At 66.8% G+C, this 57,671-nt stretch carries 45 protein-coding genes, 2 tRNA genes, 2 pseudogenes and 1 riboswitch (2 of these 50 only partly in view); of the genes and pseudogenes, 26 read left to right on the forward strand and 23 right to left on the reverse strand.

All coding sequences use genetic code 11. The features are described 5' to 3' along the window. The 4 genes from AC0N04_RS15410 to maiA form a co-directional block, all read right to left on the reverse strand. Positions 1–700: the 5' portion of an acetyl-CoA C-acetyltransferase gene (locus AC0N04_RS15410; protein ID WP_474283144.1), read on the reverse strand. It extends 479 nt beyond the left edge of the window; 700 of the gene's 1,179 nt are visible here — the first part of the coding sequence; it begins with the start codon at positions 698–700; its stop codon lies off the left edge, out of view. A 39-nt stretch (positions 701–739) separates the two neighbouring features. Next, complete coding sequence (gene phaC, locus AC0N04_RS15415; RefSeq protein ID WP_474283306.1) at positions 740–2,467, reverse strand: class I poly(R)-hydroxyalkanoic acid synthase; 1,728 nt, start codon at positions 2,465–2,467, stop codon at positions 740–742. Positions 2,468–2,801: 334 nt separating this feature from the next. Continuing rightward, positions 2,802–3,518: a peptidoglycan editing factor PgeF gene (pgeF, locus tag AC0N04_RS15420; RefSeq protein ID WP_474283307.1), complete on the reverse strand. Its 717-nt coding sequence runs from the start codon at positions 3,516–3,518 to the stop codon at positions 2,802–2,804. Between the two features lie 55 nt (positions 3,519–3,573). Continuing rightward, complete coding sequence (gene maiA / locus AC0N04_RS15425; RefSeq protein ID WP_474283145.1) at positions 3,574–4,206, reverse strand: maleylacetoacetate isomerase; 633 nt, start codon at positions 4,204–4,206, stop codon at positions 3,574–3,576. A gap of 104 nt (positions 4,207–4,310) precedes the next feature. Between maiA and AC0N04_RS15430 the strand changes: the two genes are divergently transcribed. The 3 genes from AC0N04_RS15430 to AC0N04_RS15440 all read left to right on the forward strand — a co-directional run bounded on the left by AC0N04_RS15430 (position 4,311) and on the right by AC0N04_RS15440 (position 8,626). Next, complete coding sequence (locus AC0N04_RS15430) at positions 4,311–4,856, forward strand: NUDIX hydrolase (protein WP_474283146.1); 546 nt, start codon at positions 4,311–4,313, stop codon at positions 4,854–4,856. Between the two features lie 45 nt (positions 4,857–4,901). Continuing rightward, on the forward strand, positions 4,902–7,130 hold the full coding sequence (locus AC0N04_RS15435; RefSeq protein WP_474283147.1) for a type I secretion system permease/ATPase: 2,229 nt from the start codon (positions 4,902–4,904) through the stop codon (positions 7,128–7,130). A gap of 194 nt (positions 7,131–7,324) precedes the next feature. Continuing rightward, positions 7,325–8,626 (forward strand): HlyD family type I secretion periplasmic adaptor subunit, encoded by a 1,302-nt coding sequence (locus AC0N04_RS15440; protein WP_474283308.1) that lies wholly within the window; start codon positions 7,325–7,327, stop codon positions 8,624–8,626. A gap of 78 nt (positions 8,627–8,704) precedes the next feature. Here AC0N04_RS15440 and AC0N04_RS15445 read toward each other — a convergent pair whose 3' ends face one another. Next, complete coding sequence (locus tag AC0N04_RS15445; protein WP_474283148.1) at positions 8,705–10,606, reverse strand: bifunctional diguanylate cyclase/phosphodiesterase; 1,902 nt, start codon at positions 10,604–10,606, stop codon at positions 8,705–8,707. A gap of 49 nt (positions 10,607–10,655) precedes the next feature. Beyond that, entirely contained in the window at positions 10,656–11,336 is a 681-nt protein-coding gene (locus AC0N04_RS15450) for a transglutaminase-like cysteine peptidase (protein ID WP_474283149.1), read from the reverse strand. A gap of 218 nt (positions 11,337–11,554) precedes the next feature. Between AC0N04_RS15450 and AC0N04_RS15455 the strand changes: the two genes are divergently transcribed. The 3 genes from AC0N04_RS15455 to AC0N04_RS15465 all read left to right on the forward strand — a co-directional run bounded on the left by AC0N04_RS15455 (position 11,555) and on the right by AC0N04_RS15465 (position 16,030). Beyond that, positions 11,555–13,402 (forward strand): TolC family outer membrane protein, encoded by a 1,848-nt coding sequence (locus AC0N04_RS15455; RefSeq protein WP_474283150.1) that lies wholly within the window; start codon positions 11,555–11,557, stop codon positions 13,400–13,402. A 186-nt stretch (positions 13,403–13,588) separates the two neighbouring features. After that, a complete protein-coding gene (locus AC0N04_RS15460; RefSeq protein WP_474283151.1) occupies positions 13,589–14,674 on the forward strand; it encodes a YybH family protein in 1,086 nt (361 codons plus the stop codon). Between the two features lie 78 nt (positions 14,675–14,752). Further along, positions 14,753–16,030, forward strand: a complete 1,278-nt coding sequence (locus tag AC0N04_RS15465) for a L,D-transpeptidase family protein (protein WP_474283152.1) — start codon at positions 14,753–14,755, stop codon at positions 16,028–16,030. Between the two features lie 76 nt (positions 16,031–16,106). Here AC0N04_RS15465 and lpdA read toward each other — a convergent pair whose 3' ends face one another. From lpdA to aceE, 3 genes are read right to left on the reverse strand one after another with little or no spacing between them, the layout of a single operon-like run. Next, entirely contained in the window at positions 16,107–17,930 is a 1,824-nt protein-coding gene (gene lpdA, locus AC0N04_RS15470; RefSeq protein WP_474283153.1) for a dihydrolipoyl dehydrogenase, read from the reverse strand. 10 nt (positions 17,931–17,940) lie between these two features. Further along, complete coding sequence (aceF, locus tag AC0N04_RS15475) at positions 17,941–19,614, reverse strand: dihydrolipoyllysine-residue acetyltransferase (protein WP_474283154.1); 1,674 nt, start codon at positions 19,612–19,614, stop codon at positions 17,941–17,943. Between the two features lie 21 nt (positions 19,615–19,635). Continuing rightward, the gene (gene aceE / locus AC0N04_RS15480; protein WP_474283155.1) at positions 19,636–22,341 is read right to left on the reverse strand and encodes a pyruvate dehydrogenase (acetyl-transferring), homodimeric type; all 2,706 of its coding nucleotides are present in this window, start codon (positions 22,339–22,341) and stop codon (positions 19,636–19,638) included. Positions 22,342–22,515: 174 nt separating this feature from the next. On the opposite strand from aceE, the gene AC0N04_RS15485 reads away from it, so the two are divergent. The 5 genes from AC0N04_RS15485 (at position 22,516) to AC0N04_RS15505 (ending at position 29,414) form a co-directional block, all read left to right on the forward strand. After that, positions 22,516–25,086, forward strand: coding sequence for a PAS domain S-box protein (locus AC0N04_RS15485; RefSeq protein WP_474283156.1), 2,571 nt, complete (start codon positions 22,516–22,518; stop codon positions 25,084–25,086). Next, the gene (locus AC0N04_RS15490) at positions 25,083–25,706 is read left to right on the forward strand and encodes a response regulator transcription factor (RefSeq protein WP_474283157.1); all 624 of its coding nucleotides are present in this window, start codon (positions 25,083–25,085) and stop codon (positions 25,704–25,706) included. Before AC0N04_RS15485 ends, AC0N04_RS15490 begins: the two co-directional genes overlap by 4 nt. 97 nt (positions 25,707–25,803) lie before the next feature. After that, positions 25,804–26,658, forward strand: a complete 855-nt coding sequence (folD, locus tag AC0N04_RS15495; RefSeq protein ID WP_474283158.1) for a bifunctional methylenetetrahydrofolate dehydrogenase/methenyltetrahydrofolate cyclohydrolase FolD — start codon at positions 25,804–25,806, stop codon at positions 26,656–26,658. 43 nt (positions 26,659–26,701) lie between these two features. Beyond that, the gene (locus tag AC0N04_RS15500) at positions 26,702–28,726 is read left to right on the forward strand and encodes a M3 family metallopeptidase (RefSeq protein ID WP_474283159.1); all 2,025 of its coding nucleotides are present in this window, start codon (positions 26,702–26,704) and stop codon (positions 28,724–28,726) included. A gap of 55 nt (positions 28,727–28,781) precedes the next feature. Next, positions 28,782–29,414, forward strand: a complete 633-nt coding sequence (locus AC0N04_RS15505) for a glutaredoxin domain-containing protein (RefSeq protein ID WP_474283160.1) — start codon at positions 28,782–28,784, stop codon at positions 29,412–29,414. A gap of 48 nt (positions 29,415–29,462) precedes the next feature. On the opposite strand, the gene AC0N04_RS15510 is transcribed toward AC0N04_RS15505, so the two are convergent. From AC0N04_RS15510 to AC0N04_RS15525, 4 genes are read right to left on the reverse strand one after another with little or no spacing between them, the layout of a single operon-like run. Next, positions 29,463–31,004 carry a DNA recombination protein RmuC gene (locus AC0N04_RS15510; protein WP_474283161.1) on the reverse strand — a complete coding sequence of 514 codons (1,542 nt, stop codon included), beginning with the start codon at positions 31,002–31,004 and terminating at the stop codon, positions 29,463–29,465. 46 nt (positions 31,005–31,050) lie between these two features. Next, positions 31,051–32,046: a 2-hydroxyacid dehydrogenase gene (locus AC0N04_RS15515; protein WP_474283162.1), complete on the reverse strand. Its 996-nt coding sequence runs from the start codon at positions 32,044–32,046 to the stop codon at positions 31,051–31,053. 50 nt (positions 32,047–32,096) lie between these two features. Continuing rightward, positions 32,097–32,789 carry a nitroreductase gene (locus AC0N04_RS15520; RefSeq protein ID WP_474283163.1) on the reverse strand — a complete coding sequence of 231 codons (693 nt, stop codon included), beginning with the start codon at positions 32,787–32,789 and terminating at the stop codon, positions 32,097–32,099. A 4-nt stretch (positions 32,790–32,793) separates the two neighbouring features. Beyond that, positions 32,794–33,231: an acyl-CoA thioesterase gene (locus AC0N04_RS15525; protein ID WP_474283164.1), complete on the reverse strand. Its 438-nt coding sequence runs from the start codon at positions 33,229–33,231 to the stop codon at positions 32,794–32,796. 234 nt (positions 33,232–33,465) lie between these two features. Between AC0N04_RS15525 and phaP the strand changes: the two genes are divergently transcribed. Next, complete coding sequence (phaP, locus tag AC0N04_RS15530; protein ID WP_474283165.1) at positions 33,466–34,017, forward strand: TIGR01841 family phasin; 552 nt, start codon at positions 33,466–33,468, stop codon at positions 34,015–34,017. Positions 34,018–34,215: 198 nt separating this feature from the next. Here the strand turns inward: phaP and AC0N04_RS15535 are convergent, their stop codons facing one another. After that, complete coding sequence (locus AC0N04_RS15535; RefSeq protein WP_474283166.1) at positions 34,216–35,145, reverse strand: patatin-like phospholipase family protein; 930 nt, start codon at positions 35,143–35,145, stop codon at positions 34,216–34,218. Between the two features lie 142 nt (positions 35,146–35,287). Between AC0N04_RS15535 and AC0N04_RS15540 the strand changes: the two genes are divergently transcribed. The 8 genes and pseudogenes from AC0N04_RS15540 to AC0N04_RS15575 form a co-directional block, all read left to right on the forward strand. After that, positions 35,288–37,036 (forward strand): nitrite/sulfite reductase, encoded by a 1,749-nt coding sequence (locus AC0N04_RS15540; RefSeq protein WP_474283167.1) that lies wholly within the window; start codon positions 35,288–35,290, stop codon positions 37,034–37,036. Between the two features lie 8 nt (positions 37,037–37,044). Further along, positions 37,045–37,521 (forward strand): DUF934 domain-containing protein, encoded by a 477-nt coding sequence (locus AC0N04_RS15545; RefSeq protein ID WP_474283168.1) that lies wholly within the window; start codon positions 37,045–37,047, stop codon positions 37,519–37,521. A gap of 14 nt (positions 37,522–37,535) precedes the next feature. Next, the gene (locus AC0N04_RS15550; RefSeq protein ID WP_474283169.1) at positions 37,536–38,333 is read left to right on the forward strand and encodes a phosphoadenylyl-sulfate reductase; all 798 of its coding nucleotides are present in this window, start codon (positions 37,536–37,538) and stop codon (positions 38,331–38,333) included. A 192-nt stretch (positions 38,334–38,525) separates the two neighbouring features. After that, the gene (gene fdxA, locus AC0N04_RS15555; RefSeq protein WP_474283170.1) at positions 38,526–38,849 is read left to right on the forward strand and encodes a ferredoxin FdxA; all 324 of its coding nucleotides are present in this window, start codon (positions 38,526–38,528) and stop codon (positions 38,847–38,849) included. A gap of 150 nt (positions 38,850–38,999) precedes the next feature. Further along, positions 39,000–39,105, forward strand: a riboswitch (TPP riboswitch). A gap of 73 nt (positions 39,106–39,178) precedes the next feature. After that, positions 39,179–41,317 (forward strand): TonB-dependent siderophore receptor, encoded by a 2,139-nt coding sequence (locus AC0N04_RS15560; protein WP_474283171.1) that lies wholly within the window; start codon positions 39,179–39,181, stop codon positions 41,315–41,317. Between the two features lie 37 nt (positions 41,318–41,354). Beyond that, positions 41,355–41,430 (forward strand) — tRNA-Asn (locus tag AC0N04_RS15565). 1,352 nt (positions 41,431–42,782) lie between these two features. Then, positions 42,783–44,432 (forward strand): hypothetical protein, encoded by a 1,650-nt coding sequence (locus AC0N04_RS15570; RefSeq protein WP_474283172.1) that lies wholly within the window; start codon positions 42,783–42,785, stop codon positions 44,430–44,432. A 181-nt stretch (positions 44,433–44,613) separates the two neighbouring features. Then, a pseudogene (locus AC0N04_RS15575) lies at positions 44,614–44,832 on the forward strand (hypothetical protein); the annotation flags it as partial. Between the two features lie 28 nt (positions 44,833–44,860). Here AC0N04_RS15575 and modA read toward each other — a convergent pair. The 5 genes from modA to AC0N04_RS15600 all read right to left on the reverse strand — a co-directional run bounded on the left by modA (position 44,861) and on the right by AC0N04_RS15600 (position 49,012). Continuing rightward, positions 44,861–45,619: a molybdate ABC transporter substrate-binding protein gene (gene modA, locus AC0N04_RS15580; protein WP_474283173.1), complete on the reverse strand. Its 759-nt coding sequence runs from the start codon at positions 45,617–45,619 to the stop codon at positions 44,861–44,863. 160 nt (positions 45,620–45,779) lie between these two features. Beyond that, the gene (locus AC0N04_RS15585) at positions 45,780–46,415 is read right to left on the reverse strand and encodes a class I SAM-dependent methyltransferase (protein WP_474283174.1); all 636 of its coding nucleotides are present in this window, start codon (positions 46,413–46,415) and stop codon (positions 45,780–45,782) included. Positions 46,416–46,476: 61 nt separating this feature from the next. Then, a complete protein-coding gene (locus AC0N04_RS15590; RefSeq protein WP_474283175.1) occupies positions 46,477–46,734 on the reverse strand; it encodes a phasin family protein in 258 nt (85 codons plus the stop codon). 147 nt (positions 46,735–46,881) lie between these two features. Continuing rightward, positions 46,882–47,397, reverse strand: coding sequence for a hypothetical protein (locus tag AC0N04_RS15595; protein ID WP_474283176.1), 516 nt, complete (start codon positions 47,395–47,397; stop codon positions 46,882–46,884). 37 nt (positions 47,398–47,434) lie between these two features. Next, entirely contained in the window at positions 47,435–49,012 is a 1,578-nt protein-coding gene (locus tag AC0N04_RS15600; RefSeq protein ID WP_474283177.1) for a methyl-accepting chemotaxis protein, read from the reverse strand. A gap of 435 nt (positions 49,013–49,447) precedes the next feature. Here AC0N04_RS15600 and AC0N04_RS15605 point away from each other — a divergent pair, with 435 nt between their 5' ends. Together AC0N04_RS15605 and AC0N04_RS15610 are read left to right on the forward strand one after the other, a co-directional pair. Then, positions 49,448–50,881: a Kelch repeat-containing protein gene (locus AC0N04_RS15605; RefSeq protein ID WP_474283178.1), complete on the forward strand. Its 1,434-nt coding sequence runs from the start codon at positions 49,448–49,450 to the stop codon at positions 50,879–50,881. Between the two features lie 303 nt (positions 50,882–51,184). Next, the gene (locus tag AC0N04_RS15610) at positions 51,185–52,720 is read left to right on the forward strand and encodes a methyl-accepting chemotaxis protein (RefSeq protein ID WP_474283179.1); all 1,536 of its coding nucleotides are present in this window, start codon (positions 51,185–51,187) and stop codon (positions 52,718–52,720) included. Between the two features lie 30 nt (positions 52,721–52,750). Here the strand turns inward: AC0N04_RS15610 and AC0N04_RS15615 are convergent. Beyond that, a pseudogene (locus AC0N04_RS15615) lies at positions 52,751–52,960 on the reverse strand (catalase-peroxidase); the annotation flags it as partial. 7 nt (positions 52,961–52,967) lie between these two features. Here AC0N04_RS15615 and AC0N04_RS15620 point away from each other — a divergent pair. Together AC0N04_RS15620 and AC0N04_RS15625 are read left to right on the forward strand one after the other, a co-directional pair. Continuing rightward, a complete protein-coding gene (locus AC0N04_RS15620; protein WP_474283309.1) occupies positions 52,968–53,459 on the forward strand; it encodes a LysR substrate-binding domain-containing protein in 492 nt (163 codons plus the stop codon). A gap of 472 nt (positions 53,460–53,931) precedes the next feature. After that, positions 53,932–54,336, forward strand: coding sequence for a ribonucleotide reductase subunit alpha (locus tag AC0N04_RS15625; RefSeq protein ID WP_474283310.1), 405 nt, complete (start codon positions 53,932–53,934; stop codon positions 54,334–54,336). Between the two features lie 693 nt (positions 54,337–55,029). On the opposite strand, the gene AC0N04_RS15630 is transcribed toward AC0N04_RS15625, so the two are convergent. Then, on the reverse strand, positions 55,030–55,404 hold the full coding sequence (locus tag AC0N04_RS15630) for a hypothetical protein (RefSeq protein WP_474283180.1): 375 nt from the start codon (positions 55,402–55,404) through the stop codon (positions 55,030–55,032). A 189-nt stretch (positions 55,405–55,593) separates the two neighbouring features. Here AC0N04_RS15630 and AC0N04_RS15635 point away from each other — a divergent pair, with 189 nt between their 5' ends. Continuing rightward, positions 55,594–55,932: a hypothetical protein gene (locus AC0N04_RS15635; protein WP_474283181.1), complete on the forward strand. Its 339-nt coding sequence runs from the start codon at positions 55,594–55,596 to the stop codon at positions 55,930–55,932. Between the two features lie 96 nt (positions 55,933–56,028). Continuing rightward, entirely contained in the window at positions 56,029–56,610 is a 582-nt protein-coding gene (locus AC0N04_RS15640; RefSeq protein ID WP_474283182.1) for a 3'-5' exonuclease, read from the forward strand. Positions 56,611–56,742: 132 nt separating this feature from the next. Here the strand turns inward: AC0N04_RS15640 and AC0N04_RS15645 are convergent. Then, positions 56,743–56,833, reverse strand: a tRNA-Ser gene (locus AC0N04_RS15645). Positions 56,834–56,858: 25 nt separating this feature from the next. Continuing rightward, on the reverse strand, positions 56,859–57,671 hold the 3' portion of the coding sequence (locus tag AC0N04_RS15650) for an aspartate kinase (RefSeq protein WP_474283183.1). 477 nt of this gene lie beyond the right edge of the window; 813 of the gene's 1,290 nt are visible here — the last part of the coding sequence; the start codon falls outside the window, past its right edge — the gene reads right to left on this strand; the stop codon is at positions 56,859–56,861.

Below are 57,671 nucleotides of genomic sequence, written 5' to 3' on the forward strand. Positions count from 1 at the left end.
GGCGCAGGCCGCCCAGCGCATCGGCGTTGGTCTTGCGGTTCAGGAACTCGTCCGCGTCGAACACCAGCGGATCGCCCTTCTTCTGCGGAATCGACACGCCGACGATCTCGTCCTTGAACCTGCCGGCGTCTTGCGCCGCGGCGGCCTTTTGTTGCGAGGCCAGCGCCAGCGCGTCCTGCATCTCGCGGGTGATGCCGTACTTCTTGGCCACGTTCTCGGCCGTGATGCCCATGTGGTACTGGTTGTAGACGTCCCACAGGCCGTCGTTGATCATCGTGTCGACCAGCTTCCAGTCGCCCATGCGCTGGCCGTCGCGCGAATTCGGCAGCACGTGCGGGGCCATGCTCATGTTTTCCTGGCCCCCGGCGATGACGATCTCGCTGTCGCCGTCGCGCACGGCCTGGGCGGCCAGCATCACCGCCTTCAGGCCCGAGCCGCAGACCTTGTTGATCGTCATCGCCGGCACGGCCTGGGGCAGACCGGACTTGATCACCGACTGGCGCGCCGGATTCTGGCCCGAACCCGCGGTCAGCACCTGGCCGAGGATGACCTCGCCGATCTGCTCGCCCGACAGGCCACTGCGCTGCAGCAAGGCCTTGATGACGGTGGCGCCCAATTCGGGCGCCGCGACCTTGGCGAGCGAGCCGCCGAATTTGCCCACGGCGGTACGGGCGGCGGCGACGATGACGATATCGGACATGGTAGATCTCCTGAAAATGCGGTTGAGGGCTGCGGCCGGTCAGGCCTTCTGCTTCACATAGCGACCGGGCGCAGGCTCGATCGGCTTGTACTTGGGGCTGCCGGGCTTCCTGGGGGCAGCAATCAGCTTGCCTGCATGGGGCGCCAGCCAGTCCGCCCAGTCCGTCCACCAGCTGCCCGGATGCTCCTGGGCGCTCACCAGCCAGTCGTCGGCCCGGGGCGGCAGCTTGTCGCCGATCCAGTGGCTGCGTTTGCCGCTGGCAGGCGGGTTGATGACACCGGCAATGTGGCCCGATGCGCCCAGCACGAAGCGCTTCTTGCCCTTGAAGATGCGGGTCGATGCGTAGGCGCCCTTCCACGGCACGATGTGGTCCTCGCGCGATCCGTACAGATAGACCGGCGCCTTGATTGCACCCAGGTCGACTTTCTCACCGCAGACGGTCAGGCAGCCCGGCACCTTGAGCTTGTCTTCCAGGTAGGTGTTGCGCAGGTACCAGCAGTACATCGGCCCGGGCAGGTTGGTGGAATCGCCGTTCCAGTACAGCAGGTCGAACGGCGGCGGCGTCTCACCCTTCAGGTAATTGCCGACCACGTAGTTCCAGACCAGATCGTTCGGGCGCAGGAAGCTGAAGGTGGTGGCCAATTCCTGCCCCTTCAGCAGCCCGGGGCCCTGCGGCGCCTGGTCGCCCAGCGTCATCTCGCGCATCTGCACCATCGCTTCGTCGACGAAGAGGTCGAGCACGCCGGTGTCCGAGAAATCGACAAAGGTGGTCAGCAGGGTCAGCGAGGCGGCCGGCTGCTCGCCGCGGGCCGCCAGCACCGCCAGCGCGGTCGACAGAATCGTGCCGCCGACACAGAAGCCCAGGGTATCGAGCGTACGGGCCCCGGTGATGCCTTGCACCGCCCGGATGGCCGCGATGGCGCCGTGCTCGATGTAGTCGTCCCAGGTCTTGGACGCCATCGACTCGTCCGGATTGCGCCAGCTGACGACGAAGGTGCGGTGCCCCTGTTCGACGGTGTAGCGGATCAGCGAATTGGCGGGCTGCAGGTCGAGGATGTAGTACTTGTTGATGCAGGGCGGCACGAACAGCATCGGACGCTCGTGCACCTGGGCGGTCAGCGGCTTGTATTCGATGAGCTGGAAGAACTCGTTCTCGAACACCACCGCGCCCTCGGTCGTCGCGACATTGCGACCGACCTCGAACACGCTTTCATCGGTCTGCGAGACATGGCCTTGCTGCAGGTCGTTCCACAGCTGTTGCGCACCCTTGACGATGCTCTCGCCACGGGTTTCCAACGCCTTGCGCTGGGCCTCGGGATTGAGCGCCAGGTAGTTGCTGGGGCTGACCGCGTCGATCCACTGCTGCACGGCGAACTGGATGCGGGCCCGCGTCTTCGCGTCCCCCTCGACCGACTCGGCCAGACGCATCAGCGTGCGCGAGTTGAGCAGGTACATCTGGGTCGCAAAGGCCGAGCCGGGGTTCTCGAGCCAGTCCTTGGCGGCGAAGCGCCGGTCCTTCAGCGCCGGGGCGGGTTCGCTCGCCGGGGTCGACGGCGAGGTCAGCGACGCGTTCCACAGCCGCGTCGCTTCCTTCAGATAATCGGCCTGCAGGCCGCTGAGCAGATCGGGCGCCAGGTTCAGGCCCGACATCGATTTCAAGAGCCCGCCGACGGCCGCGCCGAAGGCATCGGCGCTGTTCGGGAGCGGTGAGCCGCTTTCGCTCTTGGACGCAAAGCCCTGCTGATTCACTGCGTTGTCTCCTCGCATGGGACCGGGGCGCATCGACGTGCAACCTCAGGGACGGTCATTCGCTGTTGTACGGCAGCAAGCTTACCTCATGATGACTTCAATTTCCACAACTTGATATCACTTTTCACTATACAAAATGCATATCGTCGCCATCGCCTGGATCTTTGTCGTGGTGCTGATGGCTCTTGCGGAAGGCACCGCAACCAACGGCAGCTGGCTGGGCGCGCTGGTGACCCTTCTGATGGATGGCGTCTTGCCACTGAGCCTGGTGCTCTACCTGATGGGAACGCCAGCGCGTCGCCGGGCGCAACGACGGCGTTCACCGGAGCCGCACGTCCCGCTCGAGCCCAAGTCAGCGGAGCCACACGGCGGCGGCCTGGCGGCCGGTGACCCGGTCGCGCCGGTACGAGAAGAACCGTAGCGGCTCGCCGTAGGTGCACCAGGTCCCGCCCTGCGCGGCCTCCACGCCGGCGGCCCGCAGACGCCAGCGCGCCAAGGCCGGCAGGTCGGCCCACCATTTGCCGGCCACGCCGGTCGGCTGGAAATGCCGGTGGCCGGCTTCACCAAACGCATCGCGCACGTCATCGCCCACCTCGAAGTGCCGCGGACCGATGCAGGCACCGAGCCAGGCAACCAGTTCGCGGGGCTCGCACCCGGCGGCGTCGCACAAGGCGGCCACGGTGTTGTCGAGCACCCCCCCCGCCAGGCCGCGCCAGCCGGCATGCGCCGCCCCCACGCCGCGCCCGTCCGGCGCGGCCAGCAGGACCGGCAGGCAGTCCGCGACCAGCACGGTGCAGGCCACGCCCCGCTCGGTGGTGATGCTGGCGTCGGCCTGCTGCAGCAGTGCGCCATCGGCCGGTCGGGCATCCCGGGCCCGCAGTCGAACCACACGTGCGCCATGAACCTGATCGAGCCAGACCGGCACCGCGCCGTCCAGCAGGGCGGTGAATCGCCGCTGGTTCTCCGCCACCGCGGCCGGCCGGTCGGCGCCGCCGCCGCCGAGGACCGACGGGCGCAGGTTCAGGCCGTCGAACGGCGCCTCGCTGACCCCCCCGACCCGCGTGCTCATCAGACCGGCCGCCTCGGCAGGCAGGCCGTTCGCCACCAAGACCTCAGCGGCACCCTCAGGTCGCATCGGGACAGTTTTCCGGACGGGTCGACTCGAAGGCCTCCAACGCCATGCACGCGTCGAACACCCGCATCACCTGCGGCACATGGTCCAGTCGACATTCGAAACGGCGGGCGTTGAAGATCTGCGGCACGAGCAGACAATCGGCCAGCGTCGGGGTGTTGCCGTGGCAGAAGCGGGACGGTTGCGCCGCCAGCTGGCGCTCGACCGTTTCCAGGCCGGTCTCGACCCAATGGCGGTACCAGCGGTTCTTGTCGTCCTCCGAGACCTGCAGCGAATGCGACAGGTAACGCAGCACGCGCAGGTTGTTCAGCGGATGGATCTCACAGGCGATGTCCAACGCCAGGGCCCGGATGCGGGCACGCTCGGCCGCCGAACCCGGCAGCAGCGGCGGCTCCGGGTGCTGCTCATCCAGGTACTCGATGATCGCCAGCGATTGATGGACCGTCACCTCGCCCTCCCTGAGCAAGGGCACCAGCCGCGTCGCCGACACGGCGGTGTAAGACTCGCTCATCTGCTCGTTGCGCTGCAAATGCACGGTCTTGTAGTCGTATGTCAGGCCCTTCAGGGCCAGCGCGATGCGCACCCGGTACGACGCCGACGAGCGGAAGTAGTTGTAAAGCTCCAAGAAACCTCCTGTCTGCACCGGAACGGCGACAGAGATGACCGAGTTCTCACGGTCCCCCGGCACGCGGTCAATGATGCCATGCCGGGCCGCTACACTGCCGCCCCATGGTGACCGCAGGTTCGATCAAACATTGCCGCAATTGCGGGGCCCCGGTGGCTTACGTCGTCCCCGCGGACGACAGCCGGCCCCGCGCCGTCTGCACCGCCTGCGCCACGATTCACTACGAGAACCCGCTGAACGTCGTCGGCACCGTACCGGTGTGGCAAGACCGCGTTCTGCTTTGCCGCCGCAACATCGAGCCGCGCCGCGGCCTGTGGACCCTGCCGGCCGGCTTCATGGAGCTCGACGAGACGAGTTCGCAAGGCGCGCTGCGCGAGACCGACGAGGAATCCGGAGCGCGAGTGGAACTGCAAGGCCTGTTCTCGGTCCTCAATGTGGCGAAGGTGGGTCAGCTCCATCTCTACTACCGCGCCGCCATGCTCGATACCCATCTCGCGCCGGGACCCGAAACCATCGAGGCCCGCCTGTTCACCGAAGCGGAGATCCCGTGGGACGAACTGGCGTTCCGCACCGTGCGTGAAACGCTGCGCCTGTTCTTCTCGGACCGGCGCAAGGGTCAGTTCGGCATGCATTGTGTCGATATCGCCTGAAGTGCATTCTTGCGGCCCCCTGCCGGCCCGCCCCCACACCCCACCATGCCCGACACTCCGCCACCCACGCCCGCCAACAGACCCCAGGCCACGGTGTCGGCCGTTGACGCTCGAAGCGCACAGCGCCAGTTGCCGCCCGCCAGTCTGCGCGAGGATTTGCTGACGCCCGACCCGCTGCTGGACTGCCTGGTCGAGATCTGCCGGCTGCACGGCCACAGCGCGACGCGGGCCTCGCTGTCCTCGGGGCTGCCGCTGGTCTCCGGCCGGCTGCCCCTGACGCTGGCCGACCGGGCTGCGGCGCGTGCCGGCATGTACAGCCACCTGGAGCGCCGCGCTCCCGAGGCGATCGACCGGGCCACGCTGCCGGCGGTGCTGATCCTCAACGAGGGCAAGGCCTGCATCCTGCTCGGTTGGACCGATGCCGGCGACGCCCGCGTGCTGTTGCCGGAGACCGGCCAGGGCGCGGTGACACTGAGCCCGGACGACCTCGCGCAGCGCAGTGCCGGCCTGACGCTCTACGTGCGACCGCATTTCCGCTACGACGCGCGAACGCCGGAGGTCCGCCCGACCCGCCAGGGCCACTGGTTCTGGTCCACGCTGCTGGCCCAGCGGCAGGTCTATCGCGACATCCTGCTGGCGGCGGCGCTGGTCAACGTCTTTGCGCTGGCCAGTCCGATGTTCACGATGAACGTCTATGACCGGGTGGTGCCGAACGCCGCCCACGAGACCCTGTGGGTGCTGGCCATCGGGGTGGCGGTGGTGATGGCGTCGGACCTGATCCTGCGCAAGCTGCGCAGTCACTTCGTCGACGAAGCCAGTGCCCGCATCGACGTGGAGATCTCCGCCCACCTGATGGAAAAGGTGCTGGGCATGCGGCTCGAGAACCGGCCGCAGTCGGTCGGCTCGTTTGCGTCGAACCTGCGCGGCTTCGAGCAGGTTCGCGACCTGATCGCATCGTCCACGGTCACGGCGCTGATCGACCTGCCCTTCGGCCTGTTGTTCATTGTCGTGATCGTCTTCATCTCGCCTTGGCTCGCGATCCCGGTGGTCCTGGGCTTCCTGGGCATCGTGCTGGCCGGCTGGATCATCCAGGACAAGCTGCACCACCTGGCCGAGACCACCTACCGCGCCTCGGCCATGCGCAACGCGACGCTGATCGAGAGCCTGACCGGCATCGAGACCATCAAGTCCCAGGGCGCCGAGGGCCAGATCCAGGCCCGCTGGGAAAAGACCAACGTCTTCCTCGCCGAGACGACGGTGAAGATGCGCGCCCTCTCCCAAGGCACGAACTACCTGACGAACTGGGCGGTCCAGATGGTGACCGTCGTGATGGTCGTGGCCGGGGTCTACCTGATCGGCGAACGCATGTTGACCATGGGCGGCCTGATCGCCTGCACGATGCTGTCGAGCCGGGCGCTGGCGCCGGCGGGCCAGATCGTCGGCCTGCTGATGCAGTACCAGGGCGCCCGCACCGCCCTGGAAGGCCTCGAGAAGATCATGCAGCAGCCGGTCGAGCGGCCGGAGGGTACCGCCAGCATCCACCGCGCCAAGCTCAAAGGCGAGATCGAGTTCAGAAACGTGTCGTTCAAGTACCCTGGCCGCGACGACAGCGCCTTGGAGAACGTCAGCCTGCGGATCAACCCAGGCGAACGCGTCGCGCTGATCGGCAAGGTGGGCTCGGGCAAATCCACGCTGCAGCGCCTGATGATGGGGCTGTACCAGCCGACCGATGGTTCGGTGCTGATCGATGGCGTGGATTTGCGCCAGCTGGACCCGGCCGACCTGCGGCGCAACGTCGGCTATGTGTCGCAGGACGTGATGCTGTTCTTCGGCAGCCTGCGCGAGAACATCACCTTCGGCCTGCCCTTCGCCGACGATGGGTCCATCGTGACCGCCGCCGAGATGGCCTGCCTGGCCGATTTCGTCAATCGCCACCCGGAGGGCTTCGACATGAACGTGGGCGAACGCGGCGAGGCGCTGTCGGGCGGTCAGCGGCAGGCGGTCGGCCTGGCGCGAGCCGTGCTCCACAACACTCCGGTCCTGCTGCTCGACGAACCGACCAGCGCGATGGACTTCTCCACCGAGGCGACGATCACCCAGCGCCTGGCCGAGTTCGGGCACGACAAGACGGTCGTCCTGGTGACGCACCGCACCTCCCTGCTGTCGCTGGTGAACCGGGTGATCGTGGTCGACGGCGGCAAGATCGTCGCCGACGGTCCGCGCGACCGCATCATGGAGGCGCTGCAGAACGGCCGCATCGCGAGGGCGGCATGAACGACGCTTCGATGACCCCCCGCCCCCCCGCCCCGGACTCGTCGACGGCCGATGCCGAGGCCACCTCGACTCGCTACACCGTCAGCATGACGACCTCCGGCGAAGCGGCTGCGGCGCCGACCGGCGACCCGTGGATGGCCCGCCTGTGGCGCGGCTTGAAAGCGCTGTTTTCGCCCACCTCGTCCAGCGACGAGATGCCGGGCATGGATGCCTTCGAACGCTCCATCGGGCATGTGATGTCGCGCCAGCAGACCCACCGTGCCCAGAGCATCGTGCGCATCGCCGCCGCGGTGGTGGTGATCCTGCTGGTCTGGGCCGGCTTCGCGCGGGTCGACGAGGTCACCCGGGGCGAAGGCAAGGTGGTGCCCTCGCGCCAGTTGCAGGTGCTTCAGTCCCTCGACGGGGGCGTGGTCTCGGAGATTCTGGTCCACGAAGGCCAGGTGGTCGAACCGGGGCAGGTGCTGCTGAAGATCGACGAGACGCGCGCGACATCCGGCGTGCGCGAAAGCGAAGCCCAGGGATTCGCCCTCGAAGCCCGCACGGCGCGCCTGCGCGCGCTGGCGGAAGGCTCGGCATTCAAGCCGCCCGAGCCCGGCAACGCCGAAGAACAGCAGATCGTCGATGAGGAGCGCCGCCTCTACGAGTCCAAACTGAGCGAGCTCGGCACGATGGTGTCGATCAACCGGCAGCAGTTGTCGCAGCGCCAGCAGGAACTCGCCGAAATGCAGTCTCGCCGACGCGAGGCCTTGCGCAGCCTGGACCTGTCGCAGCAAGAACTGACCCAGACCCGTCCGCTGCTGGCCACCGGTGCCGTGTCGCAAGTGGACATTCTCCGGCTGGAGCGCGACGTCACCAAAAATCGCGGCGATGCCGACCAGGCGCTGGCCCAGATCGCCCGGGTGCAGGCGGCGATCAGCGAGGCGACGCACAAGATCCAGGAAACCGAGCTGAGTTTTCGCAACGACGCCCGCAAGGACATGGCCGAAGCCATGGGCAAGCTCAATGCGCTGAACGAAGGCACCGTCGCGTTGACCGACAAGGTCAACAAGTCCCAGGTCAAGTCGCCGGTGCGGGGACGCATTCAACGGCTGCTGGCCAACACCGTGGGCGGGGTCGTCCAACCGGGCAAGGACATCGTCGAGATCGTTCCTCTGGACGACACCCTGGTGCTCGAAGCCCGGGTTCAGCCCAGAGACATCGCCTTCATCGTGCCGGGACAGTCGGCCACCGTGAAGTTCAGCGCCTACGACTTCTCGATTTACGGCGGCCTGGACGCGAAGGTGGAAAACATCAGCCCCGACACCGTGGTCGACGAGAAGGGCAACGCGTACTACGTGGTCCGGGTGCGCACCACGCAGCCCAATTTTGGCGCCAAGCTGCCGGTGATTCCAGGCATGACGGCCGAGGTCGACATCCTGACCGGCCACAAGACCGTGCTGTCGTACCTGCTCAAGCCGATCCTGCGGGCCAAGGCTTACGCGTTGCGGGAACGTTGATCGCGCAGCCCGCCGGCCCGTGCGCCGGATGGGTTGGCGACAACCAAGGACCGTCTCGGCCGTGACGCGCAATTCGCGTCAGTGGCCCACGACCGGCCCCGTCACGCCGTCCACGCCGCATTGCCACAGCGCGTCGGCATCGGCACGCGACGACACGCCCTCTGCGTAGACCGCCAGGCCCAGGCCGCGGAGCATCCGGACCCCGCTGCTCACATGCTGGTGCCGCGCCAGATCGCTGGCCAGGCCCTCGGTCAGGCTGGCATCCAGCTTCGCGAAGTCCAGTCCCGTCTCCAGCAGCGCGCCGGACTCCCCGAGGGCGTCTCCAACATGCTCCAGGCCGACGCGCGCGCCAAAGGCGTGGGCCTGCGTGGCCAGCTCGCGCAGAAGTGACAAATGGCGCCGGGCGCCGGCCTCGGCGACTTCCAGCCACAGGCCGGGAGCCACCTCCCGGTGGGCTGTCAGCAAGTCCCTCAGGCCCCGCATGAAGTCGCCGTCGAGCAAGGATCCCGCGCTGAGATTGACGGCGCGGGGCACGCCATCGGCCGCGATCGCCTGCAGCGCCAGTTGCACCGCCGCCAGATCGATCCGGGCGGTGAGCATCAGACGGCGCGCCATGGGCAGCCATTGGGCCGCCGGCATCCAGTCGCCAGAACCGTCCAACCGGATGCGCAGCGGGCATTCGAGATGAACCACGCCCCCGTTCGGATCCGCCATGGCGAACTCCACCAGCTTCAACTGCTGCCCCGACAACGCCGCCTCCAGGTGCCGCCGCCACTCATCCTCACCCAGCACCAAGCCATCGCCGGTGTCGTCGAGCTCGACCGCGTACGCCCCCCGCGCCTCGGCACGCGCCAAGGCCTGGTCGGCGGCGGCCAGCAAGGACGAGATCGGTGCACCATGCCACCATCGCACGGCCCCTACCACCGCCGCCGAAGTCAGGCCCTGGCTGCGCAAGAGGTTGCGCAGACGTGCCGCCACGTCGACCGCAGACTCGCGCATGGAGTCGACTTCCGGCAGGATCATCGCAAAGTCCGATCCGTTCAGGCGCCCGACTTCGCTGCCGCGGGTACGCGCGGCCGATTCGACAATGGCCGCCGCCGCGGACTGCAGCAGTCGATCGGTCGACGCATGGCCGACTTGCCGATTGAGCACCTGCAACTCCGTCAGCCTCACCAGCACGAGAGCCCCCGCCGCGCTGCCGTCCTCGCTCCCCAGCAAGACCTTCAGGCGACCCATGAAATGGGAGCGGTTGGACACACCGGTCAGCGCGTCGCAATGGGCCTGCCGGCGCAGCTGATCGACCTGCCCGGCCTGTTCGTCGAACATCGACTTGAGCCTCATCACCATCGCATTCATCGCGCGGGTGACGTTTCTCAGCTCTGGAACAGTCGGCTCGCTGACGGTGACGAAGCGCCGCTCCATCAATGCAGTGGCCTGGTTCACCACCGCCGCCAGGGGACGCTGGATGCGCCGCACGCCCATCGCAGCGATCAAGGCCGCCGCCATGCCGACGGCGGCCAGCCAACCGACGGTGGTCATCGTGCCTCGCCACAATTCGTCGTCGGCAAAGTCGACCTGGCTCATCACCTCCAGCCGGCCGAGCTGTTTCCAGCCATCGGAGACCTGGGCCACGCCGACACTCGGCGCGATAGCCAACCAATGCACGAACCAGTCGGGAGCACGGCCGGACCGGGGCGCGCTCCGGCGCGACACCAACGGCTGGCCGTTCGGACCGAGCAGGTCGATACGCTGATAGGCGCCGGTATCGAACTGGCTGGTCAGCGCCAATTCCATCGCCGTCAGATCGCCCTTTTGCTGAGACATCGTCAGCGCCAGCGCCTGGGCCACGTCGTTGTTCTTGAGCGCCAACTGGAGCTCGAGGTAATGGCGCGCCGACTGCACGGAGGCTGCCGTCGCGCCCAGCAAGGCGACCGCCAGGGTGAGCCACAGCAGCAACCACACTTGGCGAATCAATGACATGCGTCCTCCATGGGCCCGTTTATACCTGTTGCGACCGCACTGCAAGGCTTCAAAAGAAGCCTTCCTGGCGCGCTTTCCTCATCACCTCACCCCACCGGGTCAGGCGCTCGCCGGGATGGCCGTGCACGCGATCGCCGGAAGTGCCTGCCCAGATGCCTTCCGCATTGAAGCTGAACACGGGCGTCAGGTCCGGCCGCTGGGACGCCAGGTGCAGGCCGGGGACCAGGCTGTCCAGCACCCAGGGGTCGGCATCGGGCGTCGGATAATAGGCCAGCACCATGTGCGGCTGAATCACACCGCCGTCCAGCAGCGCGCGGACATAGACCATTCGCAGGCGTTGATTCGGAATCCCCAGCGCGACGAGCGTGAAGTATTTCGCGATCGCAAAATCCTCGCAATCCCCGGCCCCCTTTTCCAGGGTTTCCATCGGGCTCGCCCAATAGTCGACCTGACCCCAGTTATCAATATCTTCGCGGTAGGCGATTCGTTGATTAAAGAAATCATTGATTGCAGGGATCATGACGGCATCGCGCTGACCCGCCACCCGGGACATGGTGGCTTGCAGCGCCTGCGCTGCCGCCAGCGTCTGCGGCCCTCGTTGTGCGGCGACGGACACGACGCGGCGGGCATCCCAGGCGTAAGGGCCTGCACCCGTCCATGGGCTGAGCAACAGCACGCCGCACATCGCCCATGCGAGCAGCCATCCCAGCTTGCGCGTCGCGGTGGCCATAGGGACTTGTCGGGTGATCACGAGCAAACATCGGCCGATCTGCACGCGACTTGAGCCCATTTCAGTCCATCGCGGCACCGAGACATTTATCACGCCATCGTCCGCGACGTGCCTGACAGGGCCGGCCTCCCCCCAAGTTCGTGGGGGGGCCTTCCGCAGGCCTCGTGTACATTTGGAAACGTTTTGGTACCCGATCCGCTCCATCCATAGGACACACGATGAAGAAAAAACTCATTGGCTTGAGTTTGATGACCCTGGCCTGCTGCTCGGCGCTGTCCCAAACCTCACCGGTCACCGTGGCCGCACAAAAAGCCATTGAAACCAATCCGGATGTCACCGCGAAGCTGAATGCGTTTCGGGCTTCCATCGATGATGTGGACGTGGCCTCCAGTGCGATGAAACCCCGGCTTGACCTGTCGGCCGATGTCGGTCGCGATAACAGTCGAATCGTCGGGCGCCTGCCGTCCGAAGATGCGAATTTGCCTCGGACCGGCGTGGCCTTGACCGCCACCCAATTGTTGTGGGACGGCTGGGCGACGAAAAACGACGTAGGTCGAGCCACTCACGCCAAACTGGCGCGGTACTTTGATTTTGTCGACAGCACCGAGCAAACCGCACTGGAGGCGGCGCGCGCCTATTACGACGTGGCGCGGTATCGCCGCCTGATGAGCCTGGCGGAGGACAACTACGTCCAGCACCGCTATGCGAACGACCAGATCCAGTCGCGCGTCAAGGCCGGGGTGGCTCGTGGCGTCGACCTGGAGCAGGCCGGTGCGCGCCTGGCGCTGGCCGAGTCCAACCTGGTGACCGAGCGCGCGAATCTGCACGACGTGATCGAGCGCTATCGCCGCATCGTGGGCGAGATGCCTCCATCCCAGGCCGTGGCCGGCGACCCCCTGCTCAAGCCCCTGCCGGCCAGTGGCGCTGCGGCACTGGAGACGACGGCGACCACCAGCCCGGTGATCGCCAGCGCGATCGAGAACCTGCGCTCGGTGCGTGCCCAGGCGCAAAGCCGCAAGGGGGCCTATCAGCCCCGCATCGAGGCACGCCTGAGGGCCGGTGCCGGCAATAACCTGGACGGACTCACCGGCCAGAAGCGCGACGTGCTGGGACAAATCGTGCTGAATTGGAATCTCTTCAACGGTGGGGCGGATGATGCACGCCAGCGTCAGGCCGTCAACCAGCTGAACGAGGCCAAAGAACTCCGGGACAAGGCCTGCCGGGACACCCGTCAGACCGTGGCCATCGCCTACAACGATGTCGGCAAGCTGACCGTCCAGCTCGGCTACCTCGCGGCCAACGTGGCTGCGATCGAGAAGGCGCGCGACGCCTACCGCCAGCAGTTCGACATCGGGCAACGCAGCCTGCTCGATCTGCTCAACGCCGAGAACGAGGTCTACACCGCAAGGCGGGCGTATGCGATGGCCGAGTCCGATCTGCAGGTGGCCAGGGTTCGTACCTTCGCCGGCATGGGCACGCTGCTGGCGGCGCTGGGACTGGCCCGGGACGACGCCCGGTCGCTGGCACCCGAGGCCGAGCACTGGTCTGAAGACGGTGATGGCGCAAGCCATTGCCCGCTGACGCCGACCGTTCTCGACGGCGCGACGTTCTCGGATCTGGACGCTCGCGCCCAGGCCCTGATCAAGCCCACCCCCACCCTCGCGCCGACCCCGGTCCCGGACGCCGCCGCAACACCGGCCCCGACGCCGGCTGTGACGCCCGCGCCCGCGCCGGCCGCGCTCGTCGAGCAGCGGCTGCACGATTGGGCCGCCGCCTGGATGGCCAAGGACTTGCCGAGCTACTACGGCTTCTACAGCCAGGACTTCGGGCCGCTGAAGGCCCATCGCGCCCGCTGGATGGCCGATCGCAGGCGCGCCCTCACCAAACCGGGCGACATCCGCGTGGTGCTGTCCGACATCCAGACCCGCACGGTGTCGCCGACCGAAGTCGAGACCACCTTCCGTCAGACCTATACGTCGGCCAACTTCTCGGACGAGATGGTCAAGACGCTGACCTGGACCAAGGTGGGGTCGGACTGGCTGATCGCCAACGAGACGAATCGCTGATCGGCCTGCGGCCGTCGTGACGGCGGCCGCTGTTTTCCGCACCAGGCCAGGCCTGAGCGTCATTTTTGGATAGACTCCAAGGCCATGCTCATCGGGCGGGTGCCTCGTTGCCCGCTGCTGACGGGCCCATGCCTGGGTCCGCGCGGCGCACGCCACTGCCGCTGAATCGCCTTTCCGAACCCCACCATGCCGGCCTTCCGAAACCTGACACGCCCCCTGCCCCTGAGTCTGGCGCTCGCCACCCTTGTCCTGGGGGCGGGTCTGCCCACGAGCGTCTGGGCGCAGCCGTCGGCACCCACGCCTTCGTCGGCGGTCCAGGGTGCCGATGTTCCGGAAATCCAGCGCCTGATCAAGGACGGGCAGCACGCCCAGGCGCTCAAGCTGATCGACGAGGCGCTGGCCCGCAATCCGAAAGATCCGCAAATGCGATTCCGGCGCGGCGTCGCGTTGTCGATGCTCGATCGGAAATCCGAGGCCCTGGCGGTCTTCCAGAAGCTGGTGGAAGACCATCCCGACATGCCGGCACCGTACAACAACATGGCTGTGATCTACGGTGCCCAAGGCGACTACGAAAAGGCTCGAGGCGCGCTGGAACGCGCCATTCGAACCAATCCCGCCTACGCCACGGCCTACCAGAACCTGGGCGATGTCTACGCCCAACTGGCCAGCCAGGCCTACACCAAGGCGTTGCAGCTCGACAAGACCGACCGCACCGTGCCACCCAAGCTGTCCTTGCTGCGCGAATTGACCAGCGGAACGCCGGCAGCCCCCAGTACCTCGGTCGCCGCCGCTGCCACGGCCGCGGTGCCGGCGCCGGCCAAGTCGCCGGCGCCGACGCCGGCGGCCGTGGAGCATCAACCGGTGCAGGCCGCCACCAAGCCCCCCGCACCTTCGGCAAGCGGCAAGCCCGCCGCCGAAACCAGGCCGGTCGTGACGGCCGACGCAGATGTCGAACGCGCGGTCAAGTCCTGGGCCTCCGCCTGGAGTCGCCGTGACATGAGCAGCTACTACGCCGCCTACACCGCCGAGTTCTCCGGGCAGGCCGGTTCGCACAAGGCATGGCAGAAGGAGCGGCACGATCGGATCGCCACCAAGAAATCGATCCGGGTCGGGGTCAGCGATTTGAAGATCACGGTCAACGGAGACCGCGCCGTGGCACACTTCCGCCAGACTTATCAGTCGGATGCCTTGTCCAGCAACAGCCGCAAGACGCTTGAATTCGCTCGGTCCGGTGGCCGGTGGTTGATTCGCCAGGAATCGATCGGCGGTTGAATTGAGGTGCCCTGAAACACGCCTGCCTCGCCCATGCTGATCCCGAACCGCCGGTCAAGACGTCGCGGCGCGGTCGCCATGGCCATCGGTGCCATGACCGTGATGGGTCTGCTGTCGGCACACGGCCTGTCGTCATTGTTGCCATCGGCGCACGGGTCGTCGACCGAGGGACGGGGCGCGCCGCCCTCTGCCGTTGCGCGCGTGGCCATGCGCTTGGCCGACAGCCCTGGCGACACCGCCGTTCCGCCCGACGCACTCGTTGGCAGCCCGGAAGCGCGATTGATCGCCATTTATCGGTTGATTGCCGACAACCAGCTCGACACCGCGCTTCGGGCCGCGCAGGCCCTGACGCAGACCGAGCCGAACTTCAAATTGGCTCAGCTGGTCAACGCCGACCTGATGTCGGCGCGCTTCGGTGAACTCACCGGCTTCGGCACCGCAGAGCGTCGGCTCACCGGCGTGGCTGCGACCGAACTGGGCGAACTCAAGAGCGAGGCACGCCTGCGCCTCCAGGCCTTGCAGGAGCGTCCGCCGCATGCCGAAGTGCCCGACGAGTTCGTCACTCTGCCGCCCAGCACACCCTACGCCATCGCGGTCGACACCTCGCGGGCCCGTCTCTACCTGTTCCGCAACGGGCCGCAGGGCTTGCACCTGATCGACGATTTCTACGTCTCGGTGGGCAAGCAAGGCGTCGACAAGCTGGTCGAAGGCGATCAGCGCACGCCGCTGGGCGTCTACTTCGTCACCACCCACCTGGATCCCCATGCCCTGCAGCGCCGTTTTGGCGCAGGCGCCTTGCCGCTGAACTATCCCAATGCCTACGACAAGTTCAAGGGGCGCACCGGTAGCGGCATTCTGCTGCACGGTGTGCCGGCGGACACCTATGCGCGGCCGCCGCTCGACAGCGACGGCTGCGTGGCGATGGCCAACGACGATCTGCGCAAGCTGGCGGCCGAATTGCCGTTGCGCGGCACGCCGGTGGTGATCACCCGCAGGATCAACTGGGTACCGCAGCAGCAGCGCCCGTCCATGCCGGGGCTTGCGTCGTTCGACGACGCCTTGGCCAAGTGGCAGCAGGCGCGGATGCGCGCGGACCGCACCACCTTGGAGGCTTTCTACGCCGAGGATCGTTCCGGCGCTGACACGGCCGAACAACGCCAGCTCCGTGAACGCCTGGCGACGCCCCCGGTCAAGCTGGACCAGGTGAGCCTGGTGACCTGGCATGACGACCAGGGCAAGATGGTCGTGACCTTCCGCGAGGTGGCTTCGTCTCCCCGCCACGACCACGTGATGCGCCAGTACTGGGACCGCCAAGGATCCCAGTGGCGCATCGTCGCCGAAGGCCAGGTGCTCTGAGCCGACCGCATCGGGAGGCTCGTCGTTCGAGCGCCTCTCGCCACGGGGTCCGCCGGAACCGATCGTCGGGCCGGGTTCAGCGCCTGGTCGGCGGAAGGTCCGTACAGCTGCCGTGCGCGACTTCCGCCGCCATGCCGATGCTCTCGCCCAGCGTGGGGTGGGGGTGGATGGTTTTGCCGATGTCCACCGCGTCAGCGCCCATCTCGATGGCCAGCGCGATCTCGCCGATCATGTCGCCCGCATGGGTTCCCACGATGCCGCCCCCCAGGATCCGGCCGTGGCCATGGGCCTCGGGCGAATCGTCGAACAGCAGCTTGGTGTAGCCCTCGTCGCGGCCATTCGCGATGGCCCGGCCCGAAGCCGTCCAGGGGAACAAGCCCTTCTTCACCTTGATGCCCTGCGCCTTGGCCTGGTCTTCGGTCAGGCCCACCCAGGCCACCTCGGGATCGGTGTAGGCCACGCTGGGGATCACGCGGGCATTGAACGCGGCCGAGGCCAGTTCCTTGTTGCCCTGCAGCGTGCCTGCGATCACCTCGGCCGCCACATGCGCCTCGTGCACGGCCTTGTGCGCCAGCATCGGCTGGCCCACCAGGTCCCCGATGGCGAAGATGTGCGGCACGTTGGTGCGCATCTGCACGTCCACGTTGATGAAGCCACGGTCGGTCACCGCCACGCCCGCCTTGTCGGCGGCGATCTTCTTGCCGTTGGGCGTGCGGCCCACGGCCTGCAGCACCAGGTCGTAGGTCTGCTCGCTGCGGCTGCCGTCGGCCGCCTCGAACTCGACCTTGATGCCCTCGGGCATGGCCGTCGCGCCCACCGTCCTGGTCTTCAACATGATGTTGTCGAAACGGTGCGCGTTCATCTTCTGCCAGACCTTCACGAGGTCTCGGTCGGCCCCCTGCATCAGGCCGTCGAGCATTTCCACCACGTCCAGACGCGCGCCCAGCGTCGAGTAGACCGTACCCATCTCCAGGCCGATGATGCCGCCGCCCACGATCAGCATGCGCTTGGGCACGGCCCCCAGCGCCAACGCGCCGGTGCTGTCCACGATGCGCTCGTCGTCGGGGAAGAACGGCAGCCGCACCGCCTGCGAGCCGGCCGCGATGATCGCGTGTTTGAACTTCACGACCTGGGTGGCGCCCGTCTTGTCCTGGCCGTCGCCGGTGGTTTCTTCCACCTGCACGTGGTTCGGGTCGACGAAGGCGCCATAGCCGCGCAGCGTGGTGACCTTGCGCATCTTGGCCATCGCGGCCAGGCCGCCGGTCAGCTTGGCGATGACGTTCTCTTTGTGACCGCGCAGCTTGGCGATGTTGACCTGGGGCTGACCGAAGTCGACGCCCAGGTCGGCCATGTGGCGGACCTCGTCCATCACCGCGGCCACGTGCAGCAGCGCCTTGGAGGGGATGCAGCCCACGTTCAGGCAGACGCCACCCAGCGTGGCGTAGCGCTCGACGATCACCACCTTGAGACCCAGGTCGGCCGCGCGGAAGGCGGCCGAATAGCCGCCAGGGCCGGCGCCCAGCACCAGCAGGTCGCACTCCACGTCGGCCGCGCCGCGGTAGCTGCCGGCCGTGCCGGCCACTGCAGCCTCAGGCGCGGCGGCGGGAGCGGGTGCGGGAGCCACAGGCGCTGCGGCGGCGGGAGCGGGAGCCGCCGCCTCACCCGCCGCTTCCAGCGTCAGGATGACCGAGCCCTGGTTGACCTTGTCGCCCAACGCGACCTTGAGCGCCTTGACCACGCCCGCATGAGACGACGGGATCTCCATCGACGCCTTGTCGCTCTCGACCGTGATCAGGCTTTGCTCCGCCTTCACGGTGTCGCCGGGCTTGACCAGCAACTCGATCACGCCCACGTCCTTGAAATCGCCGATGTCCGGCACTTGCACTTCGATCATTGCCATGTCGTGCTCCTTACAGCGCGATCCGACGGAAGTCGGCCAGCAGCGATGCGAAGTAAACGTTGAAGCGAGCGGCCGCGGCGCCGTCGATCACCCGGTGGTCCCAGCTCAGCGACAGCGGCAGCATCAGCCGCGGCTGGAAGGCCTTGCCATCCCACTTCGGTTCGATGCTGCTCTTGCACACGCCCATGATGGCCACTTCCGGCGCGTTGATGATGGGCGTGAAGTAACGCCCACCGATGCCGCCCAGCGAAGAGATGCTGAAGCAGCCTCCCGTCATCTCGGCCGGACCCAGCTTGCCGTCGCGGGCCTTCTTGGCCAGCTCGCTCATTTCGGCACTGATCTGGAGGATGCCCTTCTTGTCGCAATCCCTGATGACCGGCACCATCAGACCGTTGGGCGTGTCCGCCGCGAAGCCGATGTGGAAGTAGTTCTTCAGCACCAGGGTGTCGCCGTCCAGGCTGGCATTGAACTCCGGGAACCTCTTCAGCGCCGCCACCGCGGCCTTGATCATGAAGGCCAGCATGGTCACCTTCACGCCGCTCTTCTCGTTCTCCTTGTTCAGCTGGACGCGCAAAGCTTCGAGCTCGGTGATGTCGGCATCGTCATGATTCGTGACGTGCGGGATGACGACCCAATTGCGGTGCAGGTTGGCGCCCGAGATCTTCTTGATGCGCGAGAGGTCCTTGCGCTCGACCGGGCCGAACTTGGCGAAGTCCACCTGCGGCCAGGCCAGCAGACCAGGGAAGGCGCCACCGGCGGCGGCCGGCGCGGTTGCGGGAGCCTTGGCCTTTTGCGCAGCCGTTTGCAGGTTGCCGGCCAGCACGCCCTTGACGAAGCCCTGCACGTCGTCCTGCGTGATACGCCCCTTCAGGCCGGAACCGGTCACTTCCGCCAGGGGCACGCCCAGCTCGCGCGCGAGCTTGCGGATGCTGGGGGAGGCGTGCGGCAGGCCTGGCGCCGGCGTGCCGGGTTGATGCACAGCCGGGGTAGCGACAGCCACCGGCGCCGCGGCCGCGGCGGGAACGGGGGCCGCGGCGGTTGCCGGCGCCGGCGCGGCCGCAGCCATGACAGCCGGCGCAGCAGCCGGTGCGCCGCCTGCGGCGCCCTCCAGCACCACCAGCGGCGTGCCCTGGTTGACCTTGTCGCCCAGCGCGACCTTGATTTCCTTGATCACACCCGCGTGCGATGACGGAATTTCCATCGAGGCCTTGTCGCTCTCGACCGTGATCAGGCTTTGCTCCGCCTTGACCGTGTCGCCCACCTTGACCAGCAGTTCGATGACGGCCACGTCGTGGAAATCGCCGATATCGGGCACCAGCACCTGGATCGGGCCGGTGGCCGTCGCGACAGCGGCCGCGACGGGCGCAGCGGCCACAGGTACCGGCATGGCGGCAGCGGGTGCCGACGCTGCAGGGGTCGAGGCAGCCCCCTCGGGTGCCCCCGCCCCCGCCACCTCCAGCATCAACAACAAGCTGCCTTCGCTGACCTTGTCGCCCAGCGCGACCTTGAGTTCCTTGACCACGCCGGCGTGCGACGACGGGATTTCCATCGAGGCCTTGTCGCTCTCGACGGTGATCAGGCTTTGCTCGGCCTTCACCGTGTCGCCGGGCTTGACCAGCAGTTCGATGATGGCCACGTCCTTGAAGTCCCCGATGTCGGGAACCTTCACTTCAATCAATGCCATGGTGTCTGTCTCCTGGTCCGCTCAGGCGTGCAGCGGGTTGATCTTGTTGGCCTTGATGCCGTACTTGGCAATGGCCTCGGCCACCTTGGCGACCGGCACGCTGCCCTCTTCCGACAGCGCCTTGAGCGCCGCGGCCACGATGTAGTGGCGGTTGATCTCGAAGTGCTCGCGCAGCTTGCTGCGGAAGTCGCTGCGGCCGAATCCGTCGGTGCCCAGCACCTTGAAGCTGCGACCCCTGGGCACGTAGGCACGGATCTGGTCGGCATAGTTCTTCATGTAGTCGGTGGAGGCGATCACCGGTCCGGCATGCGCGCCCAGTTGCTGCGCCACGAAGGGCACGCGCGGCGCCTCGGTGGGGTGCAGCAGGTTCCAGCGCTCGCAATCGGCGCCGTCGCGGGCCAGTTCGTTGAAGCTGGGGCAGCTCCACACATTCGCGGCCACGCCCCAGTCCTCTTCGAGCAGCTTCCTCGCGGCCACGGCCTCGCGCAGGATGGTGCCCGAACCCAGCAAGTTGACGCGCGGGGTCTTTTTCGCCCCCTCTTCGAGCAAGTACATGCCCTTGATGATCTCGTCCTCGGTGCCGGTGCGCAGGCCCGGCATGGCGTAGTTCTCGTTCAGCAGCGTCAGGTAGTAGAAGACGTTTTCCTGCTTCTCGACCATGCGCTTCAAGCCGTGCTGCATGATCACGCCCACCTCGTGCGCGAAGGTCGGGTCGTAGCTGACGCAGTTCGGGATCGTGCCGGCCAGGATGTGGCTGTGGCCGTCCTCGTGCTGCAGGCCTTCACCATTCAGCGTGGTGCGGCCCGAGGTGCCGCCGAGCAGGAAGCCGCGGGCCTGCATGTCACCGGCGGCCCAAGCCAGATCGCCGATGCGCTGGAAGCCGAACATCGAGTAATACACGTAGAACGGAATCATGATCCGGTTGCTCGTGCTGTACGACGTGGCCGCGGCGATCCAGCTGGCCATGCCGCCGGCCTCGTTGATGCCTTCCTGCAGGATCTGGCCAGCCTTGTCCTCCTTGTAGTACATGACCTGGTCTTTATCGACCGGGGTGTACTGCTGGCCCGCCGGGTTGTAGATGCCGACCTGGCGGAACAGGCCTTCCATGCCGAAGGTGCGCGCCTCGTCGACCAGGATGGGCACGACGCGCGGGCCCAGCGCTTGGTCGCGCAGCAGTTGGGTCAGGAAGCGCACATAGGCCTGGGTGGTGCTGATCTCGCGGCCCTCGGCGGTCGGCTCGATCACGCTCTTGAAGGTTTCCAGCGCCGGCACGGTGAAGCTCTCGTCGGCCTTCGTACGGCGGTGCGGCAGGTAGCCGCCCAGCGCCTGACGACGCTCGTGCAGGTACTTCATTTCCGGCGTGTCGTCGGCCGGCTTGTAGAAGGGCAACCGCGCCAGTTCGCTGTCGGGAATGGGGATGTTGAAACGGTCGCGGAAGATCTTGATGTCCTCGTCGGTCAGCTTCTTGGTCTGATGGACGTTGTTCTTGCCTTCGCCGGCCTTGCCCATGCCGAAACCCTTGACGGTCTTGATCAGCAGCACCGTCGGCTGGCCCTTGTGGTTGACCGCGCGGTGGTAGGCCGCGTACACCTTCTGCGGGTCGTGACCGCCGCGCTTGAGGCTCCAGATGTCGTCGTCGCTCATCTTGGCGACCATCTCGGCGGTGCGCGGGTCCTTGCCGAAGAAATGCTTGCGGACGTAGGCACCGTCATTCGCCTTGAAGGCCTGGTAGTCGCCGTCCAGCGTGTCCATCATGACCTTGCGCAGCGCACCGTCCCTGTCGCGCGCCAGCAGCGGATCCCAGTTGCTGCCCCAGATCAGCTTGATCACGTTCCAGCCGGCGCCGCGGAACTCGCCTTCGAGTTCCTGGATGATCTTGCCGTTGCCGCGCACCGGGCCGTCCAGGCGCTGCAGGTTGCAGTTGATGACGAAGATCAGGTTGTCCAGGTTCTCGCGCGCGGCCAGGCCGATCGCGCCCAGCGACTCGACCTCGTCCATCTCGCCGTCGCCGCAGAAGACCCAGACCTTGCGGTTCTCGGTGTTGGCGATGCCGCGGGCATGCAGGTACTTCAGGAAGCGCGCCTGGTAGATGGCCATCAAGGGGCCCAGGCCCATCGAGACGGTCGGGAACTGCCAGAACTCCGGCATCAGCTTGGGGTGCGGGTAGCTCGACAAGCCCTTGCCCTCGACCTCCTGGCGGAAGTGCAGCAACTGCTCCTCGGTCAGGCGGCCCTCCAGGTAGGCGCGGGCATAGACGCCGGGCGACACGTGGCCCTGGATGTAGAGGCAGTCGCCGCCGTGGCCCTCGCTCTCGGCGTGCCAGAAATGGTTGAAGCCGGCGCCGAACATGTGCGCCAGCGAGGCGAAGGAGCCGATGTGGCCGCCCAGGTCGCCACCGTCTTCCGGGTGATGGCGGTTGGCCTTGACCACCATGGCCATCGCGTTCCAGCGCATGTAGGCGCGCAGGCGCTCCTCGATCTCGATGTTGCCCGGGCAGCGTTCCTCCTGGTCCGGCTCGATCGTGTTGACGTAGCCGGTGTTGGCCGAGAACGGCATGTCCACGCTGTGCTGGCGCGCCTCCTCCAGCAATTGCTCCAGCAGGTAATGGGCACGCTCGGGCCCCTCGGCCGATATCACCGCCGACAGGGCGTCAAGCCACTCGCGGGTCTCCTGCGCGTCCACATCGTTGGCAGCCGCGCTCGGCTTCTGATCAGGCATGGCGGACATGGGTGTCTCCTGGTTGTTGGCCATTGGTTGTGTCTGAATCGGGGCGCAGTGTGGCACAAGGTCAGACAATTTTCAAATGGCGGATATCTTTTTCATGATATGAAATAATATCGAACGACATCGACCCACCTCGCCGGAGGACGGCATGCACCGCGCCCGCGATAATCCGCTCCGATGTCCGCCAGACCCGAGCGCCACCCCGCCCCCCCTTCCGTCTTGCACCGCCTGTTCGGCCGGTGGTGGCGCCAGCAGTCGCCTGCTCGCCAGGACCGCTTTGCGACCATCGGACCGCTGGTCTCGGTGCTGCTCTTTCTGGCCGCCATCACCACCGCGTTCTGGTACCTGCGCAGCGAGGAGATCGACCGCGCCACCGAATCCCTTCAGCGCGACACCGAGGTGGCCCAGCAGCAGATCCGGCTGCACCTGATCGAGAACCAGGAGCAGTTGGTCCGCATCGCCCGCGAACTGGTCACCCGCGACATCGATACCGCCGCCTTCCAGGCCCAGGCCGCTGCCTTCGAGCATGAACGCCACGAGGTGCTGCGGGTCGCCTGGCTCACCTCGCACCGCGGCGTGCACGCGCTGCAGCAGGTGGTCAGCTTCGCCAACGACGACACGGCCGATCCCGACAAGCCCGACCCGTCCTTGCCGGTCCTGGGCCGAAGCTCGGAATCCGAGTTCAGCTTCCTGGCCGCCCGGGACACCCACCAGGTGGTCTATTCCCACGCATTCAACGATGCCAGCGGCACCCCGGTGTTCCAGGTACAGGTGCCGTTGATCGACAAGGGCAGCTTCGTCGGTGCGATCCTGGTCGACTACTCGATCGAGGCGCTGGTGCGCTATTTCGTGCCGGCCGAGGTCAGCCGCCGTCACGGCGTGGCGGTGCTGGACGCCGATGGCCGGCTGCTCGCCGGCACCGTCACCACCATGCCGGGCCAGAAGCGCTCGCCGCCATCGCTGCAGTACGACGTGCCGCTGGCGCCGATGGCCAATGGTCTGATACTGCGCGGCTTCGGCTACCGCACCTCGATCGGCCTGATCGGCAACACCTTGTTCTGGATGGTGGTGGCCTTGTCGATCCTGACGGTATGGATGCTGTTGGGCACCTGGCGCCATGTGCGCCGCCGCGCCCAGATCCAGGGTGCACTGGTGCAGGAGACGAACTTCCGCCGGGCGATGGAAAACTCGATGCTGACCGGCATGCGTGCGATGGACCTGGAAGGCCGCGTCACCTACGTCAACCCGGCCTTCTGCGCGATGACCGGCTATGCCGAGACCGACCTGATCAACGGCCGCCCGCCCTTCCCCTACTGGCCATCGGACCGCATCGACGAGAACACCCGCCTGCTGCAGCAGGAACTGCTGGGCCGCAGCCCGGCCGGCGGCATCGAGGTCAAGGTGATGCGCAAGGACGGCTCGATCTTCGACGCCCGGATGTACGTCTCGCCGCTGATCGACCCCAAGGGGCAGCAGACCGGCTGGATGACGTCGATGACCAACATCACCGAGGCCAAGCGCATCCGGGACCAGTTGTCCGCCTCGCACGAGCGCTTCACCACCGTGCTCGAAGGCCTGGACGCCGCGGTCTCGGTGATGTCGGTGCAGCAAAACGAACTGCTGTTCGCCAACCGCTCCTACCGTCTGTGGTTCGGCGCCGACGCGACCGGCCACAGCCTGCTGGCCAGCAGCGCGGTCGGCAGCCTCTACCTGCCCGAGGCCGACGATGCGATCGACAGCCTCTCGGGCCTGCCTCAGCAAGAGCTGACCGAGGCGGGTGCCCAGCCCCACGAGGTCTACGTCGAAGCGCGCCAGATGTGGTTCGACGTGCGCAGTCGCTACCTGCAGTGGACCGATGGCCGCCTGGCCCAGATGCTGATCGCGACCGACGTCACCTCCCGCCGCCGGGTCGAGGAACTGGCCCAGCAGCAGGCCGAGAAGGCACAGGTCACCAGCCGCCTGATCACCATGGGCGAGATGGCCTCGTCGGTGGCCCACGAGCTGAACCAGCCGCTGACGGCGATCAACAACTACTGCAACGGCATGGTCAGCCGGGTGCGTGCCGGGTCGATCGAGACCGACGACCTGATCACGGCGTTACAGAAGACCGCCCGCCAGGCCGAGCGCGCCGGCCAGATCATCCACCGCATCCGCGCCTTCGTGAAGCGCAGCGAGCCGCAGCGCCAGACGACGCACGCCAAGGACATCGTCGAAGACGCGGTGGAACTGGCGGGCATCGAATTGCGCCGCCGCAAGGTCGCGATCCAGAGCTACGTGGCGCAACGCCTGCCGCCCTTGCACATCGACCCGATCCTGATCGAGCAGGTGCTGCTGAACCTGCTCAAGAATGCCGCCGAGGCGATCGACAACGCGCGGCTCCCGCCATCGCGCCGACACATCGAGCTGCGGGTGATTCCGCGGCACACCGCCGAGGAAGGCGGGGTGATCGAATTCAGCGTCACCGACATGGGCCCGGGAATGAGCGACGAAGTCAGCTCGCGCCTGTACGAGGCCTTCTTCTCGACCAAGGCCGATGGCATGGGCATCGGGCTGTCGCTGTGCCGCTCGATCATCGAATCGCACCGGGGAAGGATGCGGGCCCAGAACCTCTACAATGGCAACCTCATCACGGGGTGCCGGTTCGCCTTCACCCTGCCCGTCGACCTGACGCTACGCGCAGAGCCCCAACCGATACCCGAAGTACCGGAAGAGACCGCCGCGGCCAACCCCAACGCTGCTTCCTCATGAGCCTGATCCCGAAGAAAGGCACCGTCTACGTTGTCGACGACGACGAGGCCGTGCGTGATTCCCTCCAGTGGCTGCTGGAAGGCAAGGACTACCGCGTCAAGTGCTTCGACTCGTCGGAGTCCTTCCTGTCGCGGTTCGACCCCCGTGAAGTGGCCTGCCTGATCGCCGACATCCGGATGGACGGCATGAGCGGCCTGGAACTGCAGGACCGGCTTCTGGAGCGCCGCAGCCCCTTGCCGGTGGTGTTCATCACCGGCCACGGCGACGTGCCGATGGCGGTCACGACGATGAAGAAGGGCGCGATGGACTTCATCGAAAAGCCCTTCAAGGAGGCCGAACTCGTGGCCTTGGTCGAGCGCATGCTGGAGCAGGCGCGCGTCGCCTTCAGCCAGCACCAGGAACAGGCCAGCCGGTACGCCCTGCTCTCGCGCCTGACCACCCGGGAAGCGCAGGTGCTGGAGCGCATCGTGGCTGGGCGGCTGAACAAGCAGATCGCCGACGACCTGGGCATCAGCATCAAGACGGTCGAGGCGCACCGCGCCAACATCATGGAAAAGCTCAACGCCAACACCGTGGCCGACTTGCTCAAGATCGCGCTGGGCGCCACGCAAAAGGCCTGAACCCGCGACACCGATGCACACCTCAACGGGGCCCCTGGGCCCCGTTGGCACTTCTGGATCCCAAGCCCCTTCCGACCACTCGACGAAAGCGCCCCCCATGACCGCCCAACTCATCGACGGCAACGCCCTGTCCCGCCAGCTCCGCGCCGAGGTGGCCACCCGCGCGGCGGCCCTGACCGCCCGCGGCCAGCAACCCGGCCTGGCCGTGATCCTGGTCGGCGAGGACCCGGCCTCTGCGGTCTATGTGCGCAACAAGATCAAGGCCTGCGAGGACAGCGGCGTTCGCTCGGTGTTCGAGAAGTACGATGCCGGCCTGAGCGAGGCCGACTTGCTGGACCGGATCGCCGCGCTCAACGCCGATCCCGCCGTTCACGGCATCCTGGTGCAGATGCCGCTGCCCAGGCACATCGATGCGCACAAGGTGATCGAGGCGATCGATACCACCAAGGACGTGGACGGCTACTCCGTGCTGTCGGCCGGCGAACTGATGGCGGGCCTCGACGGCTTTCGCCCCTGCACGCCTTATGGCTGCATGAAACTGATCGCTTCCACCGGCGTCTCGCTGAAGGGCAAGCATGCGGTGGTCATCGGCCGCAGCAACACCGTCGGCAAACCCATGGCCCTGCTGCTGCTGCAGGCCAACGCCACCGTCACCATCTGCCACAGCGCCACGCCGGATCTGGCCCATCACACCCGCCAGGCCGACGTGGTGGTGGCCGCGGTGGGCCGCCAGGGCACGCTGACCGCCGACATGGTCAAGCCCGGTGCGATCGTGATCGACGTGGGCATCAACCGCAACGCCGACGGCAAGCTCTGCGGCGACGTGGACACGGCAGCGGTGGCCGAGGTGGCGTCCTACATCACCCCGGTGCCGGGTGGGGTCGGCCCCATGACCATCACAATGCTGCTGGTCAACACCCTCGAGGCCGCCGAGCGCGCCGCGGCCCGCTGAACGCGCCCGTCCTCTGCCCGACCTAGCCGCGAGACCTTCCGACATGACCAACCCCCTGCTCCAACTCGACGGCCTGATCGACTACCAGGCGATCCGCCCCGAGCACGTCAACCCGGCCATGGACCACCTTCTGACCGCGGCGGACGCCGCGCTTGAGCGGGTCATCGGGCCCGACGTCGCTGCCGATTACGACGCCATGTCGCTGGTGCTGGGCGTGGCCACCGAGCGGCTGTCGCGTGCCTGGGGCGCCGTCAGCCATTTGAACCACGTCGCCGATTCGCCGGCCCTGCGTGCCGCCCATGCCGAGAATCTGCCGAGGATCACCGAGTTCTACACGCGCCAGGGCAGCGACGAGCGGCTCTACGCCAAGTACCGCGCATTGGCCGCCAGCCCGGCCGCGGCCACGCTCAGTGCGCCGCGGCGCCAGGCGCTGACCCACTGGCTGCGCGATTTCCGCCTCGGCGGAGCCGATCTGCAGGGCGAGGCGAAAGTTCGCTTTGCGCAGATCCAGGAGCGCATGGCGGAGCTGTCCCAGGCCTATTCGAACCATGTGCTGGACGCCACCGACGCCTTTGCCTATTACGCCACCGAGGCCGAACTGGAGGGCGTGCCGGCCGATGTGGTCGCCGCCGCCCGCGCCGCGGCCGCCGCAGAGGACCGGGACGGCCACAAGCTGACGCTGCACTTCCCCAGTTACTTTCCGGTGCTCCAATTCGGCCGCAACCGGGCGCTGCGCGAACGGCTCTACACCGCCTATGCCACCCGCGCCAGCGAGCTCGGCGAGCCCGACCGCGACAATTCGCCGGTGATGCGCGAGCTGCTGCAACTGCGCCAGGAGGAAGCCGCTCTGCTGGGCTACGCCAATTACGGCGAGGTCTCGCTCGCCGCCAAAATGGCGCGCAGTCCGGCCGAGGTCATGGGATTCCTGCGCGATCTGGCCGGCCGGGCGCACCCTGCCGGCCGGAAGGATCTGGCCGAGCTGCGTGAATTCGCAGCGCGCGAACTGGGCCTGGCCGAACTGCAGTCCTGGGACGTCGCCTACGCCAGCGAACAGCTCAAGGAGTCGCGCTACGCGTTCAACGACCAGGAAGTCCGGGCCTATTTCCCGCTGCCCAAGGTCCTGCAAGGCCTGCTGGGCATCGTCGAAACGCTGTTCGACGTGCAGATCCGCGCCGCCCAGGCCCCGACCTGGCACCCGGCAGTGAGCTTCTACCGCATCGAGCGCGCCGGCCAGCGCGTCGGCGAGTTCTACCTCGACCCCTATGCCCGCACCGGCAAGCGCGGCGGCGCCTGGATGGACGATGCCCGGGAGCGCTGGCGCCGGCCCGATGGCGGTGGCCTGCAGACCCCGGTGGCGCAGTTGGTCTGCAACTTTGCGTCGCCGGTCGGCGACAGGCCGGCGCTGCTGAGCCACGACGACGTCACCACCTTGTTCCACGAATTCGGCCACGGCCTGCACCACCTGCTGACCCAGGTCGACGATCTCGGCGTGTCGGGCATTGCCGGCGTCGAATGGGATGCGGTGGAGTTGCCCAGCCAGTTCATGGAGAACTTCTGCTGGGAGTGGGAGGTGCTGCAGCGACTCACCGCCCACGTCGACAGCGGCGCACCGCTGCCCCGCGCCCTGTACGACAAGATGCTGGCGGCCAAGAACTTCCAGAGCGCGATGCAGACCTTGCGCCAGGTCGAGTTCGCGCTGTTCGACATGCGCCTGCACACCGAAACCGATGCGGCCGACCGGGTCATGGCGATTGCGCAGGAGGTGCGCAACGAGGTGGCCGTCCTGCAACCGCCGCCCTTCGCGCGCTCGCCGCACACGTTCTCGCACATCTTCGCCGGCGGCTACGCGGCCGGCTATTACAGCTACAAGTGGGCCGAGGTGCTGTCGGCCGATGCCTGGAGCGCGTTCGAGGAGAACGGCGCGCTGGACCCGGCCACCGGCCTGCGCTTCCGGCGCGAGATCCTGGAGGTCGGCGGCAGCCGGCCGGCGCTGGCCAGCTTCACCGCCTTCCGCGGTCGCGAGCCATCGATCGACGCGTTGCTGCGCCATCAGGGCATCGCCGCCTGACCGCGTGCGGCGTGCTAGTCTTTGTCGTCGCTGATCCTGAGGATTTCGTCGAACCATGCGCCTTGACTTTCGATTCCTCCGCGTCGTGCCCTGGGGTCTGATCGCCCTGGGCCTGTCCGGCGCCGCGCTGGCGCAGTACAAGGTGGTGGGCCCCGATGGCCGCGTCACCTACAGCGACCAGCCGGTCCCGGGCGCCGCCGCCGTCGGTGCGGGCACGCCAGGCGACGCTGCGACAGCCGCCAGCGGCCTGCCCGCGGATCTGCGCCGTGCGATGGGCCGCTACCCGGTCACCTTGTACGCGAGCAAGTCCTGCCCGCCCTGTGATACCGGACGCCAGTTGCTGCAGCAACGCGGCGTGCCGTTCGCCGAAAAGCGGGTCGAATCGCCGGCCGACATCCAGGCGCTGCAGCGGCTCAGCGGGGCCACCAGCCTGCCGCTGTTGACGGTGGGCAACCAGCAGCTGAAAGGCCTGGTGGCCGCGGACTGGCAAAGCTATCTCGATGCGGCCGGTTACCCCGCCACCTCGAAGCTGCCGGCAAGCTGGCGCAACCCGGCGCCTACCCCCCTGGTGGCGGCACAGGCAGCGGCCGGGGACGACACCGCACCCGCTCCAGCGGCCGCGTCCCGCAACGATGCGGCGACGCCGACCCCGCCGGCCGATCCGGACAAGCCGCGCATCCGCTTCTAGCTGGCGCCTCGACGCACGGCCAGCGAACGCGGAGCCGCTCCCTGACGGTCAGGCGGACGGCGGTCCGTCCCCACCGTCCGAGGGTTCGAGGCCCAGCAGCGCGTCGGCCCGGTGATCGGGCAGGGTCTCCACCGACTTGAGTCGCCGCGTCATCGCGCGGGTCCGCGTCTCGGCATCGCTGATGGTGTTGCTGGCTTCGTCAAGCTTCTTCTTGGTCTTGGCCAGGACCTCGCCAAACTTGCCGAACTCGGTCTTGACCGCGCCCAGCACCTCCCAGACTTCGGCGCTGCGTTTTTCCAGCGCCAGCGTGCGAAAGCCCATCTGCAGGCTGGACAGGGTGGCCAGCAGCGTGGTGGGACCGGCCAGCGTGATGCGGTGCTCGCGCTGCAGGCTTTCGACCAGGCCGGGCCGGCGCAGCGCCTCGGCGTACAAGCCCTCGGTCGGTACGAACAGGATGCCGAAGTCGGTCGTGTAGGGGGCGGCGATGTATTTCTCGCGGATCGTCTTCGCCTCCAGCCGCAGCCGCGTCTCGATGGCCTTGGCCGCCGCCTCGGCCGCCACCGGATCGGCCGCTTCCTGCGCGCTGAGCAGTCGCTCGTAGTCCTCGCGCGGGAACTTGGCGTCGATCGGCAGCCACAGCGGCAAACCGTCGTCGCGCCGACCCGGCAGCCGGATCGCGAACTCCACCCGCGCGTTGCTGCCCGGCACGGTCTCGACATTGGCGCCGTACTGTTCGGGCGTGAACACCTGTTCCAGCAGGCCGGCCAGTTGCACCTCGCCGAACACGCCGCGGGTCTTGACGTTGGTCAGCACGCGGTTGAGCGAGCCTACGTCGCGCGCCAGCGTCTGCATCTCGCCCAGGCCCTTGTGCACCTGCTCCAGCCGGTCGGCCACCTGCTTGAAGCTCTCGCCCAGGCGCTGCTCCAGCGTGGCGTGCAGCTTCTCGTCCACGGTGGCACGCATCTGGTCGAGCTTCTTCTCGTTGCCGTCCTGCAGCGCCGCCAGCTTCTGCTCGACCGCCGCGCGAACCTCGCCGAGCCGGCGCTCATTGCCCTCGGCCAGCAACCTCAGCTGCTCATTCAGGCCGTCGGCCACACGCTGGAGGGCCTGGTCCTGCGCTTCGCGGGCCTGCAGCAGTGCGCTGGTCTGCGCCTGGCGGGTCTGGCCCAAGGCCGCAGCCAGGGCGTCCTGGCCCGACTGTGCCTGCTGCGTCAGCGCCTGAGTCGTCGCCTGCAGCGCCTGGGCCACCTGCTGCTGCATCGCCGCCAACTGCACCCGGAACGAATCGATCTGCTCGTTCTGTGTCCGGGCAACATCGCCGGATTGCGCCAGCAAAGCCTGCTGAAACAGCGACAAACCCTGGCTCAGCTCGCCCCGGGTGGCACTGGCGCTGGCCTGCACCTCGCCGCGCAACTCCCGCTCCAGGCGCTCGCTGCTCTGCTGCTGGCGCCCTTGCGCATCGTCGAACGCGGCCTTCAGGGCGAGTTGCAGCGGGGCGGCGTCCGGGCGGCGCAGCGCCAGCCACACGACCAGCAACAAGGTCACGGCCACCAGGACCAGCAGGAGGACGTTCGAAAGCATCAAAGTCATGCGCCCATTGTGCCGGCTGGGCACTGGCCGCCGATCCGTGGACGGCTCAGCGCGATGCCAGCACCTCGGGATTCAGGGCCGTCGGCGGCGCGCCGCCGGTCAGCGCGGCGATCAGGTTGTCGGCCGCCAACTGGCACATGGCCAGACGGGTCGGCAGGCTGGCGCTGGCGATGTGCGGCGTGAGCACCACGTTGGGCACGGCGAGCAGCCCGGGGTGCACCGCCGGTTCGCCCTCGAACACATCGAGCCCCGCCGCCGCGATGCGGCGCTCGCGCAGCGCCTGGGCCAGTGCCGCGTCGTCGACCACGCCGCCGCGCGCCACGTTGGTCAGCGTCGCGGTCGGCTTCATCAAGGCCAGCTCGGCCGCGCCGATCAGGTGGTGCGAGGCGGCGCTGTAGGGCACCACGATCACCAGATGGTCCGCCTGGCGCAGCAACTCGTCCTTGCCGAGGTACCGAGCGCCCAGTTCGGCCTCCTCGGCCTCGCTGAGCCGGCTGCGGTTGTGGTACGCCAGCTTCATGCCGAAGCCCAGCACGCCGCGCCGCGCGATCGCCTGGCCGATCCGACCCATGCCCAGGATGCCCAGCGTGGCGCCGTGGATGTCGGCACCGGCGAACAGATCGACCTGCCAGGTGGTCCATTCGCCACGGCGCAAATAGCGCTCGCTCTCGGTGATGCGCCGCGCGGTGGCCATCATCAGCGCGAAACCGAAATCGGCCGTGGTCTCGGTCAGCACGCCGGGCGCGTTGCTCACCAGCACGCCGTGCGCGGTGCAGGCCGGCAGATCGATGTTGTTGTAGCCCACCGCCATGCTGCACACCGCGCGCAGTTCAGGGCAGCCGGCCACCAGCGCGGCGTCGATCGGCTCGGTCCCGGCCACGAACACGCCGGCACAGCCTTGCAGGGCCTGAACCAGTTCGGCGTGGCCCCATGCCTGCTCGCTGTCGTGGGTCCGCACATCGAAGTGCTGGCGCAGGCGTTCGAGCACCTGCGGAAAGATACGGCGAGCGACGAGCACCCGCGGACGCGCGGTCGAAGTCATGGGATCAGTCTCCAGGGGAAGGGCGGGGAGCGGCACCGGGCGGCACCGGCTCACGCCATGAATCGGGCGAAGGCGGTGACCGGCTCGCGCTCGGTGACCAGGCTGTTTTCAATAGCCTGCGGGTCGGCGTGGCCGAGCGCCATGCCGCACACCACGGTGCGATCGGCCGGCAGCCCGAGCTCCTCGGCGATCAAGCGGTGGAATTGGGTGAACGCCGCCTGCGGGCAGGTGTCCAGACCGCGCGCCCGCGCCGCCACCATGATGCTCTGCAGGAACATGCCGTAGTCCAGCCAGCTGCCCTGCTCCATCACCTGATCGATCGTGAAGATCAGCCCCACCGGCGCATCGAAAAAGCGGAAGTTGCGGGCGTGTTGCGCGTGCATGCGTGCCTTGTCGGCCTTGCCGATGCCCAGCAACTGGTACAGGTCCCAGCCCACCTTGCGCCGCCGGTCGATGTACGGCGAGACCCATTCGGTCGGGTAGTAGGCATAGGGTTCGCGGTGCCGGGCGCGCTGCTCGGGGTCGTCGTAGGCCGCCACCAGCCGTGTGCTCAGCGCCTGCAGCGAGCGTCCCGTCAACACGGTCACCTGCCAGGGTTGGGTATTGGTGCCCGAGGGCGCGCGCGCCGCGACGGCCAGGATCTGCTCGACCGTTTCGCGCGGCACCGGCGTGGGTAGAAAGGCACGGATCGAACGACGGCCGGCGAGTGCCGCGTCCACAGCGTCAACAGCAAGGGGGTTCATCGATTCAGACTTTCAAGGCTTGCAGCGCGTGGCTCAGCGCTGCCGGCAGCGGTACCGGTCGCCGGGTCTGGCGATCGACGTAGACGTGCACGAAGTGGCCGGCGGCCGCGGTCTCGGACCCGCCTGCGGCGAACAGGCCCACTTCGTAGCGCACGCTGGAACTGCCCACCTGGGCCACCCGCAGCCCGGCTTCGATGGCCTGCGGAAACGCCAACGGCGCGAAGTAATTGCAGCGCGTCTCGACCACCAGTCCGATCACCGGGCCGGCATGGATGTCCAGCGCGGCGGCGTCGATCAGGTAGCCGTTCACGGCGGTGTCGAAGAAGCTGTAGTACACGACGTTGTTGATGTGACCGTAGACGTCGTTGTCCATCCAGCGGGTGGCGAGGGGCCGGAACAGGCGGTAGGCCTGCCGAGGCTCAGGGCGGGGTCGTGAGGTCATGGGGCGATTGTTCCATCGTCGCCGCGCCCGTGCTGACGCGGACGCGACCGCATCGGGACGCCGGCCCCCGGGATCGGCCCCGTCACCGTCCCCGTTAGGGCGGCGCCCCCAATCATTGCTGCGCCGCAACAAAAGACTTGCAATCGCGCTGCGGCAGCCTATACTTCGAATCATGTTGCAGCGCACCATTTGTATCGAAAGCTGCACCGTGTCCCCCCAACCTAGGAGATTCACATGCTGACCGCTGAACAAATGCTCGCCGCCCAAAAAGCCAACGTCGAAACCCTGTTCGACCTGACCAACAAGGCCTTCAACGGCGTTGAAAAGCTGGTTGAACTGAACCTGCAAGTCGCGAAGGCGTCGATGGGCGAAGCGGCCGAGACCACCAAGGCCGCGCTGTCGGTCAAGGACGCGCAGGAACTGCTGAGCCTGCAAGCCGGGCTGCTGCAACCGGCCGCCGAAAAGGCCGCCGCCTACAGCCGTCACCTGTATGACATCGCCGCTGCGACCAACGCCGAAGTGACCAAGCTGGCCGAGGCGCAGGTCGCCGACCTGCAGAAGAGCTTCGCCGGTCTGGTCGACAGCGCCGTCAAGAACGCGCCCGCCGGCACCGAAAACGCGGTGGCCCTGGTGAAGTCGGCGATGGCCGCTGCCAACAACGCCTACGAAAGTGTGCACAAGGCCGCCAAGCAGGCCGCTGACGTGGCCGAAGCCAATTTCCAAGCCATCACCACCCAGGCGGTGAAGGCCTCGGCCGCTCCGAAGGCCGCGCGCCGCGCCGTCTGATCCACCTGTGCGCCCTGAGCGGCGCGCAGCGCCCGACCCAGCCGGGCTCGCACGGCTGCCTGGAAGTTGTCTCCTCGGTACCCCGTTGACGGCCCAACCTGATGTCTGGCGTCGCTCACCAGGTACCGTTCAAGCCCGACCCCTCGTGGTCGGGTTTTTTTCGTTCGGACCGTGCGCGACCTGGCCGGTTCGCCGGCCCTAGCGCGTCAGCGCCGCGATCCGCTCGCGCAGCGTCGGCAGCATCGCCAAGGCCGCTGCACGGCCAGCCTCGATCGCCTTCATCCGCGCCGTGAAGTCCGCGCTGGACACCCCCGCCAGCGCCGGCCGGATCACGACATCCGCGCCCTTGAGCTCCAGCTGGTTGATGCTGCGCTCCATGATCGCGAAGGTCTGCAGCAGCATGTGCACGGCATCGCCGGTGGCGTGGCCGTCGGGTGGCGACGAAATGTCCACCGCGATCACCAACTCGGCCCCCATCTTGCGAGCGAAACGCACCGGCACCGGCGCCACCAGCCCGCCGTCCACGTATTCGCGCGTGCCGATCCGGACCGGCTCGAACACGGCCGGCACGGCACTCGAGGCCCGCACGGCCGTCCCGACATCGCCGCGCTGAAACAGGATCGGCCGGCCGCTGGCCAGGTCGGTGGCGACGATGCCCAGCGGCAGCTTCATCCGTTCGATCGGCAGCCCGTCGGTCTCTTCCCGCACATAGCGCGCCAGCGCTTCGCCGCGGATCAGCCCGCGACCCGGAAAACCCCAGTCGGTCAGCGCCGATTCATCCATGTCGCGGGCCATCGCCGTCATCGCGGCACCGCTCTTGCCCGACGCGTAGATGGCGGCCACCAGACTGCCCGCCGAGGTGCCGACCACCAGATTCGGACGCAGGCCCTGCTCTTCCAGCACCTGGATCACGCCGATATGGGCAAAGCCGCGGGCGGCCCCCCCACCCAGGGCCAGGCCGATGCGCGGCGGGCGGCGGGGTACCGGCTCGGGCGGGACGGGCGGAGGTGACGGGCGCACGGGCGCCGGCGTCTGGCAGCCCGCCAGCGTCAGCAGGGTGGCCAGGCCCGCCAAGGCGGCGCGGCGGTTCACCGGGCCCACGGCGTGCTCGCGAACAGCAGACTTCATGGGCGTCATTCTAGAAGGGCTCTGAATCGTCTCGCCGCCTTTTATATCTGAATGAAATAAGCATCTGAAATCAATGTAGTTTCAAAGAATAAGAAGCCTCCGTAGAGTCACCCTCGTCGCCTCACAAGCCAGGGTTCTCCCGATGTACACCTACACCCGCTTCGATCGTCAAGTGGTCCACCAGCGCGCCGCGCAGTTCCGCGACCAGCTGGCTCGTCATCTCGGCGGCGAACTGCCGGACGACGATTTCCGGGCCCTGCGCCTGCAGAACGGCTGGTACGTCCAACGCCACGCACCGATGCTGCGGGTCGCCGTGCCCTATGGCGAAATCGCCAGCCGCCAGCTGCGCCAGTTGGCCGCGATCGCCCGCGACCACGATCGCGGCTTCGGCCACCTCAGCACCCGCCAGAACGTGCAGTTCAACTGGATCCCGCTGGCGGAGGCGGCCGACGTGATGGACAAGCTGGCCGAGGTCGACCTGCACGGCATCCAGACCTCGGGCAACTGCATCCGCAACATCACCAGCGACGCGCTGGCCGGGATTGCCCCCGATGAGCAGATCGATCCCCGGCCCTACGCCGAGATCCTGCGCCAGTGGAGCACGCTGCATCCGGAATTCGCCTTCCTGCCGCGCAAGTTCAAGATCGCCATCACCGGTGCCCGCGCCGACCGCGCCGCAATCGCCTGGCATGACGTGGGCCTGCAACTGCTGAAGAACGCTGACGGCGAGGTCGGCTTCACCGTGCTGGCCGGTGGCGGCATGGGTCGCACGCCGATCATCGCCAGCGAGATCCACGCCTTCGTGCCCTGGCAGCAGATCCTCGTCTACCTCGAGGCGATCGTCCGGGTCTACAACCGCTACGGCCGGCGCGACAACGCCTACAAGGCCCGCCTGAAGATCCTGGTCAAGGCCGAAGGGCAGCGCTTCGTCGACGCGGTGAACACCGAGTTCGGGAAGATCCTGGGCAGCGATGCCGAAGGCCGCCAGCACCTGATCCCCGCATCGGAACTGGAGCGGGTGGCGCGCCACTTCGCGCTGCCGGCCGGTGTGCGCCCGGCCACCGGCGGCTACAACCCGCATCGCACCGGGCCGGCGCCGGTCGCGTTCCTGCGCTGGCTGGACCGCAACGTGCATCCGCATCGCATCCCCGGCTACCGCGCCGTGACCCTGTCGACGAAGCGGCCCGGCCAGGCGCCGGGGGATCTGACGGCCGACCAGATGGACCGGGCCGCCACGCTGGCCGACCGCTATTCTCTGGGCGAGCTGCGTGTCACCCACGAGCAAAACCTGCTGCTGCCGTGGGTGCGCGAGGCCGATCTGCGCGCCGTCTGGCATGCGGCCCAGGATGGCGGTTTCGCGACGCCCAACATCGGCCTGCTGACCGACATCATCGCCTGCCCTGGAGGCGACTTCTGCGCGCTGGCCAACGCCCGCTCGATCCCGATCGCCGCCAGCATCAGCGAGCGCTTCGACGATCTCGACGAATTGTTCGATCTGGGCGAGATCGATCTGCACATCAGTGGTTGCATGAACAGCTGCGGCCACCATCACACCGGTCACATCGGCATCCTGGGCATCGACAAGGACGGGGACGAGTGGTATCAGCTGTCGCTGGGCGGCTCGGACGGTTCGACCCTGAGCGGGCCGGCCAGCCCCGGCCGGGTGATCGGGCCGGCCTTTGCGGCGGAAGAAGTGCCTGACGTGGTCGAGGCGCTGATCGACACCTACGTGCGCCTGCGCGAACGAGGCGAGCGCTTCGTCGACAGCGTTCGGCGCCTGGGCTTGGCGCCCTTCCGCACCGCCGCCGATGCCGTGCGCCGCCAGACCGCACGCGCGCCGGAACGAGAGACCGCCCCGACCCAGGCTGCCGAAGCCGATTGCGTTGCCTGAGACCCGCGATGAAATTCATCTCCCTGCTTGACGACCCCTGGTGCCGACTGGATGACGAGGCGGCATCCGGCCCCGAGCATCGCGCCGTGCTGATGTCGCTGGCCCGCTGGCAACGTCACGAAGACTGGCCGTCCGACACGCGCAAGGGCGTGCTCCTGGCGAACACCGACGACGTGGAGGCGCTTGGCGCCGACCTGGCTGGACTGTCGCTGATCGTGCTGCAGTTCCCCAAGTGGGTCGACGGGCGCGCGTACAGCCAGGCCCGTCTGCTGCGCTCGCGCCTGGGATACCGCGGCGAACTGCGCGCCACCGGCGAGGTGTTGGTGGACATGCTGCCGCTGCTGCATCGAACCGGTTTCGACGCGGTGCATCTGCGCGCCGATCAATCGGAATCCCATGCACGGCGTGCGCTCGCCCGGATCAGCGCCCATTACCAGGGTGATGTCGTGCAGACGCGACCGCTGTTTGCCCGCCTGCCCGCCTGACGGACCTCGCACTCATGCCGAACCAAGACCTCATCTCTTTGCTGCCGGACCGGGGCAGCGCCCCGCAGGCCCGCGCGATCGACCTCTACGCCCGGGTCACCCCCGGCTTCGAGCAACGGCTGGCCGACACGCTCGCCCAGTTGCGCAGCGGAGCCGCCGAACACGTCGACACCATCGTGCTGGCCAGCAGCCTGGGTGCCGAAGACATGGTGCTCACCGACCTGATCGCACGCCATCAACTGCCGATCGCCGTGGCCACGCTTCAGACCGGGGCACTGCATGCCCAGACGCAGGACTTGCTGGCGCGCGCCGAGCACCACTATGCGCTGACGATCGAGCGCTACGCGCCTCGCGACGAGGCCGTGGTGCACTTCGTGCACCGCCACGGCGAGCAGGCGATGTACCAGAGCATCGAGTTGCGCAAGGCTTGCTGCCAGTTGCGCAAGCTGGAACCGCTGGACCGGATGCTGGCAGGCCGCAGCGCCTGGATCACCGGACTGCGCCGAGAGCAGTCCGCCCACCGCGGCAACCTGCCCGCCCGCGAAGTGGAACCGAATGGTCGGATCAAGTTCAATCCCTTGCTGGCGTGGAGCTGGAACGATGTCTGGCACTACATCGACCGGCACGACGTACCCTACAACCCGCTGCACGACGCCTTCATGCCCAGCATCGGCTGCGCACCTTGCACCCGCGCCATTGCGCTGGGCGAAGATTTCCGCGCCGGCCGCTGGTGGTGGGAAGACGAAGGCGCCAAGGAGTGCGGTCTGCACGTCAACGCTGCGCCAGCCCGCCAGCAGGCGGTCACCGCCTGAGCGCCGTCCGCTGGCACCGGCCTCGCACCCGAGGTGCACCTTCAATATTGAGGGTCATCATGGCCGGCGTGCCACCTGGCCTTAAAATCCCAGTTTCGCCGCGCGCGGCGGCTTGCCCGCTTCACGCCGGCCCGCGAGCCGGGCGCTACCCACCGGGTCCGCCTTTCTTCCTCCAATGACCGTCGCCTGCCCATGACCCACGTCGTCACAGAAGCCTGCATCCGCTGCAAGTACACCGACTGCGTCGACGTCTGCCCCGTCGATTGCTTCCGCGAAGGCCCGAACTTTCTGGCCATCGATCCCGACGAATGCATCGACTGCGCCGTCTGCATCCCGGAATGCCCGGTGAACGCCATCCTCCCTGAAGAGGACGTGCCCGGCGACCAGCAGTCCTACATCGCGCTGAACGCCGAACTGGCCAAGGGCTGGCCCAGCATCACCAAGCGCAAGGCGGCGCTGCCCGATGCCGACCAGTGGAAAGACCGCAAGAACAAGCTGGGCGAATTGATCCGCTGAGCCCCCCCTGCCTTTGCGCCATCAGCCCGCCACTGCGCGGGCTTTTTCGTGGGCGGCGCGCGGCCGCACTGTGGGGCTTTTCGCGACAGGCACGGCGGCCGGTGGCGGTGCACGGCGATAATCGATCCGGTTCGGCCCGGCTGGGCCGAACACATTCGCTAGGGGTGTTGCGCCGTCCATGAGTCGGTGCGACTGAGAAAGTCCCTTTGAACCTGATTGAGGTAATCCTCGCGCAGGGAAGCAAGCCGACTCGGACCTTGCCACACCAACCGGTGTGTTGCCTGACTTCCGACGGATGGGTTCCCTGCCATCGTCCTTGAGAGTCCGCGATGGCCATGTACCGATTCCTTTCCTCCTGCCGAATCAGCCCCTGGGCCGGCGCCAGCTTGATGCTGGCCGTCAGCGCCGCCGGGGCTCAATCCGAGCCCGCCGCGGTCGTCACCGTGACCGGCCAGGCTGACCCGGCGGTCGCGTCCGTCGCCGGCTTCGGCGACGCGCCGCTGGCCCGCTCGCCCTTCCAGGCCACGACGCTGACCAGCGCCGCGCTGACCGACGCCGGCGTGCAGACCCTGGGAGACATCACTCGCATGGACGCGAGCATTGGCGATGCCTACAACGCCCCGGGCTACTACGCCACGATGGCGGTGCGCGGCTACACGCTGGACAACCGTTTCAACTACCGACGCGACGGCCTACCGATCAACGCGGAAACCTCCTTGGCGCTGGACGACAAGGCAAGCGTCGAAGTGCTGGAAGGCACCAGCGGCGCGCAAGCCGGCACCAGTGCACCCGGGGGCTTGGTCAACCTCGTCGTGAAGCGGCCCCGCGGCAATGCCACCACGGTGTCTGCCGGCGTGTCGGACGAAGGCAGTCTGAAACTGAGCGCCGACATCGACCGCCGCCTGGGCACCGACGGCCGGTCTGGCCTGCGCGTCAACCTGGCAGCCGAGCAACTTCGTCCGGTGTTCAAGGATGACCGCGGGCAGCGGTATCTCGCTGCCGTGGCCGGCGACACCCCGGTCGGACGCGACGGCCTGCTCGAACTGGAAGTCGAGCTGAGTCACCAGTCGCAGCCCAGCCTGCCCGGCTTCAGCCTGCTGGGCAGCCGGCTGCCGTCGGCGGCTTCGATCGACCCGCGCATCAACCTGAACGACCAACTCTGGAGCTTGCCCGTGGTGTTCGACGGCACCACCGGCAGTCTGCGCTACACCCAGCAGCTGGCCGATGGTTGGCGCGCCGTGGCGCAAGCGATGACCCAGCGACTGCGCACCGACGACCGCATCGCCTTCCCCTACGGTTGCAGCGCCGAAAACAACTACAGCAGCTATTGCAGCGACGGCAGCTTCGACCTGTACGACTTCCGCAGCAACGGCGAGCGCCGCCATACCGACGCGGGCGCGCTGCGTGTGGAAGGCCATCTGACCACCGGCGAGGTGGTGCACCAGATCTCGGCCGGCGTGCTCGCCAGCCGATTCATCGAAAGCCTGGGACCGCAGATCTACAACTTCGCGGGGATCGGCACGCTGGACGGCAACACCATGGTCCCGGCCGCCCCAACCCCGGAAATCACCAACACCGACCGCACCGAACGCAGCACCGAATGGCAATTGTTCGACCAGATGCATGCCGGCCGCGCCGGACTCTGGCTGGGCTTGCGCCACACCACGCTCGACCGCCGGAGCGTGCAGACCGATGGCACACAGGCCACCGCGTACGCGCAAGGTTTCACCACACCCTGGTTGGCCGGCACTTGGCAGCTGAACCCGGCCGACATGGTCTACGCCAGCTGGGGCCAAGGCGTGGAAAGCGATGTGGCGCCCAACCTGCCGATCTACACCAACGCCGGCCAACCCCTGCCGGCGCTTAAGAGCCGACAGACCGAGATCGGCGTCAAGCACCAGGGCCCCACGCTGAGTTGGTCGCTCGCCTGGTTCGACATCGCCAGGCCGCTGGCGGTGGACCTGGGCAGTTGCGATGTCGCCCTCAGCTGCACCCACCAGGTCGACGGCACGGACCATCACCAGGGAGCCCAGGCCGCGATCGGCCTCACCCAAGGCCCATGGAGCCTGCACGCCAGCACGATGTGGCTGCAGGCACGACGCGAGCACAGCCAGAACCCTGGCCAGAACGGCTTGGCTCCCACCAACGTGCCGGAGCACACCGCTCGCGTGCTGATCGACTACCGTGTACCTAGCGTACCTGGCCTGGCCTTGCAGACCCGGATCACGTTCGAAGGCCCGCGTCAGGTCCTGGCCGACAACAGCCTGACCGCACCCAGTTGGACCCGCACCGGCCTGGCCGCCCGCTATGCCTGGCACGCTGACGGCCGGGACTGGCTGCTGCGCGCCGGTATCGACAACCTGTTCGACCGCCGCGCGTGGCAGGAAACCCCTACCCAGTACGGCCATGTCTACCTCTACCCCCTGGCACCGCGAACTTTTCGCGCTGGGATTCAGGTCGACTTGTGAAATCCATCAAAACCTGCCTATAATCTGAGGCTTCACTTCCCCGATAGCTCAGTTGGTAGAGCGCCGGACTGTTAATCCGTAGGTCCCTGGTTCGAGCCCAGGTCGGGGAGCCAAACAAAGAGAAACCGCCGCACCGCAAGGTCTGGCGGTTTTTTCATGCTCGACATGACGATCGTGGTGAGTGCCCGAGCATTCATGGGCTCGCTTCAACGCAGGCACCTGCTCGGCTAGAAACCGATCAACGGCCGTCGCGAGCTTGACGATCGCGGTGGAACGGCGACTTCTGACCGCACGGGGCCCGCCTCGATGTCCTGTCTGTCCACCGTCAACAGGCGTGGTGCCGATGTCGGTCAGCCAACCCGAGTCCGGGCAACGGGACCATGCGAACCAAGGGTAAGGCATCACGCCAGACAACGGCCGGTTTCGAGAAGGCCTTGACAGCGCGACGGCCTAAGCGTTTACTGCAAGCACTGACCCGGTTTTGAGTCGGATCCGTTCACCACGGAAGGAGGGTAGACCGATCGAACCATCACACCGAACCCCATTCCCGCAATCACCGGCATATTGATGTCGGAGTACATCACCCCCGTGTGATGTTGTGATGCTGCTGGATGCAGCACCCTCGAAATGCCCTGCAACCGCAGGGCATTTCCGTTTCTAGAGCGCCCGGGAGCGCCAAGCAGCTGACCGTGCGGCGGTGATCCGACGCTCCGGGTCGCGCGACTTACGGCTCGGCGCCGAGAGAACGAGCCTCCCGCCGCCCACTCCGGAAGAGAACCGACGAAGGCAATGCCCACGAGGCGCCTGGCAAGGCTCGTGCTGCACCGCCACCTCGTCGAGGCTTGGTTTCCAGAACATGCGCAAGCACTGATCCAAGTCAAACGACGACCGGAGGCCCCTAGTTCTTGGCATATCAGCTGAACTTTCGGATAGTAGAGTACGTCAAGAATTGTTAACTTTAATGTCCATGACATTTACAAGTGCGCATTCTGATCGCTCCTCAGCCGTTGAAACGCTTCCCCACGACCCAACAGCGCTGACATAGGCGTCACGTCATGACCACCACGCAGAGCCCCGCGAGCGTCCCCGTCAAGGCGGCATTTCCGGCATGGCCGCGGCACGTCGTCGCGCACAGCCCGCAGGCCGAGGGCCTGTCGGAGTACGCGTCCCAGCGGCGTGCCGCGTACTACGGCTTGCGGCCTTGTGGCATGGCGACCTTAGGAGCCACCTACCCATCCCGACGCGCAGCGGAGTTCTCCGATGCCCACCGGTTCCCCGACAAACCGGTGCTGCGCACTCAGCCCCGGTACCTTGTGGCGATCGATTCATGCATACCGCGTTCTCGAATGCGGCAATCGGCGGGCCTTGGCCGCCGGCTTGCTGTTTTTCAGCGACGGGGCCTGCCGGAGTCGCAAGCGCCATGTGGTCATTTCGTGTGCAGTGGACAAGACGTTAAGGAGTCATCATGAACGCCCGAGTTCTTAAAGTGAGTTTCGCGATTTGGTCAGCGTTCGGCATTGCGCTGGCGCCAAGCATGGGTTGGGCACAAACCGCTGGCGGCGCAGCAGACAGCGGTCTGCCTGACGCATTCATGTGGCAAACGGTCGCCCACAACGGGACCTATCTCCCCGGGACCGATCGCCTTTTCAACAGCTACAGCCAACCATCCGTGAGCGCGGATGGGGTCGTCGCGTTCCGCGCGCGCAGCAAAGGCGGTGACGGTGTCGGCACGCCGCTGCGCGGCATTTACATGCGCGACATGGCCAAGGGCGCCAAGGGCCTGCTGACCACCGTCTTCGACACCCAGACGACGGTGCCCGACCCCAACAACACCTTGTATCAGGATGCGCTCGGTACCTTCACCGAATTTCCGGCGTTCCCGCGAATCGGCCTTCACAACCACCGGATCGTGACCCGCGGGCAATCCAAACCGCTCTGGACCTACATGCTGCCCGACGGCACTGAAACCCGGGTGGGCACGTCCGGCCTGTACGTCAAGCGGGGGGGAACGGGCATCACGGCAGCGTCGCAGCTCGGCGCCGTGCCCGACTTCCCGTACTTCAGCGTGCCAGGCGCTCCCCCGGGGACCCGGTTTGACCAATTCCCCGGTTCACCCGCGGTCGCCGGTGCGAATTCAGTGGTCTTCAAGGGCAACTACACCGACGTCGTGTCGAAGACGGGGGTCTACTACCGCGATTTCGCGCACGACCCGCAGTCTCCGGTCCAATTGGTGGCCAACTCAGACACGCTCATCCCAGGTCAAGCGCCCGGTGGCGTGCGTTTCGGGTCCACGGCGCCACCCAGTGCCTCATCGACCGACGCCGTCTTCCTGGGATTGGACAACGAAGATGCCCCGACCCTCGGCGGCATCTATCGCGCGAAGCTGGAGCCGAACGCTCCGTTGGAAACCCTGGTGAAACTTGGCAGCACGGTGCCCGGCGAGCAGGCCGGCGTGAAGTTCAACAAGTTGGGCGAGGCGCTCTCGTATGACGGCCGCTTCGTCGCGTTCTGGGGAGCCTGGGGCACCGAAACGCGGCAGGTGACGCTGACGTGCCCGGTCGATGGGCAGGCTGAATTGATCGCCTACTGCAACGAGCATTACCCCAACGGTTACGTCGTGCAGGTCCCCGTTCACCAAGGCTTCTTCGTGCGCGACTCGGCCAAGCGCCAGACCCATGCGGTGGTCAAGACGGGTGCCGAGTACCTCGATTTCATGTACTGGGTCTTTTCCGGCCGGCCGCCAGGTGTCAGCGACTCCGATTCGGACGACTTCGAGCCGCCCCGCTGGCGCGCATCGGCCTTCGCTGCGGTTTACGGCGTCGGCAACACCGACAAGGCCCAGATCGCGTTCAAGGGCCGCAAGACCTCAGAGACGCTCACGGACGGCATCTACATGACGGTGGCCCCGAAGACCCAGCCGGTGATTCGTACCGTGGTGGAAACCAACCAGGACGCCTTACAGATCGATCCGTCCGCACCGGCTGGATCGGTCGTGACGGCCATTGGGCTGGAACGTGACGGCCTGCGCAACGAATGGCTCGCGGTCACCGCGAGCATGCTCAACGCGGCTACGAGCGAGAGTTGGGCCGGCGTCTACCTGACTCGCACGAAGTAGTCGCGCTCCGGCCAACAAGGCGCGGTGGCAGTTCGCCTGCCACGCGTGGCAACCCGGATCCGAGATCCAATGGGCAAAAGTCCTTGAGAAGTCTCAGGGTCCGGGTTGCCCTTCTTGAGCGTTCAGATCACGAACAGCGGCAGTGGCAACCTGAGTTCTGGGCTGAGCCGCTGCCCGTGCCAACCACCAGGCCGCGTTCAGCTTCGATGACAAGCTGGTGCAGACCGTGCTGGCCCGCTGCACCGAAGTCGACAGCGGAGCCCGCAACGTCGACCACATTCTCAACGGCAGCCTGCTCCCGGACATCGCCGTCGAGGTGCTGTCGCGCATGGCGGCGGGCCAGGCGCTGGCCAGCATCCGGGTCAGCGCCACGAAGCGCGGCGACTTCCGCTACGCCATGACCGGATCGCCGGTCGAGGCCCGAAAACTCAAGGCTTGGCGAAGCCGGCACGGGCCAGCGCCTGCTGCGCAGGCGGACTGAGCAGATAGTCGATGAACGCGATGGCGGCGGCCTTCTGACGCGCTTGGGTCGTGAGAGCGGCCGGGTAATGCACCGGCGCGTGGCGACCGACCGTCGCCACCACCTTGACCTTGTCGGCCATCAGTGCGGCGTCGGTCGAGTAGACGAAGCCGGCGTCGACCTCGCCGCGAGCGACGTAATCCAGCACCTGGCGCACGCTTTCGGCATCGACGAGCTTGGGCTGAAGCGGCGCCCAGAGCTGGGCACTCTCAAGCGCCTGCCGGGTGTAGCGTCCGGCCGGCACCGAGGCCGGCTTGCCCACCGCAATGCGCTTGACCGCCGGGGAAGCCAAGTCGTCCAGCGTGTGCAACGCCGGTCCCCCGGTGGCCGGCTCGATCAACACCAGCTGGTTGGAGGCGATATCGCGCCGCGAGCCGGCGTCGAGCAGATGTTGCGAGAGGCCTTTGTCGACGGTCGCCTCGTCGGCGCTGATGAACACATCCACCGGCGCGCCCTGCGCGATCTGCTGGATCAGCACGCCGGAAGCCGCGAAGTTGAACTGGACCTGGGTGCCGGGGTGCGCCGCCTCGTAGCGACTGCCCAGGTCCTTCATCACGTTGGTCAGGCTGGCCGCCGCCGACACGGTCAAGGGTTGTGCGGACGCCAAGACGCCGGCAGTGCCCAGCCACAGCGCCATGCTTGCGCGGCGAACGAGGGATAGGTTCATGGCGAAGAATTCCTTGCTAGATGACGGCGTGTGCAGAGACCGGCGCTGCATCGAAGCGGCTCGAAGGCGGTGGCGATCTCGTTATGTTTTGAACTATATAACGAATATCGAACTCCCTTCGAACCGAACCGACCGGCTCAGCGAAGGGAGGCCCTGCCGCTCAGGGTGCGATGGGCTTGCGCCACACGCTGGCCAGCCACAGCTGCTGCTCGGGCGGCGCATCGGTAGGCCGGTGGAAATGGGTCAGGGCCACGAATCCGACGGCGCTGACGATCTCGCGCCACGCCGGCCAGTCGTGATAGACGCCGTAGCGCTCGCCGCGCCAGCCTTCCTGGCCATCGCCCCGCGGGTTGGAGCTGAACAGCACGCCGCCCGGCTTCAGCGCCGAGTACAAGCACCCCAGCACGCCCGGCAAGGCCTGGCGGGGCACATGGAACAGCGATGCGTTGGCAAAGATGCCGTCGAAGCGATCTCTGGGCAGGTCGAGCTCGAAAAAGCTCTGCACCAGCACCTCGCAGCCGCTGTGCGCGCGAGCCATCTCGGCCAGCGGCGCCGAGCCTTCCAGGCCGACCGCAAGGTGGCCAAGCGAGGCGAACGTGCGCAGATCGCGGCCCGGCCCGCAGCCGAAGTCCAGCAGCTCGAAGGGAGGCGGCGCGTTGATGTGCTGCAGCAGCGCCGCGATGTTCTGGCTCACGTCGTGGTCGCGTGTGCCTTCCCAGAACGCCTGGGCGTTTCGGTCATAGTGCGCCAGCGTGCGCGCAGCGATGCGCTGCAATTCCTCGGAGGACAGTGGCATGCGCCATCATCCCACCGAGCGGGCAAACCCGGGCGACGGCCCGGATTCACCTCCCAAGCCATCAGCGCTGGCTGGCCACGGTGAAGATGTCACGCACCTGGGTGCCGTAGGCGGTGGCCTTGGCCGGCATCGCATTGAATTCGGCGGCGCACAGGGTCACGAACTCTTGCGGGCTCTTGGCCGACATCATGGTCTGTGCGGTCTTGGCGGCTTCGGCAAACGAGGTCTGCGCCAGTTCCAGGTTGAGCTGCCCCAGTTTCTGCAGGCCTTGAAGCATTTGCGAGCTGGACTTCTGCAGGTCGACGAAGGGAGTGTTCATGGCAAGTTCCTCGTTGGGTTGATTTTGCTGCACCGCAGCAAGTCTGCAGTTTAGAGTGCCGATCGATACGGCACAAGCAAAAATTGCTGCAACGCAGCAATCTAGTGAACTTCCCCCAAAACCGCGCTCGCGCAAGCACCGAGCCGGCTACTCGCGGTGCCGTGGACGCTGGAATCCGCCCTCGGCCCAGGCCGTGGCACTGGCCCGGTCGAGGTGGAACGCCGGCGAGACGCTGACCTGGGCCAGCGGCTCACCCGCCTCGTCCTGCGCGCTCAGCGTCGCCGTGGGCTGCTCGTCGTCCGGCGCGATGTCGAGCGACACGGTGATGCGCTGCTCGCCGGCACTGACCACCATCTGGCGATGCAGCCGGCCCTGGCGCTGCTGCTCGTGGCGGCGCAGCACCTCGGCCGCCGTCTTGACCAGCGTGTTGAACGCGGGCGCATCCAGCGGCTTCGGGTTCTTCTTGTCGCGCCCCATCGTCCAGGGGCCGACCAGGGCCGGCTCGTCCTGGCCGTCCAGGAACATCGCCACCGCCCAACCGTCGTCGTCCTCGTTCTTCAGAACCTGGGCGGTCCAGCCCTTGTCGCGCCATCGGCGCGGCTCGTGCAGCACCTGGGGGTGCGAATCGGCATCGGCGGGCAGCGCAGGATCGGTTTCGGTCATGCCCGGAGTCTAGTGGCTCCCGCCCCAGGCACGCACCTCAGGCGCCTCGCGCGCCCTGGCCATCGAGCCGGAAATTGCTCACCACGCCGGCCAGGCGGCCGGCCTGATCACGCAGGCTCTCGGCCGCCGCGGCCGACTGCTCCACCAGCGCGGCGTTCTGCTGTGTCATCTGATCGAGCTGGGTCACCGCGGTGTTGACCTCGCCGATGCCCTGGCTCTGCTCGGCGGTGGCCGCGGTGATCTCGCCGACGATGTCGGTCACCCGCCGCACCGAGGCGACGATCTCGGTCATGGTCTGCCCCGCGTCGCCCACCAATCGGGCGCCGGCCTCGACCTTGTCGACCGAGGACCCGATCAAGCCCTTGATCTCGCGCGCCGCCTCGGCGCTGCGCTGCGCCAGGCTGCGCACCTCGCCCGCCACCACCGCAAAGCCGCGGCCCTGCTCGCCGGCCCGAGCCGCCTCCACCGCCGCATTCAACGCCAGGATGTTGGTCTGGAACGCGATGCCGTCGATCACCCCGATGATGTCGGCGATCTTGCGGCTGGCCTGGTTGATCTCGTCCATCGTGCTGACGACCTGCGACACCACCTGCCCGCCACGCTCGGCGACTTCGGCGGCCGACGAGGCCAGCTGGTTGGCGGTGCGGGCTGCTTCGGCGCTCTGGTGCACGGTGCCGGTCAGCTGCTCCATCGAGCTGGCGGTTTCCTCCAGGCTGGAGGCGGTCTGCTCGGTGCGGTTGCTCAGGTCGGCGTTGCCCGATGCGATCTCGGCCGCCGCCAGGCCGATGCCATCGGTCGACTGGCGCACCGCGCCCACCGTGTGACGAAGGGTCTGCACCATCTCGCCCAGCGCATGCATCACGCTGCCGGCCGGGGCACTGGGCAACGTCACCGTCAGGTTGCCCTGCGCCACCTCGTGCATCGCGCGGGCAGCCACCGCCGGATCGCCACCGACCTGGTTCAGCACGCTGCGGGTGATGACCACACCGATCGCGCCCAGGGCCACCATGATCATCAGCATGACGACACCCGCTTCCCACACCGACTGCCGGATCTCGGCGTCGAGATCGTCGGTGTACAGGCCCGAGCCGACGATCCAGTTCCAGCCCGGGACCTTCATCACGTACTGCAGCTTGGGCACCGGCGTGGTCTGGCCGGGATGCGGGAAGCGCGTCTGGACGAAGGCCTTGCCATCCGGGCTGGCGCTGATGGCATCGATCAGCATCTTGACGATGTCGCCGCCCTGGCCGTCCTGGATCTTGCCGATCATCGACTGGCCCTTCCACTCGGGCTTGAACGGATGCATGACGCTGGTACCGTCGGTGCCCCAGATGTAGAAATATTCCTTGTTGTCGGCGCCGTAGCGCGAGATCCGCAGCGCCTCCAGGGCGGCGGCACGGGCCTGGTCGTCAGGGAGCTTGCCCGCCGCCGACTGCGCCTGATAGGCCGCCACGATGCTGTCGGCCGACTGCACGGCCGTGACCAGTTGGGAGCGCCTGGCCTCGCTGATCTGGCTCACGCGGCTACTGATCGACAGCGCGGCGACGACGAACACGGCCAGCATGGCGCACGCCACCAGCAGCAAGATCTTGCGTTGAAAAGTGAGGGACTTCATGGGGAGGCTCCAACCAGGTGCGGACGGATCACCCGCGACGCCGAATGCCGCCGCAGAAGCAGGTCGCCGCAGGAACAGGATCCTTCAGTGTGCCCCGGGGGGTACCTCGGCAAAGCGTTCAACAACAGGTCAAACAGCGGGCATATGTCACCAGGCGCCCGCCATCGCCGACGCGCAGTCTCCGCCAAGACGAGGCGGACCTGGGGATCGCCAGGCGATCAAAATATCCTGGCCCGTCTTTATGGCGGCCTGGCCGATGCCGACCTTGCGGCCGTCGCAGGCATCAGGTCGCGCCCGCCGGGGTCAACGGAAAACCCGCCCCCCACACATGGAGGCCCTGCCGACCCTTGCGGGCCAGCCCGCACAGTGCCCTAATCGACGCCGGTCAGCAGGTCGCGCGCAGGAAGCTGGCGTGCCGGATGAAAGGTCGTCATCATGTTCAAAGCCTCTGTTCTCGCGCCCGCGATCCTGGTGTTGGCATCGACCGCATGCCACGCGCAGACCGTCAAGAGCCTCAGCCATCCGCCGCCCGACGGAGTGTTGATGTCGCTGCAGCTGACCGACGGCAGCGTGATGGTCCAAGGCAACGGCTACGCCGACTGGTGGAAGCTGACGCCGACCGACACGGGCAGCTACGCCAAGGGCACCTGGACGCAACTCGCCAGCCTGCCCGCAGGCTATGCGCCTTACGCGATGGCGTCGGCCGTGCTGGCCGACGGACGGGTGATGATCGTCGGCGGCGAATACAACTTCGGTGCCTTCGCACTGACCAACCTGGGCGCGATCTACGACCCGGTGGCGAACGTCTGGACGCCGCTGCCGCCACCGAAGAAGTGGAGCTACATCGGGGACTCGCCGGCGGTGGTGCTGCCCGACGGCAAGGTCCTGATCGGCAACAAGCTCACCAAGCAACTGGCCGCGTTCGATCCGAAGACGATGAGCTGGTCCCGCCTCAGCAAGCAGGGCAAGGCCGACTTCAACGCCGAAGAGGGCTGGACGCTGTTGCCCGATGGCTCGGTGCTGGCGATCGACGTCAAGAAGGCCCCCAACACCGAGATCTACTCGGTGCCCGCGAAGGCCTGGACGAGCGCCGGCAGCACGATCGTGGATCTGCATTCGCCGTCGCAGCTCGGCTGCATCGCCTATGGCCCCGGCGGCAGCCTCTGCTATGACCCACCGGGGGAAATCGGGCCGGCGATCCTGCGCCCCGATGGCACCGTCTTCGCCACGGGCTCCTACACGCCGGGCAACGGCCCGGGCAACACGGCCATCTACGACCCGGCGACCGGGCAATGGGCGGTCGGTCCGGTGTTTCCCAACGGCGACAACGCGGGCGACTCGTTTGCCGCCCTCCTGCCCAATGGCAACGTGCTGGTGGAAGGCGACTCGGGCCGTTCGTACGAATTCGACGGCAACCAGTTGATCGCGGGCCCGATCACCCTGGGCAGCCTGATGGTCTTGCCGACCGGCGAGGTGCTGGTCGGCGGCGGTACGACATCGATCTACACGTCGTCGGGCACCTACCAGCCCGCCTGGCAGCCGACGGTCTCGGTCGCGCCGTCGGCGGTGACGCGTGGCTCGACCTACACGGTGTCCGGCACGCAGTTCAACGGCCTGTCTCAGGCTGCCGCCTTCGGCGACGAATTCGAAATCGCCACCAACTACCCGCTGGTGAGGATCACCAACAGCAGCACCGGCCACGTGTTCTATGCCCGGACGCATGACCACAGCACCATGGGCGTCGCCACCGGATCGGCAACGGTATCGACCCAGTTCGATGTCCCGCCCGCGATGGAAACGGGGCCCAGCTCGCTGGTCATCGTGGCCAACGGCATCCCATCGGTGGCGGTGAGCATCACCGTGCAATAGGCGCCGCCTGCGATCGATGGCGGCGCACCGGCCCGACGCAAGACGTCGCGTGCCGGACCGGCGCAGGCGCGATTCCTCGGCCGATCCCGGCCCCCCTGCTCGCGGCGGCATTCCGCGCGAAATGCCGAGGCGTGAGCGCGGTTCAGGGCGTCCTGGGGACCGGCGGCGGCGCGCATTGGCCTGAAGTGCAGAAATGACACGGACTTCAGCCGCCCTTTCGGCTTAAGTTCCGTGAAGCGATGCCGTAATCTGTCAGACATCTGACTTTCTTTGATCCATCTCAACTCTCCGGCGCAACCCTTCATGCAGAACCTGACCATCCTCAAGCAAATGGCCATCGGATTCGGTCTATTGCTGGCCATCTTGATCGGCACCATCGCCTTCTCCGCCCGTCAGCAAGCGCAGTTGGCCACGTTGACGCAGCAGCAGTACGAACATCCCTTCTTTGTGACGAACGCGATCGCACGTGCCGACGCCAACGTCGTGCGCATGATGCGGGCAATGAAAGACATCGCACTGTCCGACAACGATGCCGACATTCAGAAGTACGCCAACCAGGTCGACGGGCTGGAACAGCAGGTCCTGGACGACTTGACGCAGGCCAAAGCACGCTATCTGGGTGACAAGAGCGATTTCGACGCGCTCATTGCCAAGGTCAAGGAGTGGAAGCCCATCCGCTCACGCATGATCGGCCTGAAGCGCGATGGCAAGGCCGCGGAGGCGGCCGATGTCACCCGCACGGCAGGTGCCGCGAAGCTGGCGGAAATCTCCGGGCTGCGCAAGAAGGTCTATGACCATGCCATGAGCAAGGCGGAAGAGTTTCAGAAGAAGGCTGCCGACCTCAAGGATTCCGCGCTGCGCTTGACCATGCTGATGGGAGCCGTGGCGGTTGTCGCGGGTCTCGCGATCGCGATCACGATCACCCGCTCGTTGACCCGGCCGATCGGACAGGCCTTGCGCGTGGCCCAGGCCATTGCCGACGGTGACCTCGGCGGAGAGATCGAGGTCGAGGGCCGAAACGAGACCGCTCGATTGCTCTCGGCCTTGAAGGACATGCAGGCCAAGCTGGCGACCGCCGTCTCCCATGTCCGCCAGGGTTCGGAAAGCGTCGCTACGGCCAGCGCCCAGATTGCCCAAGGCAATCAGGATCTCAGCCAGCGCACCGAAGAACAGGCCTCCGCGCTCGAAGAGACGGCGGCATCCATGGAACAGCTCGGCTCCGCCGTCAGGCAGAACGCGGACAACGCCCGGCAGGCCAACCAACTGGCGCTGAGTGCCTCGACCGTGGCGGTCAAGGGCGGCGAGGTGGTCAACCAGGTGGTCGACACCATGAAGGACATCAACGACAGCTCGAAGAGGATCGCCGACATCATCAGCGTCATCGACGGCATCGCGTTCCAGACCAACATCCTGGCGCTGAATGCGGCGGTCGAGGCCGCGCGCGCCGGCGAGCAGGGCCGCGGTTTCGCGGTGGTCGCCAGCGAGGTTCGCAACCTCGCAGGACGTTCGGCCGAGGCAGCGAAGGAGATCAAGAGCTTGATCACCGCCAGCGTCGAGCGTGTCGAGCAAGGGACGGCGCTGGTCGATCAAGCCGGCACAACCATGACCGAAGTCGTCACCTCGATCAAGCGAGTGACTGACATCATGAGCGAGATCAGCGCGGCCAGCAGCGAACAAAGCGCCGGCGTGGCGCAAGTGGGGGACGCGGTCAGCCAGATGGACCAAGTGACGCAACAGAACGCAGCGCTGGTGGAAGAGAGCGCCGCCGCCGCCGAGAGCCTGAAGCAGCAGGCCCAGGCCCTGGTTCGATCGGTGGCGGTGTTCAGGTTTGGCGCATGACATGCCCTGTCCGGCACGCTGGGGCCGAGGTGGACCCATGTCACGGTGAGTCAGCTTGAACCAGGCGCGCTCAAAGGCGTCGGCAAACTCGTCGGGATGGGACAGGAAGTGTCGCGAAATCCCTTCATAGGCCGGATCGAACCGCTGCGAGAGGTCGGCCGTGGTCATCATCGGACGGTGCTTCTTGCCCGGGATATGCGCGCCGGGGATCAGGTCGTCCTCGGCCACGTCCTTGGCTAGCAACGCCGTGGCCAATCTGCTGCGCCGCGAAGCCGACATCGCGGTGCGCATGGTGCGCCCCAGTCAGGGCTCTCTGGTGGCGCGCAAGCTGGGAGAGATCGCCATCTGCGCCGCAGCGCACGAGCCCTATTTGCGCCGAGCCGGTACGCCGCGTCGGCCCCAGGATCTGGCGCAGCACGCGCTCATCGGCTACGACACCGACACCACGATCGAGCAGGGCTTCGCCAAGCTCGACCTTCCATTGCCGCGTGCCCAGTTCGCGCTTCGCACCGACAACCAGATCGTCTACAGCGAACTCGTGACTGCCGGCGCCGGCATCGGCTTTGTCGCCGCCTATACGCTGCGAAGCCTGGCCGGCGTGCAACCGCTGCTGCCCATGCTGAAGATCCCGCCGCTACCTTGCTGGCTGGCCGTGCACCGCGAGATCCGCGGCAACGCAGTGGTGCGACGTGTCTTCGATTTCCTCGCCGAGGCCCTGCCCGGCGCCTTGTCGACGTGACGCGATGTCCGTCCCGCCATGGAGCGGCAACTCGCGAAGACCGATGCCGTCGACACCCGGCTCCAGGGCGAGTTCGCCAGCGTGCCGATTCGACGCAGAGACCCGGCGAGCTTCATTCGTCCGCCAGCGGGAACTCCCGGTTGCATCAAGACCACGAATTCACCATAATAGATGCACTTTAAATGCATCTTAGTTCGATGAATCCCGAACGACCGGCGTCGGCGGATGGTCGTTGGCACATGGCGACATCACCTGACCAGGCAAACTGCGACGGCGTCGCTCCCTACCGGATACCCCACCGTGGCCCCAACGTCGCCCGCCCCATTGCCGCGTCATGAAGCATGCCGCCCGACCGGGCTGACCGCGCACGCCGTCAGGCCGCACGGAATCCAAGACCAACCGCCCCTGCCCTGCCCGCCCTCGGCGACGCCACACTCCACGCATGCGACACCCTCAGGACACCCCGATGAGCATGAACATCGCCAGCTTCGACGATCTCCTGGCGGCAGCGCGCGCGCAGCCGGTTCCACAACGCCTGCTGCTGGTATTCGCGGGGGCGGCGCTGAGCCCGGACGCCACCGATGAACAACGGTCTACATTCGAGGCAGGCCAAGGCGGTGAACTGACGCCGCTGATGTGCGTCGACAAGGCGCTCGACCAGATCGCGAGCTTCGCCGCACTGTGCGAGGAGTCACGCCGGGCCGGTCCGCCATGGTCCATCGTGTTCGCCGCGGCGCTGTCCGGGACGCCCGGCGCTGCGCCCGACAGCCGTTCCGCCGAAGCGCCGCTGAAACGGATGGTCGAAAACATCCGGACGGGCGTGCTGGACACCATGATCCCCTTCGACACGGGCGGCAACGCGGTCATGCTGCGCTGAGCACGACGAGGTCGGCGGTCCCGGGCCGCAACATGGGTCGGCGCCGATTCAACGCCGCATCGGCAGATACAACGCGAAGCCCGGCCCAGGGTGCATGCGCTGGCCCGTCGCGCTGCAATCGATTCAGGGACGGCGCGCATCACGCGCCAGCGATCGTTGCAACCGCCGGGTGGTGGCCGCCGGTACTGGCCGATGGCCGACCTTGAATCCGCCTCACGCCGGCCTTCAAGCCGTCAGGTCCAAGGTCATCGGCCCCCATCGGAAGTAAGGGCCGTCCCTGCGGGTTCTCGATCGCGGCGTTTGACCGATCTCTCGCGCGGGCCGACCGGACCGGATCAGGCGGACTTGCGCAGGAAGCCCTGGTTGCCGCCATTACGGTTGGGCGCAAAACCGGATCACCTGGCACGACGGCAAAGAGTCTTCCGTCGGCGAGTCTGAGCTTCGGAACATGCTTTCGAACACCGCCCTCGTGCGCCAGGCGTTACCGAATCAAGGGGTGTACCTCAGATGATCGCCATCTTCGAGAGGCCGTACCGGAACAAAGTAGGCCAGGACAGATGCAGCACGGTCCATCGCGTGGCGCCTCCGCATATCAGCAGACGTCAGAAGCTGATTTATGTGCACCGCTTCAAGCACGATGAGGCATCCATTGACGGCATGCCCGGCCGAGATGTGATCCTGCGGTGCATCCCCTCATTGCTTCGCCAGCATGCTCAGTTGGCGGACGTAGGACCAGGGTCGAGCCCTGTCGCCTACGCGCTCCAGCAGGGCGGCGTCATCGCCTGTCAGGCCATCCATGCAGCGGAAAGACCGAATCACAACCGGCACGATCTTGCCGCGAATGATGATCTCGGCCGGGTCGCCGATCTTCCAGCCCTTCGCCTCGGTACGGGTCTGAAAGGACATGCAGTGTGCCGAGTGATCTACGGCCTGCTCGTATAGGTCGGGATGATCTAAGGTGTGCTGAGCGTGAATATCGCATTGCACAGTGCACTGCGCCATGGTCGACGCATCGACTTGGCCAGAGGCCGCCAAGCAAAGCAGGACGGCGAGGGTGGCTATTTTCAAGTGTTCTTCTCCGAATGAAGCCCGTCTATGGGCTGGCGCCATTCTCGCGTACCGCCGCGCCGTCATCCCGTCCGCTGACCGAATTCGAGGAGATCAAGCTACGTCAGGCGCCGGCGTGGATGCGCTGGCTGTTCATGGAGCTGGTGGGCCTATCCAACTTCAAAGCCGGCATAGCGCAGCAGTTCATGGGTGCAGCTGGTTTCGCTGCTCGATTGGGACAAGCCAGAGCGCGACCGGTGTACCACCGATGACCTGGGCACCTTCCACAGCTGGTGCCAAGACCTGGTCAACAGCTACCAGTTCCAGGTGGCCAGCGCACCCGACCGCGGAGCCCGATTCCGCTTGTTGCCGGAATCTGTGGAGCACGCCCTCGAAACTGGATTTGTGCCGGGCGACCAGTACACCGCTTTGCTGATCGACGAAGCCCACGACTTTGAAGACGCTTGGCTACGGCTGGCAGCCCAAATGGTCTGCCCCAAGACCAATTGCTTGCTGGTGTTGTACGACGACGCCCAATCGATCTATTAAAAGAAACGGCGCCAGTTCAAGTCTTCCAGCGTCGGGATTCAGGCCCAGGGTCGCACCAGCATCCTGAAACTGAAATGCCTAAGTACTGCCGAGGTCTTGACCCTGGCCATGCATTGCGCGCAGGCGCTGGTAGAGGGTGAGCTCAGTTCAGCGGCCGAGAGCGACGACCGCACGCAACTGGTCCACCGCGCCAGTGCTGGCCGCCGCGAACCGCTTCCGGTTCTTTTGAAGGCGAAGAATCCGATGGAGGAGGCAGGTCTTCTGGCCGACCGCATCGAGTCAAGCTTGACGGAAGGCACCGCGCCCGATGATGTCGCGGTGTTGTACCGGGCCAAGTACCTGATGGTGCCGCTGGAACGTGAACTGGCGCGCAGAAAGATTCCGTTCCAGTCGATGAATGCGGCGGCCTTTCGGCGCTTCGACTGGCAATCACCGTCCGTCAAGCTGCTGACCATGCACAGTGCCAAGAGGCTGGAGTTTCCTCTTGTCGATGTTGCGGGCCTGCAGCGCCTGCCCATGAAGGACGAGACCGTGGAGGGCGCTGTGCGGCTGCTCCATGTCGCGATGACGCGAACGACCCACTCGCTGGCGCTGTCCGCGCATGGATCCTCGTGGATCGTCGATCGGGTGCTGCGCTCGTTGGGGAAAGTTTCGCGGCAGTTCAGTCAGGCAAATTGACCGGCTGGGCCGCGTCACAGAAATCACTGGCCCGGCAAGACCGTGCAGCCCAAAGCGGGTCACCCCGCAGGCCCGCATGTTGTGGCGCTTCCAAAGAAAAAGGGCCTTCCTTGCGGAAGGCCCTGGTTCTTTTGGCGGAGACGAAGGGATTCGAACCCTTGATGCGCTTTTGGCGCATACTCCCTTAGCAGGGGAGCACCTTCGGCCACTCGGTCACGTCTCCAACCTAAGCTGAGATTCTAACCTGATCAGTTCGCGCTTTCGGCGATCGCAGTGACCGATTCGTCCAGGCCGAAGGCCTTGTGCAGTGCGCGCACCGCCAATTCCATGTACTTCTCGTCGATCACGACCGAGGTCTTGATCTCGCTGGTCGTGATCATCTGGATGTTGATGCCGTCCTCGCTGAGCGCGCGGAACATCGTGCTGGCCACACCGGCGTGGCTGCGCATGCCGATGCCGACGATGGACACCTTGCAAATCTTCGCGTCGCCCAGCACCTGCGCGGCCCCGGTGGCCGGCTGGACCTTGGTCTTCAGCAGGTCCATCGTGCGCTGGAAGTCGTTGCGATGCACGGTGAACGAAAAATCCGTCTTGCCGTCGTGGGACACGTTCTGGATGATCACGTCCACGTCGATGTTCGCGTTCGCGACCTCGCCCAGGATCTGATAGGCGATGCCGGGCTTGTCGGGCACGCCCAGCACAGTCACTTTGGCTTCGTCGCGGTTGAAGGCAATGCCCGAGACAACGGCTTGTTCCATCTTTTCGTCTTCCTCGAAGGTGATCAGGGTGCCGGACTTGGCTTCCTCGTCAATGTCGATGTCCCAGGGCGTGAAGCTGGACAGCACGCGCAGCGGCACACGGTACTTGCCGGCGAATTCCACCGATCGGATCTGCAGCACCTTGGAGCCCAGGCTGGCCATTTCCAGCATCTCTTCGAAGCTGATGGTATGCAGGCGGCGAGCTTCGGGCACGATGCGTGGGTCGGTGGTGTAGACGCCGTCCACATCGGTGTAGATCAGGCATTCGTCGGCCTTCATCGCGGCGGCGACAGCCACCGCCGA

This window comes from Ideonella sp. sgz306126, assembly GCF_056032705.1.

Coding starts and splice junctions, on each gene's coding strand:
- phaC (WP_474283306.1), bottom strand. CDS start 2,467: ATGCGAGGAGACAACGCAGTGAATCAGCAGGGCTTTGCGTCCAAGAGC.
- pgeF (WP_474283307.1), bottom strand. CDS start 3,518: ATGAGCACGCGGGTCGGGGGGGTCAGCGAGGCGCCGTTCGACGGCCTG.
- AC0N04_RS15430 (WP_474283146.1), top strand. CDS start 4,311: ATGGTGACCGCAGGTTCGATCAAACATTGCCGCAATTGCGGGGCCCCG.
- AC0N04_RS15435 (WP_474283147.1), top strand. CDS start 4,902: ATGCCCGACACTCCGCCACCCACGCCCGCCAACAGACCCCAGGCCACG.
- AC0N04_RS15440 (WP_474283308.1), top strand. CDS start 7,325: ATGCCGGGCATGGATGCCTTCGAACGCTCCATCGGGCATGTGATGTCG.
- AC0N04_RS15445 (WP_474283148.1), bottom strand. CDS start 10,606: ATGTCATTGATTCGCCAAGTGTGGTTGCTGCTGTGGCTCACCCTGGCG.
- AC0N04_RS15450 (WP_474283149.1), bottom strand. CDS start 11,336: ATGGCCACCGCGACGCGCAAGCTGGGATGGCTGCTCGCATGGGCGATG.
- AC0N04_RS15455 (WP_474283150.1), top strand. CDS start 11,555: ATGAAGAAAAAACTCATTGGCTTGAGTTTGATGACCCTGGCCTGCTGC.
- AC0N04_RS15460 (WP_474283151.1), top strand. CDS start 13,589: ATGCCGGCCTTCCGAAACCTGACACGCCCCCTGCCCCTGAGTCTGGCG.
- AC0N04_RS15465 (WP_474283152.1), top strand. CDS start 14,753: ATGGCCATCGGTGCCATGACCGTGATGGGTCTGCTGTCGGCACACGGC.
- lpdA (WP_474283153.1), bottom strand. CDS start 17,930: ATGGCAATGATCGAAGTGCAAGTGCCGGACATCGGCGATTTCAAGGAC.
- aceF (WP_474283154.1), bottom strand. CDS start 19,614: ATGGCATTGATTGAAGTGAAGGTTCCCGACATCGGGGACTTCAAGGAC.
- aceE (WP_474283155.1), bottom strand. CDS start 22,341: ATGTCCGCCATGCCTGATCAGAAGCCGAGCGCGGCTGCCAACGATGTG.
- AC0N04_RS15485 (WP_474283156.1), top strand. CDS start 22,516: ATGTCCGCCAGACCCGAGCGCCACCCCGCCCCCCCTTCCGTCTTGCAC.
- AC0N04_RS15490 (WP_474283157.1), top strand. CDS start 25,083: ATGAGCCTGATCCCGAAGAAAGGCACCGTCTACGTTGTCGACGACGAC.
- folD (WP_474283158.1), top strand. CDS start 25,804: ATGACCGCCCAACTCATCGACGGCAACGCCCTGTCCCGCCAGCTCCGC.
- AC0N04_RS15500 (WP_474283159.1), top strand. CDS start 26,702: ATGACCAACCCCCTGCTCCAACTCGACGGCCTGATCGACTACCAGGCG.
- AC0N04_RS15505 (WP_474283160.1), top strand. CDS start 28,782: ATGCGCCTTGACTTTCGATTCCTCCGCGTCGTGCCCTGGGGTCTGATC.
- AC0N04_RS15510 (WP_474283161.1), bottom strand. CDS start 31,004: ATGACTTTGATGCTTTCGAACGTCCTCCTGCTGGTCCTGGTGGCCGTG.
- AC0N04_RS15515 (WP_474283162.1), bottom strand. CDS start 32,046: ATGACTTCGACCGCGCGTCCGCGGGTGCTCGTCGCTCGCCGTATCTTT.
- AC0N04_RS15520 (WP_474283163.1), bottom strand. CDS start 32,789: ATGAACCCCCTTGCTGTTGACGCTGTGGACGCGGCACTCGCCGGCCGT.
- AC0N04_RS15525 (WP_474283164.1), bottom strand. CDS start 33,231: ATGACCTCACGACCCCGCCCTGAGCCTCGGCAGGCCTACCGCCTGTTC.
- phaP (WP_474283165.1), top strand. CDS start 33,466: ATGCTGACCGCTGAACAAATGCTCGCCGCCCAAAAAGCCAACGTCGAA.
- AC0N04_RS15535 (WP_474283166.1), bottom strand. CDS start 35,145: ATGAAGTCTGCTGTTCGCGAGCACGCCGTGGGCCCGGTGAACCGCCGC.
- AC0N04_RS15540 (WP_474283167.1), top strand. CDS start 35,288: ATGTACACCTACACCCGCTTCGATCGTCAAGTGGTCCACCAGCGCGCC.
- AC0N04_RS15545 (WP_474283168.1), top strand. CDS start 37,045: ATGAAATTCATCTCCCTGCTTGACGACCCCTGGTGCCGACTGGATGAC.
- AC0N04_RS15550 (WP_474283169.1), top strand. CDS start 37,536: ATGCCGAACCAAGACCTCATCTCTTTGCTGCCGGACCGGGGCAGCGCC.
- fdxA (WP_474283170.1), top strand. CDS start 38,526: ATGACCCACGTCGTCACAGAAGCCTGCATCCGCTGCAAGTACACCGAC.
- AC0N04_RS15560 (WP_474283171.1), top strand. CDS start 39,179: ATGGCCATGTACCGATTCCTTTCCTCCTGCCGAATCAGCCCCTGGGCC.
- AC0N04_RS15570 (WP_474283172.1), top strand. CDS start 42,783: ATGAACGCCCGAGTTCTTAAAGTGAGTTTCGCGATTTGGTCAGCGTTC.
- modA (WP_474283173.1), bottom strand. CDS start 45,619: ATGAACCTATCCCTCGTTCGCCGCGCAAGCATGGCGCTGTGGCTGGGC.
- AC0N04_RS15585 (WP_474283174.1), bottom strand. CDS start 46,415: ATGCCACTGTCCTCCGAGGAATTGCAGCGCATCGCTGCGCGCACGCTG.
- AC0N04_RS15590 (WP_474283175.1), bottom strand. CDS start 46,734: ATGAACACTCCCTTCGTCGACCTGCAGAAGTCCAGCTCGCAAATGCTT.
- AC0N04_RS15595 (WP_474283176.1), bottom strand. CDS start 47,397: ATGACCGAAACCGATCCTGCGCTGCCCGCCGATGCCGATTCGCACCCC.
- AC0N04_RS15600 (WP_474283177.1), bottom strand. CDS start 49,012: ATGAAGTCCCTCACTTTTCAACGCAAGATCTTGCTGCTGGTGGCGTGC.
- AC0N04_RS15605 (WP_474283178.1), top strand. CDS start 49,448: ATGTTCAAAGCCTCTGTTCTCGCGCCCGCGATCCTGGTGTTGGCATCG.
- AC0N04_RS15610 (WP_474283179.1), top strand. CDS start 51,185: ATGCAGAACCTGACCATCCTCAAGCAAATGGCCATCGGATTCGGTCTA.
- AC0N04_RS15625 (WP_474283310.1), top strand. CDS start 53,932: ATGAACATCGCCAGCTTCGACGATCTCCTGGCGGCAGCGCGCGCGCAG.